General features: G+C 36.0%; 52 protein-coding genes, 1 rRNA gene and 1 riboswitch (1 of these 54 running past the window's edge). Of the genes, 33 read left to right on the top strand and 20 right to left on the bottom strand.

All coding sequences use genetic code 11. The annotated features are described in order from the left end of the window. From A9178_RS10370 to A9178_RS10340, 7 genes are all read left to right on the top strand, one after another. Positions 1 to 1047: the 3' portion of a methyl-accepting chemotaxis protein gene (locus A9178_RS10370; protein WP_068675002.1), read on the top strand. It extends 672 nt beyond the left edge of the window; only the last 1047 of its 1719 coding nucleotides appear in the window; the start codon falls outside the window, past its left edge; the stop codon is at positions 1045 to 1047. 355 nt (positions 1048 to 1402) lie between these two features. Beyond that, positions 1403 to 2137, top strand: a complete 735-nt coding sequence (locus A9178_RS10365) for a class II aldolase/adducin family protein (protein ID WP_068675000.1) — start codon at positions 1403 to 1405, stop codon at positions 2135 to 2137. Positions 2138 to 2143: 6 nt separating this feature from the next. Further along, positions 2144 to 2614, top strand: coding sequence for a PTS sugar transporter subunit IIA (locus A9178_RS10360; RefSeq protein ID WP_068674998.1), 471 nt, complete (start codon positions 2144 to 2146; stop codon positions 2612 to 2614). After that, a complete protein-coding gene (locus A9178_RS10355) occupies positions 2607 to 2906 on the top strand; it encodes a PTS sugar transporter subunit IIB (protein WP_197482178.1) in 300 nt (99 codons plus the stop codon). Before A9178_RS10360 ends, A9178_RS10355 begins: the two co-directional genes overlap by 8 nt. A gap of 48 nt (positions 2907 to 2954) precedes the next feature. Next, positions 2955 to 4376, top strand: coding sequence for a PTS galactitol transporter subunit IIC (locus A9178_RS10350; protein ID WP_068674994.1), 1422 nt, complete (start codon positions 2955 to 2957; stop codon positions 4374 to 4376). A 177-nt stretch (positions 4377 to 4553) separates the two neighbouring features. Then, a complete protein-coding gene (locus A9178_RS10345; protein WP_068674993.1) occupies positions 4554 to 5834 on the top strand; it encodes a RuBisCO large subunit C-terminal-like domain-containing protein in 1281 nt (426 codons plus the stop codon). Positions 5835 to 5948: 114 nt separating this feature from the next. Further along, the gene (locus tag A9178_RS10340; RefSeq protein WP_068674992.1) at positions 5949 to 6707 is read left to right on the top strand and encodes a DeoR/GlpR family DNA-binding transcription regulator; all 759 of its coding nucleotides are present in this window, start codon (positions 5949 to 5951) and stop codon (positions 6705 to 6707) included. 1431 nt (positions 6708 to 8138) lie between these two features. Here the strand turns inward: A9178_RS10340 and A9178_RS10335 are convergent. The 3 genes from A9178_RS10335 to pdxA form a co-directional block, all read right to left on the bottom strand. Beyond that, on the bottom strand, positions 8139 to 9065 hold the full coding sequence (locus tag A9178_RS10335) for an aldo/keto reductase (RefSeq protein WP_068674991.1): 927 nt from the start codon (positions 9063 to 9065) through the stop codon (positions 8139 to 8141). A gap of 161 nt (positions 9066 to 9226) precedes the next feature. Beyond that, positions 9227 to 10585, bottom strand: a complete 1359-nt coding sequence (locus tag A9178_RS10330) for a four-carbon acid sugar kinase family protein (RefSeq protein WP_068674990.1) — start codon at positions 10583 to 10585, stop codon at positions 9227 to 9229. Positions 10586 to 10674: 89 nt separating this feature from the next. Then, on the bottom strand, positions 10675 to 11694 hold the full coding sequence (pdxA, locus tag A9178_RS10325; RefSeq protein WP_068674988.1) for a 4-hydroxythreonine-4-phosphate dehydrogenase PdxA: 1020 nt from the start codon (positions 11692 to 11694) through the stop codon (positions 10675 to 10677). A 438-nt stretch (positions 11695 to 12132) separates the two neighbouring features. Here pdxA and A9178_RS10320 point away from each other — a divergent pair, with 438 nt between their 5' ends. From A9178_RS10320 to A9178_RS10305, 4 genes are all read left to right on the top strand, one after another. Continuing rightward, positions 12133 to 13143, top strand: coding sequence for a DctP family TRAP transporter solute-binding subunit (locus tag A9178_RS10320; RefSeq protein WP_068674986.1), 1011 nt, complete (start codon positions 12133 to 12135; stop codon positions 13141 to 13143). 30 nt (positions 13144 to 13173) lie between these two features. Beyond that, on the top strand, positions 13174 to 13686 hold the full coding sequence (locus A9178_RS10315) for a TRAP transporter small permease (protein ID WP_068674984.1): 513 nt from the start codon (positions 13174 to 13176) through the stop codon (positions 13684 to 13686). Next, positions 13683 to 14966: a TRAP transporter large permease gene (locus A9178_RS10310; protein ID WP_068674983.1), complete on the top strand. Its 1284-nt coding sequence runs from the start codon at positions 13683 to 13685 to the stop codon at positions 14964 to 14966. Before A9178_RS10315 ends, A9178_RS10310 begins: the two co-directional genes overlap by 4 nt. Positions 14967 to 15065: 99 nt before the next feature. Beyond that, the gene (locus A9178_RS10305) at positions 15066 to 15842 is read left to right on the top strand and encodes a triose-phosphate isomerase (RefSeq protein ID WP_197482177.1); all 777 of its coding nucleotides are present in this window, start codon (positions 15066 to 15068) and stop codon (positions 15840 to 15842) included. A gap of 41 nt (positions 15843 to 15883) precedes the next feature. Here A9178_RS10305 and A9178_RS10300 read toward each other — a convergent pair whose 3' ends face one another. Beyond that, a complete protein-coding gene (locus A9178_RS10300) occupies positions 15884 to 16657 on the bottom strand; it encodes a DeoR/GlpR family DNA-binding transcription regulator (protein WP_068674980.1) in 774 nt (257 codons plus the stop codon). A gap of 263 nt (positions 16658 to 16920) precedes the next feature. Further along, complete coding sequence (locus A9178_RS10295; RefSeq protein ID WP_231889822.1) at positions 16921 to 17691, bottom strand: DeoR/GlpR family DNA-binding transcription regulator; 771 nt, start codon at positions 17689 to 17691, stop codon at positions 16921 to 16923. Positions 17692 to 17969: 278 nt separating this feature from the next. On the opposite strand from A9178_RS10295, the gene rpiB reads away from it, so the two are divergent. From rpiB to A9178_RS10265, 6 genes are all read left to right on the top strand, one after another. After that, positions 17970 to 18461, top strand: a complete 492-nt coding sequence (gene rpiB / locus A9178_RS10290) for a ribose 5-phosphate isomerase B (RefSeq protein ID WP_068674978.1) — start codon at positions 17970 to 17972, stop codon at positions 18459 to 18461. A gap of 26 nt (positions 18462 to 18487) precedes the next feature. Continuing rightward, positions 18488 to 19435, top strand: a complete 948-nt coding sequence (gene glpX, locus A9178_RS10285; RefSeq protein WP_068674972.1) for a class II fructose-bisphosphatase — start codon at positions 18488 to 18490, stop codon at positions 19433 to 19435. Positions 19436 to 19485: 50 nt separating this feature from the next. Then, complete coding sequence (gene fsa, locus A9178_RS10280) at positions 19486 to 20148, top strand: fructose-6-phosphate aldolase (RefSeq protein ID WP_068674967.1); 663 nt, start codon at positions 19486 to 19488, stop codon at positions 20146 to 20148. A 15-nt stretch (positions 20149 to 20163) separates the two neighbouring features. Beyond that, positions 20164 to 22179 (top strand): transketolase, encoded by a 2016-nt coding sequence (gene tkt / locus A9178_RS10275; RefSeq protein WP_068674965.1) that lies wholly within the window; start codon positions 20164 to 20166, stop codon positions 22177 to 22179. Between the two features lie 779 nt (positions 22180 to 22958). Beyond that, a complete protein-coding gene (locus A9178_RS10270) occupies positions 22959 to 24899 on the top strand; it encodes a TcaA NTF2-like domain-containing protein (RefSeq protein ID WP_068674963.1) in 1941 nt (646 codons plus the stop codon). Between the two features lie 183 nt (positions 24900 to 25082). Then, positions 25083 to 25355, top strand: coding sequence for a YqhV family protein (locus A9178_RS10265; protein WP_068674961.1), 273 nt, complete (start codon positions 25083 to 25085; stop codon positions 25353 to 25355). Here the strand turns inward: A9178_RS10265 and A9178_RS10260 are convergent. From A9178_RS10260 to A9178_RS10250, 3 genes are read right to left on the bottom strand one after another with little or no spacing between them, the layout of a single operon-like run. Further along, a complete protein-coding gene (locus tag A9178_RS10260) occupies positions 25329 to 26129 on the bottom strand; it encodes an ATP-binding cassette domain-containing protein (RefSeq protein WP_068674959.1) in 801 nt (266 codons plus the stop codon). The two genes, A9178_RS10265 and A9178_RS10260, sit on opposite strands and share 27 nt — an antisense overlap. Positions 26130 to 26169: 40 nt before the next feature. Continuing rightward, positions 26170 to 26934, bottom strand: coding sequence for an ABC transporter permease subunit (locus tag A9178_RS10255; RefSeq protein ID WP_068674957.1), 765 nt, complete (start codon positions 26932 to 26934; stop codon positions 26170 to 26172). Between the two features lie 13 nt (positions 26935 to 26947). Then, positions 26948 to 27898, bottom strand: a complete 951-nt coding sequence (locus A9178_RS10250; protein ID WP_082918160.1) for a sulfonate ABC transporter substrate-binding protein — start codon at positions 27896 to 27898, stop codon at positions 26948 to 26950. A gap of 227 nt (positions 27899 to 28125) precedes the next feature. Here A9178_RS10250 and A9178_RS10245 point away from each other — a divergent pair, with 227 nt between their 5' ends. Further along, on the top strand, positions 28126 to 28623 hold the full coding sequence (locus tag A9178_RS10245; protein ID WP_068674953.1) for a DUF3231 family protein: 498 nt from the start codon (positions 28126 to 28128) through the stop codon (positions 28621 to 28623). A 34-nt stretch (positions 28624 to 28657) separates the two neighbouring features. Beyond that, on the top strand, positions 28658 to 29875 hold the full coding sequence (locus A9178_RS10240) for an MFS transporter (protein ID WP_068675374.1): 1218 nt from the start codon (positions 28658 to 28660) through the stop codon (positions 29873 to 29875). 2 nt (positions 29876 to 29877) lie between these two features. On the opposite strand, the gene A9178_RS10235 is transcribed toward A9178_RS10240, so the two are convergent. The 3 genes from A9178_RS10235 to A9178_RS10225 form a co-directional block, all read right to left on the bottom strand. Next, the gene (locus tag A9178_RS10235; RefSeq protein WP_231889821.1) at positions 29878 to 30492 is read right to left on the bottom strand and encodes a YitT family protein; all 615 of its coding nucleotides are present in this window, start codon (positions 30490 to 30492) and stop codon (positions 29878 to 29880) included. A gap of 634 nt (positions 30493 to 31126) precedes the next feature. After that, entirely contained in the window at positions 31127 to 32368 is a 1242-nt protein-coding gene (locus A9178_RS10230) for a glycoside hydrolase family 3 protein (protein WP_156520748.1), read from the bottom strand. Beyond that, positions 32365 to 33822, bottom strand: a complete 1458-nt coding sequence (locus A9178_RS10225; RefSeq protein WP_068674949.1) for a TcaA 3rd/4th domain-containing protein — start codon at positions 33820 to 33822, stop codon at positions 32365 to 32367. Before A9178_RS10225 ends, A9178_RS10230 begins: the two co-directional genes overlap by 4 nt. 226 nt (positions 33823 to 34048) lie before the next feature. On the opposite strand from A9178_RS10225, the gene A9178_RS10220 reads away from it, so the two are divergent. From A9178_RS10220 to A9178_RS10180, 9 genes are all read left to right on the top strand, one after another. Beyond that, positions 34049 to 34495 (top strand): hypothetical protein, encoded by a 447-nt coding sequence (locus A9178_RS10220; RefSeq protein WP_068674947.1) that lies wholly within the window; start codon positions 34049 to 34051, stop codon positions 34493 to 34495. A gap of 38 nt (positions 34496 to 34533) precedes the next feature. Then, positions 34534 to 35331 (top strand): zinc ribbon domain-containing protein, encoded by a 798-nt coding sequence (locus A9178_RS10215; RefSeq protein ID WP_068674945.1) that lies wholly within the window; start codon positions 34534 to 34536, stop codon positions 35329 to 35331. 172 nt (positions 35332 to 35503) lie between these two features. Beyond that, on the top strand, positions 35504 to 36154 hold the full coding sequence (locus A9178_RS10210; RefSeq protein WP_068674943.1) for a GntR family transcriptional regulator: 651 nt from the start codon (positions 35504 to 35506) through the stop codon (positions 36152 to 36154). 22 nt (positions 36155 to 36176) lie between these two features. Next, complete coding sequence (locus A9178_RS10205; RefSeq protein WP_068674942.1) at positions 36177 to 37490, top strand: MFS transporter; 1314 nt, start codon at positions 36177 to 36179, stop codon at positions 37488 to 37490. Positions 37491 to 37696: 206 nt separating this feature from the next. Next, positions 37697 to 38707, top strand: coding sequence for an asparaginase (locus A9178_RS10200; protein WP_156520747.1), 1011 nt, complete (start codon positions 37697 to 37699; stop codon positions 38705 to 38707). A 382-nt stretch (positions 38708 to 39089) separates the two neighbouring features. Next, positions 39090 to 39821 (top strand): transposase, encoded by a 732-nt coding sequence (locus A9178_RS10195; protein ID WP_068674938.1) that lies wholly within the window; start codon positions 39090 to 39092, stop codon positions 39819 to 39821. 129 nt (positions 39822 to 39950) lie between these two features. Further along, complete coding sequence (locus tag A9178_RS10190) at positions 39951 to 40505, top strand: YusW family protein (RefSeq protein WP_068674936.1); 555 nt, start codon at positions 39951 to 39953, stop codon at positions 40503 to 40505. A gap of 243 nt (positions 40506 to 40748) precedes the next feature. Next, a complete protein-coding gene (locus A9178_RS10185) occupies positions 40749 to 41081 on the top strand; it encodes a DUF485 domain-containing protein (protein WP_068674935.1) in 333 nt (110 codons plus the stop codon). Continuing rightward, on the top strand, positions 41081 to 42610 hold the full coding sequence (locus tag A9178_RS10180) for a solute symporter family protein (protein ID WP_068674934.1): 1530 nt from the start codon (positions 41081 to 41083) through the stop codon (positions 42608 to 42610). Before A9178_RS10185 ends, A9178_RS10180 begins: the two co-directional genes overlap by 1 nt. A gap of 26 nt (positions 42611 to 42636) precedes the next feature. Here A9178_RS10180 and thiT read toward each other — a convergent pair whose 3' ends face one another. The 7 genes from thiT to A9178_RS19560 form a co-directional block, all read right to left on the bottom strand. Then, positions 42637 to 43233 carry an energy-coupled thiamine transporter ThiT gene (gene thiT / locus A9178_RS10175; RefSeq protein WP_060667642.1) on the bottom strand — a complete coding sequence of 199 codons (597 nt, stop codon included), beginning with the start codon at positions 43231 to 43233 and terminating at the stop codon, positions 42637 to 42639. 87 nt (positions 43234 to 43320) lie between these two features. Then, a riboswitch (TPP riboswitch) is annotated at positions 43321 to 43419 on the bottom strand. Between the two features lie 73 nt (positions 43420 to 43492). Further along, positions 43493 to 44488 carry an adenosine deaminase gene (gene add / locus A9178_RS10170; protein WP_068674932.1) on the bottom strand — a complete coding sequence of 332 codons (996 nt, stop codon included), beginning with the start codon at positions 44486 to 44488 and terminating at the stop codon, positions 43493 to 43495. Positions 44489 to 44576: 88 nt separating this feature from the next. After that, complete coding sequence (locus A9178_RS10165) at positions 44577 to 45143, bottom strand: DUF6434 domain-containing protein (protein ID WP_068674930.1); 567 nt, start codon at positions 45141 to 45143, stop codon at positions 44577 to 44579. Positions 45144 to 45184: 41 nt separating this feature from the next. Beyond that, the gene (locus tag A9178_RS10160; RefSeq protein ID WP_060667639.1) at positions 45185 to 46381 is read right to left on the bottom strand and encodes a hypothetical protein; all 1197 of its coding nucleotides are present in this window, start codon (positions 46379 to 46381) and stop codon (positions 45185 to 45187) included. A 120-nt stretch (positions 46382 to 46501) separates the two neighbouring features. After that, entirely contained in the window at positions 46502 to 47695 is a 1194-nt protein-coding gene (locus tag A9178_RS10155) for an HD-GYP domain-containing protein (protein WP_068674927.1), read from the bottom strand. 82 nt (positions 47696 to 47777) lie between these two features. After that, positions 47778 to 48431, bottom strand: coding sequence for a GGDEF domain-containing protein (locus tag A9178_RS10150; RefSeq protein WP_068674925.1), 654 nt, complete (start codon positions 48429 to 48431; stop codon positions 47778 to 47780). A 232-nt stretch (positions 48432 to 48663) separates the two neighbouring features. Continuing rightward, positions 48664 to 49521 carry a thermonuclease family protein gene (locus A9178_RS19560; RefSeq protein WP_068674923.1) on the bottom strand — a complete coding sequence of 286 codons (858 nt, stop codon included), beginning with the start codon at positions 49519 to 49521 and terminating at the stop codon, positions 48664 to 48666. A gap of 337 nt (positions 49522 to 49858) precedes the next feature. Here A9178_RS19560 and A9178_RS10140 point away from each other — a divergent pair, with 337 nt between their 5' ends. Beyond that, positions 49859 to 50245, top strand: a complete 387-nt coding sequence (locus A9178_RS10140; RefSeq protein WP_060669109.1) for a hypothetical protein — start codon at positions 49859 to 49861, stop codon at positions 50243 to 50245. A 53-nt stretch (positions 50246 to 50298) separates the two neighbouring features. On the opposite strand, the gene A9178_RS10135 is transcribed toward A9178_RS10140, so the two are convergent. Continuing rightward, positions 50299 to 50955, bottom strand: a complete 657-nt coding sequence (locus tag A9178_RS10135; RefSeq protein ID WP_060669110.1) for an HAD family hydrolase — start codon at positions 50953 to 50955, stop codon at positions 50299 to 50301. Positions 50956 to 51386: 431 nt separating this feature from the next. Here A9178_RS10135 and iolG point away from each other — a divergent pair, with 431 nt between their 5' ends. Then, a complete protein-coding gene (gene iolG, locus A9178_RS10130; protein WP_068674921.1) occupies positions 51387 to 52397 on the top strand; it encodes an inositol 2-dehydrogenase in 1011 nt (336 codons plus the stop codon). A gap of 298 nt (positions 52398 to 52695) precedes the next feature. Continuing rightward, a complete protein-coding gene (locus tag A9178_RS10125) occupies positions 52696 to 53397 on the top strand; it encodes a transaldolase family protein (protein WP_068674918.1) in 702 nt (233 codons plus the stop codon). Between the two features lie 148 nt (positions 53398 to 53545). Here A9178_RS10125 and A9178_RS10120 read toward each other — a convergent pair whose 3' ends face one another. After that, positions 53546 to 54418 (bottom strand): spermine/spermidine synthase domain-containing protein, encoded by an 873-nt coding sequence (locus tag A9178_RS10120; RefSeq protein ID WP_231889820.1) that lies wholly within the window; start codon positions 54416 to 54418, stop codon positions 53546 to 53548. 458 nt (positions 54419 to 54876) lie between these two features. Here A9178_RS10120 and A9178_RS10115 point away from each other — a divergent pair, with 458 nt between their 5' ends. Further along, a complete protein-coding gene (locus tag A9178_RS10115) occupies positions 54877 to 56484 on the top strand; it encodes an LPXTG cell wall anchor domain-containing protein (protein ID WP_483310464.1) in 1608 nt (535 codons plus the stop codon). 689 nt (positions 56485 to 57173) lie between these two features. Then, a 16S ribosomal RNA gene (locus A9178_RS10110) occupies positions 57174 to 57671 on the top strand; the annotation flags it as partial.

The following is a 57671-nucleotide window of genomic DNA, read 5'->3' as shown; positions in this document are numbered from 1 at the left end:
AATTCGGCACGTGAAATTGCAAATGGAAATCTTACAGTTGAAAAAATTGAAGTTAAAAATAAGGATGAAATTGGAGATCTTTCCAGTTCCTTTAATTTAATGAGGGATAATTTACATCAAGTTTTATCTAAAGTAGAACAAAATGCAGAGCAGCTTGCGGCAACGAGTGAACAGCTAACTGCAAGTACAGAGCAAACAAGCCAAGCATCCGAACAAATTAGTGATGCTATTCAAGAAATAGCGGTTGGTGCGGAGAATCAAGCGGACAGCACACAAAATGCAACGACCGTCGTGAGAGATATGTCTGATGGTATGGACCGAGCTTCAACGTCTATGGGGATGGTGGCGAACCTTACTTCTAAGACAAGTGAAAAAGCAGTAGATGGGCAACAAGTAGTTACGTATACGACTCGCCAAATGGATCAAATTCAACAGAAAGTTTCGCAAACCTATGATATTGTTCAAGTATTAAGTCAAAAATCAAATGAAGTAGGGGAAATAACGACTATCATTGCTAAAATATCCGAACAAACGAATTTACTTGCTTTAAATGCCGCGATTGAATCTGCTCGAGCTGGGGAACATGGTAAAGGATTTGCGGTCGTTGCAGAAGAGGTACGAAAACTAGCTACTCAATCTGGACAGGCAACAGCCCATATACGTGAAATCATAGAGGAAATTCAAAATGAGACTAGAAAAGTAGTAGACTCCATGCAGGAAGGGAAAGAATCAACAGATGAAGGAATTAAATTAGTAAATCAAACCGGTGATACCTTTAAAGAGATTACGAGTATGGTAGAGGATGTAGCAGAACAGTCTGTACAAGTTTCTACCATTATTGAGGAAGTGAATAAAGGTTCACAGTCCATTGTGGAATTGGTAGAGACCATTTCAACCGTTTCCGACCAATCCTCAGCGAATAGCCAAAATGTTGCAGCAGCATCTGAAGAACAAACAGCATCTATGGAAGAAATTTCAGCGTCCTCCCAGATGTTAAGACAAATGGCGACGGATTTGCAAGATTTGGTGCAGACATTTCGGTTTTGAGCCGGGGGGACAGTGTATAATGGAAAATAAGTCAAGGATTAATATTCTGAAAAAAGGGCAGTGCTTTACGAAATGTGAAGCCTGTCCTTTTATTGTTGACAAGGAGCCAAAAAGATGCGGGACCTGTCCCTGTGCATAGCTATCATGGCTTATATAAGAAATCAAGATAGGGATTTTCTTTTGTCCGACTCAACATAAGACAAATACACAGATCACTCAAAACCCACATAATCCCAACAAAAATGTTGGTTTTAAAATGATTATAACGTAAATATGTTTAATTATGTTGACAAATCAACATTATGATTATATGATAAAATTGTATTCAGAAAATTAGGAGGAGGTGGAATATTCGTTGGTATTTCCTGCTGATAAAGAAGCTAAAGAAATGATTGTAGAAATCGGTAGAAGAATGTATGAAAAGGGATTTGTTGCCAGTAATGATGGAAATATTTCTTTAAAAGTGTCGGATAATTATATTTGGGCAACACCAACTGGGATTTCCAAAGGTTTTATGAAGCCAGAGATGATGGTTAAATTAGACCTTGATGGCAACATCATTGAAGGTGAATGCAAACCGTCGTCCGAAATTAAAATGCATCTAAAAGTGTACAAGGAAAATAAAAAGGTTAATAGTGTTACACATGCTCATCCTATGTATGCGACCATTTGTGCAATAGCTGGTATTCCTTTGGATAAACCAGTATTAATTGAAGCAGCATTACAACTTGGAGTAATTCCAGTTGCCCGATATGCAAAACCTGGTACAGATGAAGTTGGTAATAGTGTTGCTCCATTCTGTAAAAATTTTAACGGTGTCCTTCTGTCAAATCATGGTGCCCTGACTTGGGGTGAAGATGTTTATCAATCATATTACCGACTAGAGGTTATGGAGTATTATGCAAAAGTAATTTTGGAATTAGAAAAACTTCAAATGGGGAGATCGCTTAGCGAAAAACAATTACGAGATTTAGAAAACATTAAACTTTCTATGGGAATTACGTCTGGTCCCCTTCATAAAGGGAGCATTGAAACTCTCAACGACAAGGATATTATTCCAAAAATGATGGAAACAGGAAAAGTGTGGTGACAAGCTATGATTAGTGAAAATCATATTATTAAAGATTTAGAATGTAAAGACTCCCAAGATGCTATAGAGAAATTAGGGACCCTTCTTTATAATTCAGGAGTTGTGAAGGAAACATATGTAAGCGCTGTTAAAGAAAGGGAAAAGATTTATCCTACTGGATTACCGGCTGATGCATTTGATATTGCAATTCCTCACACTGATAGTATTCATGTGAATTCTTCAGCTATTGCTGTAGGTGTATTAAAGAAACCCGTTGAATTTACCCAGATGGGTTCAAATGATATTGTTTTACATCCGCAAGTGATTTTCATGCTTGCAATCAATGATCCACATGAACAAATTAATATTTTGAAAAGACTTATGTCGCTATTTCAAAATAAAGAATTACTAGAGTCAGTTAAGAATGCAGAAGGTACTAAAGAGATTTATGAAATTTTAAATAAAAATATATTAGGGAATGGTGATGGAAATGATTAAAATCTTATCTGTTTGTGGTTCTGGTGTAGTTACATCATCAATGGTAGCGAATAAATTAGTAGAGTTATTTGAGGAAAAAGGAATTGAAGCGGAGGCAGTCGAGTCTAATCCAAGTGAAATGGAAAACTATATTAGCAGGGATAAATATGATTTAATTGCATATGCTAGTCCAATTCCAGATAATTTTGGTCTACCTGCATTCAGTGCGATGGGATTAATTACAGGTATGGGTGAAGAAGAATTTATGGAAGAAGCTCTAAATGCTCTTAGAAAATCTGGAAAAATTGAGTAATAATATCTAATTAAATTGAGAACATTTACATGTTTGCGTAAATAAAAAATGGGGGTGTTTAACATTTTTGATGTTATAAAACAATTTTTTGATACATTTGGTGCACCAGTTTTCGTGCCAATTATTATCTTTATTATTGCATTATTTCTTAAAGTTCCTGTTAAAAAGGCTTTTATGTCGGCGCTAACAGCTGGTGTAGGATTAATGGGATTTACACTAGTAATCAATGCATATGCACCAATTGTTACCCCAATTGTTAATAATATGGTAGAAAATACTGGAGTTGATTTACCGGTATTTGATATTGGATGGCAAACGACATCCATTGTTGCCTATTCAACTGAGATTGGAATAATATTTGTTGGGGTATGTATTTTATTACAAACTATTTTATTCCTTACTAGGTACACTAACGTTTTCCAACCAGGAGACTTATGGAATAACTATTCATACATGGTTTGGGGTTCTATGATTTTCTTAGTTACAGGTAACATCTGGCTTGGAATTGCGTGTATGATTGTACAAATGCTATTTACCCAACTTTTTGCAGAAATGATTCAAAAAAGATGGTCAACTTATTATAAATATCCAAATTGTACCCTAGCTTCCTTGCATACAGTAAGTGTTGCTCCATATGCAATTGCGATGGACTGGATATTAAATAAATTTGGACTTTATAAAATTAAAGCAAACCCCCAGGTATTCAAAAAGAAATTAGGTTTTATCGGTGAACCTATGACTCTAGGATTATTTCTTGGATTATTTATCGGTATTATTGGTAATTTAACACAATTAAATGAATTAGCGTCTTGGGGTCAAATCGCTACATGTGGTATTGCAACTGCTGCTGTTATGGCAGTATTCCCTAAGATATCTGCAATCTTTGCTGGTTCTTTTACAGCTATTACGGAGTCGTCTAAAAAGTCTGTTAAAGGTACAAAAGGTGAATGGTATCTATCTGTAAATGATGCTGCGGGTTATGGAGAGTCTGCTACACTTATCTCTGGTATTATTATGATGCCAATCGTTTTATTAGTTGCTTTCGTTTTACCTGGAAACCAAACTTTGCCAATGATTGACTTAGTTGCTTTACCATACTTAATACAACCAATTATTGCCGTTTCAAATGGTAACATATTCAAGACTATCATTTCCGGATCTATTTGGTTCTCAATAGCTTTATTATTTACGACTTGGACAGCTCCGGTATTTACGTCAGTTGCTTCAGAAATAGGTGTTGAGTTTGGTGTTGGTATTATGTTAGTAACAAGCCTTGTTATTCTTGGGCAACCTATTGCTGCGTTAATTTTCTTTGCTTTCGTTTCTCAAAGTTTACTATGGATTGGTCTTACAGTCTCGATTTATGTAGTAGGTTATGTATTACTAAGAAAGAAAAAACATGTACTACACGAATACTTGGAAAGAAAAGCTGTTATTAGTGATGCACATGGTGATGGAAGAGTAGCGTAGAATCCTTTAAGCTAGTACCAAATTATAAAGAATTAAATTAGATTTTAAATTCGTCCCCCTCATTCGGTGAGGACATTGTAGATTGTTTTGTCTACAATTTACTGAATGAAGGGGTATCAATTTTTAGCATAAATGAATTACAACCACCTGAAAATTACTTTTAATAGGAGGAACGTAATGCAAAAGTTACTATTCTCTAATATAGAGGATGCTCTTGATGATACTCACGTCATTGCAACCTACTATATAGAACTAGATAAAAATATGAGTATTATGGAAGTTGCTAATAAAATGGCCATTGGTCAAACTTTAGGTACTTGGGTTGCAGTACCTGGAATTACAGAGGAAATGACAAAAAGACATGTGGGAAAAGTGGTTAATATCTACAATGTTCCTGCTTATGAGTTATCGAACCAAGTTGATTCAGCGGAAAATTATCAAAAATATCTATTTCAGATTGCTTTTCCAACAGTTAATTTTTCAAAGAGTTTAGCAATGTTACTCACAACAGTTATGGGTAATGACGCTTCTACATCAGCACAGATTAAGCTTGTTGACTTAAATTTCTCGGGTAGCTATTTTAACAATATCGCAGGTCCTAATTATGGTATTGCTGGTGTTAGAAAGCTTTTAAATATCCATGAACGGGCGCTGATTTTGAGTATGATCAAACCATGTCTTGGTTTTTCAGCGAGTTATGGTGCAAAATTATTTTATAAGGCTGCGGTTAGCGGAGGCATTGATATTATAAAGGATGATGAACTCCTAGGAAATCCTTCATTTTGTCCAGTTCAAGACAGGGTGAAAGAATATTTAAAGGCAGCAGATGCAGCCTACGAAGTTACAGGAAAAAGAGTTCTATATATTCCTAATATAACAGATACGTATCATAATATGCTACATAATGCGGAAAGAGCGATTGAATCTGGTGCAAAAGCGTTGATGATTAATTTTGCTACTGCTGGATATGAAATGGTAAAAGAAATTTCAATTAGATTTAATGTGCCAATCCTTGGTCATTATGCTGGATCTGGTATGTTTTATGAAGGTTTAAAAAATGGTATGAGATCACCGTTAGCAGTTGGGAAGTTGCCAAGAATATCTGGGGCTGATATGGTCATGATTAATACTCCGTATGGAGGATATCCATTATTAGACTACCAATATTTTCTAACAGTAAAAGAGTTGACTGCAAAACTTTATACGATAAAACCTACTTTCCCAATTGTGGGTGGAGGCGTTCATCCAGGAATGGTGGGAAAACTAATCTCAGAATTAGGAAATAACATTGTAATTGCTGCAGGGGGAGCAATTTTTGGGCATCCAGATGGTGTTGAATTAGGAGGAAAAGCAATGATGCAAGCTGTTGAAGCCGTAACAAATCATATATCTATTGAAGAATATGCGAAAGAGCATGAAGCTTTAAATGTAGCTATTAATAAGTGGGGGATTCTGTAGTTAAGATGTACTAAAGGAATAGGACGGTTTAATTAGAAGAAAATGTATATATAAAAACTTTTGATAGAATGGTACGCTCATTGAAGTAACTATTTTGATGAGAGGCGGAATTTAATGTTAGCTAAGGAAAGAAGACAGAACATAAAAGAATTAGTTTTAGAAAAAAAAGGGGTCAAAGTTGCTGAACTGGCTGAAATGTTTGATGTCACTGATGAAACAATCCGGCGTGATTTAAATGTTTTAGAAAAGGAAGGGGTATTACTAAGGGGTTACGGTGGTGCTTTTATACAAACTGGTGTTGAGAATGTAATAGATTCGGATATAAGACAATCGGTTTATATAGAGAACAAGAAAAAGATTGCCGTCATTTGTGATACCTTAATCCAAAATGGAGACGTAATTTTTTTCGATACATCCACTACAGCATATTATGTTGCGGAGCAAATTGTTAATAAAAGATTAACAGTACTTACTAATTCTTTAAGAATTACAAACCTACTCTCCAAACAACCGAATATTCGTCTAGTTTGTATTGGAGGACATTATAACAAAAGTGAAATGGGGTTCTTTGGGCTAAATGCTTTCAGGTCATTAGGTGATTATTATGTTGATAAATCTTTCGTTTCATGTAGATCTTTATCCATTGAAAATGGTATAACCGAATCTATTGAAGAAACTGCAGCGCTAAAAATTAAGGCAATCGAAAGATCAAAAGAATGCTATATAATTGCGGATTATACAAAATTTGAAAATACTTCCTTCCTTAAGATTTCCGGGTATGGGTCCATTACAGGAATTATTACGGATAAGCAATTAAGTGAAAGATGGCATAATGAAATGAAGAAAAAAAATGTGAAGGTATTTGATAGATAATAAGCTTTGTTTACTTAATCCCTATACGTAGTGAAAGGAATTAGATTTATCCAGTCATTAGGGCATAGAGGCATTGATAAATGTACAATAGTAATGATTATGTTAGATTATTCAGGAATTGCTCGAATAGGTGGGAAAATGGTGAGTTTCATATACAAATTCCACATTCCGACTTTTTTCGATATAAATGGTACTTTATTCACTAGCAAGCTAAATCTTTCTATTACTTCAATTAAGGCAATAGATATTTTAAAAGATACTAGTGTACTTCCTGTGATTGCTTCGGAAGTACCTTATTTGAATTTGAATATGTAATGATGGCCACAGGGATTTGCACTTGTATAACAATGAAAGGCCAATATGTTGTTTGTGACGGTGAAATCATTTATTTATACAAATCCAATAGATATAAATGAAGTGATGCATTATATTCAACTTTCAGCGATTAAAGAAGATTTTCCAGAAATCAAGAATATTTTAATTGTTGATGGGTTAGGTGGTGTTATTCATATTAATCCGTCATGGTGTCGGGGACTGGTCCCATGTTCCAGAATGATATTGAAGATTAGCAGGGTGTGCAATACAATGTTGTACCTAAGGATATACTCGCGGATAGGTATATGGTGGTACCATATAAATATATATTAAAATATTCCCCTGTTTTAATTATTTTACAATAGAAGGGTATGTGAAAAGAGCTAGGATAACTGATGGTTCTAATAAATCCCCTAAGTGTTACATCGCTTTATTAGATCAGTTTCTCTGTCTCTTTCTCTTCCTTTGCCCCAATCTGCCATTAAAGGAAGTAAGAATATTATAATAATAAGGGTTTTTAAATATAAATATATAATGTGAAAAAGTGAACAAATGAAATGAGTACGAAATCGACATGATAACGAATGTGGTATTACTTAATAAGGATTGGTCATATAAAAAAGCAAACATTTTATCAAAATGAACCTAATGAATGGATAGATCCCGCTTTGAAAAATAAAACTTTACTTTGTGAAAAAGCTCAACTAAGGGAAATCTTAAATAAAGTACTCGAACAAAGCATTTCTCGAAATATCTATTTCTTAGGTAGCAGAAATTCTCATTATTTGTCTTGTGTATTACAAACTAAAATTAAATTATAGGAAAGTTAAAGCACTGTCGCTTTTTTTGTCAAAAAAACCAAAAAAGGGCATCAAACTGATGTGATCTACTGAACCATCTGGCACGCAGGATAATAATATATTGCTATGGAAATAGATTACTAGATGGGTATACTGCCTTATTAGTTAGTTTTGAAGGACTATTAACGAATAGAAAACATAAAAAAGTGAAGAACTTTTGCATAAATGCATATAGTTTATCACTTTTTATGTATATAAATGACTAATTTTGGTAGGGAGATATGGGACGGGATGTACGTGCTTATCCTATCTGATACTATATAGGGAAAATTTTTTCGATTATTTGAATGTCTTCGGTGGTTAGTTTGACATCTATTGTTTTAAGGTTATCTAAAACCTGGTTTGTATTTCTAGCCCCGGGGATAACACAATCAATATTATCCTTTGATAAATAGTAAGCCAATACAATGTGTGGTATATTTAAGCCATGTTTATTCGCAATGCCCCGAACTTTTTCAACCTTTTCTAAATACCTTAAATAATTGTCCCCTTGAAACTGTGGTCGTTTTTTATTCCTTTCAGATATAATGGAATTCTTATCGTACTTCCCTGAGAGTAAACCAGAAGCTAATGGATAGTATGGTATAAAGGAAATTCCATTATTCTTAAAGTAAGGGAAGAGTTCTGTTTCTGCAGAACGGTTAATAAAATTATATTCACCTTGTACAACATCAACATAACCATCATAATTTGCTTCTTTTATTTGCTCCAAAGAAAAGTTTGAAACACCGATGCTTCGGATTTTCCCATTATCTTTCAATCGTTTAAGTGCACCTACTGCTTCATACTTTGGCGTTGTTTCATCCGGGAAGTGAATGTAGAATAAATCAATAACATCGGTTTGCAGGCGTTTCAAACTGTCATTTACTGTTTGGATTAAAAACTCCGGAGAATTGTCTAATTCCATAGTATCACCAGAAATTCGATGTGCTCCTTTTGTTGCAATAACAACTTTTTCACGCCAATTATTTTCTTTAATTGTTTTCCCAATAATTTCTTCAGATAGTCCATTACCGTAGATAAAAGCAGTATCGATAAAATTTAAACCATTTTCAATAGCGGCAGAAAGAACTTCTCCACCATATTGTGTATTGGATTCATTATCTTCTTCAGCAATTTTATTAGCTCCTAAACCAATTGGGTGAATATTTAGACCTGTTTTTCCTAATTCAACCGTTTCCATCCTACTTCCGCCTTTCTATATGTAAAGTTTTTTATAAATCTTCACATTCGCTATTAGGTTAGATGAATACCTTAGTAATACTTACACAGTTAGGAAGGATTTTATGCTTTCCTGTATGCTAGGACAAGGGATCCGCTCCTCCATAGAACAGTCCCTTTCTATTATAAATTTAAAGCTTTACTTGATCCTAGATTAGTAGATTCCTGAAAAATGCGTTCCACAATAGAAACAGCTGTATCCGTTGTACCTGTCAAACCACCTTTACCTACAATGGTTAGTCCATCATATTTGCCACCTATAATTCTTCCAAGGTCTGCCTGTGGGATGACATAATCTACTAATTCTATTCCCTTTGCACCTAATGCACGTAATATATGAGCCATCGTATCTCCGCCGGTCATATAAATCCCTTTTATATCAAATGTTTCATTGTTTAATATTTCATTTACAATTTCACCTAGACCACGATTTATATTGTTTGCTGCATCACCCTGGAGTAATCCCAACTCTTTTTCCTTTTCTGATAAATCTAGACGTTTTCCAGATAAGCACGTTTCTAGAAGAATCGCTTTAGCTTGTTTTCGTTTTAAGGAATTAATTTTCTTGGATGTACGTTTTACCTCTAAAGACGCCGTATTTATTCTATCGATAAGTTGTTCTGCTGAAACGGGTATTAGTGTAACCCACTCTTTGTTAGATAACGTTTTCATTTGTGTTTTAGTAACAGATGATGCACTTCCAGCAACTGTAAGTACCGTTCCGTTATATATGTTCGTGCGGTTATCCTTATTTACTGGTTTATTTTCTTCAAAGGCAAATCCATTACAGACTGCCAATTTTTCCGTGAAAGGACCAGGATCAATTGCCATTACATTCCACTTTAATTCATGGACAGCCTTAGCGATACTTTCCACATCTTCTATTGTTACAGCATCAGCAATAATAATTTTTGCGCCATTATTTTTTTCTTTCTGAAGATGTTGTGATAATGCATCTTTCCCTGAAAGTATTACTTGTAAAGGAATAAGTCCTATTTTACGCTCAGTCTGCTCAGCCATCAGTGTTGGGATATGAGACTCCGTTACTGGAGTTCGAACATCATTTGCTACTGGTGTTGTTGATAATGGGACACCATCAATTAGTGAGTAACCACCAACTAGGATACGATTAGATTGAGGCATAGAAGGTACCATAACTGCTATCGTGTTAGGAGCTAACTCATCTAACATCGCATCAACTTCTGCACCAATTCCCCCTCTTAATGTCGTATCAATACGTTTTGAAAAATAGGTAGCACCTTTTTCTTTTAAAGAACGTACTGCTGATTTTACCTTTTCTTGTGCTTCCATTTTTGGTAATGCTCTACTATCTGTACTTAAAACAACTGCATGATGCCCCCTATCCTCAGTTATATCTTTCTCCTCAAAGAAAGCAGCAGTTGAGACACCGGCCTTTGCTAGTAATACACCGACAGTAGTTGCTCCTGTTAAATCATCTGCAACAATGCCGATTTTACACATATTTATTCCCCCTGTAGTAAAGCTTAATAGAAATACCAGGAAAGAAAAATACTTTCCCGGTACATGTTAATATATTTCACACTATCTTATTAGTTCTTTACTAATGCATTTTGTTTCATTTTCCAGTATTCTACTGGAACTAATGTTGCTTCAATCATACTTACAGATCCAGCAATATTTTTTCCTGCAATATCAAATGCAGTACCATGGTCAACGGAACTTCTCATAAATGGCAATCCCCAAGTAATAGTAATGGATTTTTCAAAATCCAATGTTTTACACGCGATATGCCCTTGGTCGTGGTATAAAGAAAGAATTGCGTCATATCTTCCTTGTAATCCTAAATGGAAAACAGAATCAGCAGGTACTGGTCCTACAGCATTCATTCCTTCTGCTTGAGCAGCTTCAACTGCTGGTATTAAATGTTCAGCCTCTTCTGTTCCGAATAAACCATTATCGGAAGCATGTGGATTTAGTGCAGCAACAGCAATTTTAGGACTTTCCATACCAATTCCATTAAGCTCTTTATTGATTTGTCTTACACTTTCTAAAACCCTGTCTTTTGTTGCGTAATCACAAGCTTCTTTTAATGCTTTATGTCGACTAACAAAGAAAACCTTTAAATTTCTGCAGTTAAACATGGTAAGTGCATAATCAGATTTAGTTAAATCTCCATAAATTTCTGTATGTCCTTCTTGTTTAACCCCTGCAAGTTTAATAGCTTCTTTATGAATAGGAGCTGTGGCAACGATATCAATCTCTTTATTCATTCCTAATTCAATTGATTTAACAACATAGTCATAAGCCATTTGCCCGGCTAGTTTTTGAACTTTACCATACTCAATGCTGTCACAATCATATTCTCCAGTTTCTAGTACATCAATTGTTCCATATTCAAATTTTCCCTCTGAAGGAGTATTGATTTTATTAATGTTGAAATCGCAATTTTTCACTTTCATTGCTCTTTTAACAATATTTATAGAACCAATTAAAAATGGTTTACATTCTTGGTATACCTTTTCTTCACATACTGTATCAAGTGTTATTTCAGGGCCTATTCCAGCAGGATCTCCGATTGTTATAGCGACAATAGGTCTTTTAGTTTCCATGATTATTATCTCTCCTATTCCATTAAAGAAATTATAGTTTATGTTCATTATCAACAAACTGATATAACAACGCTTTCAAGTACAGTAATAGAGTATACTGTTTTTTAATAATTGTCAATTACTTTCTTTTGTTTTTAAATATTATCGTTTCAGGGGACTTGTTGATATAAAAGCCATATAGTAGTTAATCGATTAAATTTAAAGGTGATATGTGCTTAATAGTTAATAGATTATTTTAGTCTCTGACTATTGCGTTTTATCGATTTCTATTCTTTTTATAATAAATGATAAAATTCAATAATTAATATTGACAAAATGAAAGATAATGATTAATATAAAAACATGAAAGCGCTTCATACGCATTTAAACAATAAAGTTGGATTATAGAGGATTCGCTAGTATTGATAGGTTGGGGATACACGGAGGGAGTTTGTACAAATGAAAAAACTGCGAAATATATTGATTGCGTTTACTATTTTATTAACAGGAAGCTTAGCTGGAGTCTTTTTATTCACGAGTGATGTTGTACAATCTGATGATACGATAATCATTCGATTTGGGCATGGGGCAGCAGAGACAAATGAAAGACACATGGCTGTTATGGAGTTTAAGAAATTAGTAGAAGAACGCTCCAGTGGAAATATGGAAGTTATTGTTTATCCAAATGAACAACTCGGTTCCGAAGCAGAAATGGTTGAAAGTGTTACTTTTAATGATTTGCAAATGGTCGCAGCGGCAACATTTAACCAATATGATCAACGAATTAGTGCATTTGAATTACCATATCTATTTCCATCTGCTGAAGTAGCATACAGAGTGTTGGATGGAGAAGTGGGTCAAAAAATTGGGGATCCTTTATTAGAGGATAATTTACGTATTCTAGCCTATTTCGAAAATGGGTTTAGAAACATTACTTCGAATGTCCCGATTAATACACCAGAGGATTTAGATGGAATTAAAATTAGAACTCCGGAGGTTCCGGTTGCCATTGACACCTTTAGAGCATTAGGTGCTAACCCAACACCAATGGCATTCGGGGAGCTATATATGGCACTACAACAAGGAACGGTTGATGCTCAAGAAAATCCGGTAGCTAATATTTATGCTACAAAATTCAATGAGGTGCAAGCTTATCTAAATTTAACGAGTCATCAATATACACCACTTCCAGTAGCAATTAGTGATGATTTTTGGAATTCATTATCCAAAGAAAATCAAGATATTATTCAAAAAAGTTCTTTGGATGCAGCTCAATTCCATAGAGATCTTCTAAAAGAAAATGAAGCAAAAATGATTGAGGAATTACAAGCGGCTGGAATGGAAGTGGTTAAACCAGATCCAGAACCATTTAGAGAGGCTGTTTCAGGTGTCTATGATAAATACAGAGCGGTCTTTGGTGATGAATTAATTGATATGTTACAGGATGCGACGAAAGAAGATATAGATTAATTAAACTTTAAAACATGAGGGGGAGCAAACATGAAAGCTTTAAAGTGGCTTGATGAACACTTTGAAGAATACATATTAATTTTTTTAAGTGTTGTTACAGTAGCAGTTGTATTTCTCCAAGTATTTATGCGTTATGCACTAAGTTCTTCGCTTGTTTGGTCAGAAGAAGTCGCTAGATACGCATTCATTTGGATGATTTATATAGGGGTTAGTTATGCGGTTAAGAAAAATAAACATTTAGCAGTAGATGCTTTTAAAACGCTTTTTGAAGAAAAAGGGAAACTCATCATTGGCATGATAGCAAACATTTGTTTCTTAGTATTTGTTGTTGTTCTTTCATATTATGGCTTAGACATTGTATTACGTGTAACAAGGGAATCCGCGGCGCTTCTATTACCGATGGAATGGGTGTATGCGGCTCCAGTGGTAGGGTTAACATTAACAACAATTCGTTTGCTACAGCAATTATTCAAGCAAGGAATGAGAATTAAAAAAATTGATTCCAATAAGACAGGCATTCAGAAAGAGAGGGAAGTAGTATGACGGCGTTTGTATTGTTTAGTAGTTTCTTTTTATTTATGTTGTTATCCGTACCCATAGCAATTGCATTAGGGTTATCTGGGTTAGTAACTGCTTTATACTCTTCCAATATTTCCATTACGTTCCTTGCACAAAGTTTAATAACATCGACAGATAACTTTACGTTAATGGCTGTACCGTTTTTTATTCTAGCTGGGGAAATTATGGGAAAAGGTGGAATATCTACACGTTTATTCGAATTCGCAAATGTATTTATTGGTAGATTTACTGGTGGATTTGCTATGGCTGCGATCGCAACAAGTATGTTCTTCGCTGCAATCTCAGGTTCTGGCCCTGCTACTGTTGCAGCAATTGGGGGAATTATGATACCTGCAATGGTTGCTGAAGGTTATGATCGTAAATTCGCAACCTCTGTTATTGTTTCAGCTGGTTCATTAGGTATTATTATTCCTCCAAGTATCCCTTTAGTACTTTATGGCGTTTCAGGTAATCAATCGATAGGTGATTTATTTATTGGTGGTATATTACCGGGTATATTAATTGGTCTTGCGTTAATGGTATGGGCTTATATCTATTCTAAGAAAAAAGGGTACAAGGGTAGCGGAGAAAAGTTTACTTTCAAAAGATTGTTTAAAACATTAAATAAAGCAAAATGGTCGCTTCTTGTTCCTGTTATCGTTCTCGGTGGAATTTACGGTGGTGTTTTTACACCGACAGAGGCTGCAGTTGTTGCGGTAGTTTACGCAGCAATTGTCGCACTATTCTTAAATAAGGAAGTGAAGTTGATAGAATTCCCCAAAATTATCAAGGATGCTGCACTAAGTTCTGTAGCAATTTTAATTATTATTGGAACTGCTACATCATTTGGTACGATATTAACGATGGAGCAAATACCTCAAGCAATTGCAAATGGATTCTTAGCTCTTTCTGATAATAAATATATGATTATTCTATTAATCAGTATATTGCTATTAATTGTTGGTTGTTTTATGGATACAGCAGCAGCGGTAATTATCTTTACTCCAATACTTTTACCTATTGCGTTACAAATAGGTATGGATCCGATTCACTTTGGTGTACTGATGATAGTTAACCTATCTATTGGATTTATTACACCACCATTTGGGGTAAACCTATTTGTAGGTTCAGGGATATCGGGGCTAGAGATGCATGTTTTATCAAGGGCTGTTGTTCCGTTCATCGTTGTTTTACTAATATGCTTAGCAGTCGTAACAACGATGCCACCTTTAACACTTGCTCTTATTTCATTGTTTAGCGGTTAATGGTGATAGAATCAATCCTCCACTATAATATTAATTGATTCATAGTGGAGGTTATTCATTCTTAAAAGAAATAAAAACGTAATAATAAGGAGTATGACGATGAAAAATAAAATTTGGGTAGGAACGAACTGGAAAATGACAAAAACGATTAGAGAGGGGCTATCTTATACGGAAGAACTTATTAGTATTGCTGAAAATATTTCTTCAAATATAGAACTATTTATTATTCCCTCTTATACTGCGTTAGTTCCTATTAAAAAATTAACATCGAATTCAAGAGTGCATATTGGTTCACAAAATATGCATTGGGAAGATCAAGGGGCTTTTACCGGTGAAATTTCACCAAAAATGTTAGATGAAATTGGTGTTAATATTATAGAACTCGGTCATTCCGAACGTAGACAATATTACAATGAAAATGATGAAGATATTAATAAAAAAGTACATTCTGGATTAAAATATGGTATGAAACCTCTTGTATGTATTGGGGAAAATATTGAGCAAAAAGCGAATGGCATTTCCAAAGAAATGTTGGCAGCTCAATTAAAAGTTTGCTTAAAAGACTTAACGGAAGAACAAGCACAGCAAGTAATGATAGCTTATGAGCCTGTCTGGGCAATCGGAGAAAGCGGTATTCCGGCGGATGCTACTTATGTTTCCGAAATACATCAATTTCTTCGCGAACAGTTAATGAATTTATTTGGAGATGCCGGTTCAGCTGTTCCATTATTATATGGTGGTAGTGTAAATTTCGATAACTTTATTGAATATATTGATATAGAAGATGTTAATGGTTTGTTTATCGGAAGATCTGCGTGGAATACGGAAAGTTTTGAAAAAATTCTTCATCGCTTAGATGAACATTTGTTTGCGTAATGAAAAGAGACTACCAAATCAATCGATTTGATAGTCTCTTCTTAGTTTGCAATGACAACATTCACTCCACTTTGTTGTAGTTTTTCTACTAATTCTTTATCTACTGCTTTATCCGTTATTAATGTATCAATCTTATCTGTTTCAGCAAATACTGCACTAGAGTTGGTTCCGATTTTAGAAGAATCTATTAAGGTAATTACATTATTTGCCCTCTTTATCATTTCTTTCTTTAATGAAACCTCGTACAAATTAAAATCGGTGAGTCCTGATTCAAATGTAAATCCATTTGGTGAAGTAAACATCGTATCAATATATACATAATCTAAGATATTTAGCCCTAATGTTCCTTCCGTAGCCGCTGAACCTTTTGTAACAACTCCACCGATAAGAATAACGGTTATATCAGGATTTTCCTTTAGTTCCATTGCTGTTTGAATACCACTTGTAATAACTGTTAGTTGTTTAGGTTGTTTTTTAATAAAACTAGCTAGCTCTAATGCTGTAGAACTAGCGTCTAGTAAAATGCATTGTTTATCTTGTACCATTTCTAATGCTTTTAATGAAATCTTTTTCTTTTCCTCTTTGTTTTTCAGTTTTCTAACAGAAAAATTAGTCTCTTTTCCGAGTTCATCATTCAATACCGCTCCACCATGTGTTCTTGCAAGTAAACCATTTTGTTCTAGTTTATTTAAATCGGTTCGTAATGTCGCTTCAGATACATTAATTTCTTTAGCGAGTTCCTTTACAGTTATTCTTTTATTTTCTTTTAAAACCTTCATAATAATATTTCTTCTCTCACTAACAAACATTTTCATTTTATACCTTCCTTGTATTAGTTTTTCTAATTATAGTTCTGTAATAATTGTTAAATTGCAATCTCCATTGTTTATATCACTTTTATTCCTTATATAATTTATTTTCCATTTGACTTCAATAGAAAAAGTAACATAAATGCAAACTAATAAAAACAATTGATAATTAAATTGTAAAACAAAATGGAAGCGATTACAAATGAAAACACTAATTAAAACACAAATAGGCTGCACCTTTCTAGCAGCCTAAGTAGTAGTTTTCTTCTTTAATCAACAACCTCAATATCCAAGTTACTTAACAATTTTGTTATATCTTCAGGAAGCTTTTCATCCGTCACAAATGCATCAATTTTTTCAGTAGGTGCAAATGATGCAATAGAGCTGCGACCAATCTTTGTATGGTCAATAAGAGCAACTACTTGATCAGACTTTTCTATCATTAATTTTTTTAATTCTACTTCATATACATTAAAGTCGGTTAAGCCATCTTGAACAGTGAACCCGCTTGCAGATGTAAACATAATATCAACGTTTATTTGGTCTAGGATTGATTTTCCAAGTAGTCCTTCTACTGCCATGGATCCCATTCGCGCTATTCCACCAAGTAAGATGACATTAATATTTGGATTTTCTTTTAATTCCAAGGCGGTAGATAAGCCGTTTGTTATAACTGTTAATCTAATATCTGTTTCTTTTAACTTACGAGCTAGTTCTAGAGCTGTTGTGCTGGCGTCCAGTATAATACTATTTTCGTTCTCGATGTATCTTATTGCTTTATTTGTTATCGATCTTTTAAAGTTTATATTTTTTGTAGATCTTTCAGAAAATGTATTTTTAGGTAAAATACTATCATTCAATACTGCACCACCATGGGTTCTCGTTAATAATCCTTCTTCTTCCATTATATTTAAGTCGGTTCGAAGTGTAGCTTCTGAAACATCTAGGGATTGTGATAATTCTTTAACTGTTAGTCGATTTTCTTTTTGAAGGAGTGACAGTATTAATTTTCTTCTTTCCTCTGCAAACATCTTTGCCATACATTTACCTCCGATAGCTAATATATATAAATATCATACCACGAAAGTAAACGAAAGGAAATGATGGGAGATTTAGTTACCTTTTTTATTAATAATAATCTCTGTAGGTTTCAATATGCAAAAGGTGGGTTTTAAATTATCAATAAAACAATTTGATTTCGCTTTTATTTTCGAAATGAAAGTAAACAATAAAAATATGCTTGCTAAAAACGATAACTTATAATAATATTAAATTGTAAATGAAAACAAAACAACAACGTTTGAAAGGGGTTTTTAATATGAAACTCGCAATTGGTAGTGATAATAATGCATTTAAATTAAAAGAAACGATTAAAGAATTTTTAGCAGATACAGAACACGAAGTAATTGATTTTGGATGTCATTCTAAAGACGCAGTAGATTATCCAGATGTAGCTTTTGAAATTGCTCAAGCTATTAGCGAAGGAAAAGCAGAACGTGGAATCATTCTTTGCGGTACTGGAATTGGTGTTTGTATTGCGGCTAACAAATATCCGGGAATCCGTGCTGCTTTAGCACATGATGTCTATTCTGCGGAAAGAGCGCAATTAAGTAATAATGCACAAATTATTACAATGGGGGCTCAAATTATTGGACCTGAAGTGGCGAAAAAAGTGGTTAAAGCATACTTGAATGTAGAGTGGGCAGAAGGTTCCAAACGTAAAGTAGATAAAATTATTGAGAAAGAACAAGAATTTTTAGCTGAAAACTATAAAGAAGCAGTAGCCGGAAGTAATTGTAGCGTTAACTAAACCTGTTAATTAAGGAGAGACGAAGCATGCAATCCTTATTATTAGATTTTCTAAAGGTAACCGAATCAGCTGCAGTTGCAGCAATGCCGTGGGTTGGTAGTGGAGATAAGATTGCAGCTGATGGAGCTGCTACAAATGCGATGCGAGAGAATTTAAATAAAATGAAAATGTTTAGTACGATTGTTATTGGTGAAGGTGAAATTGATGAAGCACCAATGCTTTACATCGGAGAAAAGCTTGGTCAGGGTGGAAGTCATGAAGTGGATATTGCGGTAGATCCAATTGAAGGAACAACCCCTACAGTAAATGGACAAGGTAATGCGATTACTGTCATTGCTGCTGCACCAAAGGGAACCTTACTACATGCACCAGATATGTATATGAAAAAAATGGCAGTAGGACCAAGAGCGAAAGGGAAAATTGATTTAGATGCGCCAATTGAAGACAACATTAAAGCGGTAGCAAAAGCGAATGGTAAAGAAATTACGGAATTAAATGTGTTGATACAGGATCGAACAAGACATCAAGAATATATCGATAGAATTCGGGAAACTGGTGCAAAGGTTCGTTTATTTCATGATGGTGATGTCATTTATGCAACAGCTACTTGTCTTGAGAGTTCAGGCGTCGACATGTTCCTAGGTATTGGTGGTGCACCAGAAGGCGTTTTAGGGGCAACTGCTATTCGTTGTCTGGGAGGGGAAATGCAAGCCAAACTTCTACCAAGAAACAATGACGAAATTAGAAGATGTAAAGAAATGGGAATTGCGAATGTAGAAGGCATATTAACCCTTGATGACTTAGTTAGTACAGATGATTGTGTGTTTGTTGCAACAGGGATTACAGATAACTTAATTATTGATGGAATTGAAACGGAATACAGTAACTTTATTACCCATTCAATTCTGGTTAATGGTAGGGAGAAACAAGTCAGATACGTGAAAAGTACCTATCCAATAACACAGCCTGTGTAATATATGAAATATATCTAGCGAATTTGACAAGAAACGGGAAGGTGTTTTACATGAAGTTTTACCTAGATACGGCAAATATGGAAGAAATTAAACGAATCACTCGTTTAGGTTTGGTAGATGGAGTAACAACGAATCCGACGATCATTGCAAAAGAGAACAGAGATTTTGAGGAAACGATTAAAGAGATTTGTAGTATAGTGGACGGTCCGGTTAGTGCGGAAGTGATTGGTTTAGCCGTAGATGAAATGGTGGAAGAGGCAAGAAATATTGCGACATGGGCACCGAATGTTGTCGTAAAAATCCCGATGACAGAAGATGGTTTAGAAGCTGTTAACATTCTATCTAAAGAAGGAATCAAAACAAATGTAACCCTTATCTTCTCTGTTGCCCAAGGATTAATGGCGGCAAAAGCAGGTGCTACCTATGTTAGTCCGTTTGTAGGTAGAGTCGACGATATTGGGGAAGATGGAATTGAATTAATTCAAAACTTAAAAACAACTCTAGCAAACTATGGCTTTGAAACAGAAATCATTACAGCTAGTGTTCGTACCATTAGCCATTTAGAAAAAGCGGCAAAAGCAGGGGCGGATATCGCAACGATACCTGGTTCATTACTACCTAAACTATGGAAACACCCATTAACCGATAACGGAATTAAACAATTCTTAGAGGACTGGGAAAAGGTACCTAAAAAAGCTGAATCACTATCATAAGAGAGGATGATAAAGATGACAACGACAGTTAAACAATCAGTTGAACAATTATCCATTAATGCGATTCGTACCCTTTCAATTGATGCGATAGAAAAAGCTAATTCCGGGCATCCAGGATTACCAATGGGAGCGGCTCCGATGGCTTATACATTATGGACAGAATTTATGAGCCATAATCCAAAAAACTCAAAATGGTTTAACCGTGATCGTTTTGTTTTATCCGCAGGTCATGGTTCCATGCTTTTATATAGTTTGTTGCATTTATCTGGATACGATGTTTCCATGGATGACTTAAAGAATTTCCGTCAATGGGGTTCTAAAACTCCTGGACATCCGGAAGTCCATCATACCGATGGGGTCGAAACTACTACTGGTCCATTAGGTCAAGGAATTTCTACCGCTGTTGGTATGGCGATGGCAGAGGTACATCTCTCAGCCAAATATAATAAAGAAGATTTTCCTGTTGTTGACCATTATACCTATGCCCTTGTAGGGGACGGGGACTTAATGGAGGGAGTTTCCCATGAAACAGCCTCTTTGGCAGGTCATTTGGGATTAGGAAAATTAATTACATTATATGACTCTAATGATATCTCTTTAGATGGTGATTTAAATAAATCTTTCTCTGAAAATGTGGAGGATCGTTTTAAGGCGTATGGCTGGCAAGTGATTCGTGTAGAAGATGGCAATGATGTAAACGCATTAAAGGCTGCAATCGAGGAAGCGAAACAGAACACGGAACAACCAACTTTAATTGAAGTGAAGACAGTTATTGGGTATGGATCACCAAATAAATCAGGGTCTTCGGATGCGCACGGTGCCCCTCTTGGAGAAGAAGAGGTTCAATTAACGAAAGAAAATTATCATTGGTCACATGAACCTTTCTTCGTACCAGAAGAAGTGTATGCTGATTTTCAAGAAAAAGTGGTCGAAAAAGGTGTTAAAGCGGAGGAAAAATGGAATCAAGTTCTTTCTGATTATAAACAAGCATATCCAGAACTTGGTCTGGAATTAGAAACAGCAATCCATGGTAAACTACCAGAGGGTTGGGAAAAAGAATTGCCTGTCTATGAATCTGGTAAGGACGCTTTAGCAACCCGTGCTTCATCTGGTGAGGTATTAAATGCAATTGCTAAAGCAGTTCCAAACCTCTTTGGGGGAAGTGCCGACTTAGCAGGATCAAATAAAACAACGATTAAAGATGGCGGAGACTTTTCACGAGAAAGTTATGCCGGAAGAAACATTTGGTTTGGTGTTAGAGAATTTGCAATGGCCGCAGCGTTAAACGGAATGGCCCTACATGGTGGGTTAAAAGTGTTTGGTGGTACATTCTTTGTATTTAGCGATTATTTACGTCCGGCAGTTCGATTATCCGCAATTATGAAGGCACCTGTAACCTACGTTTGGACGCATGATTCAATCGCAGTCGGAGAAGATGGACCGACACATGAACCAATCGAACATATATCATCCTACCGTTCTATGCCAGGTGTTTCACTCATCCGCCCGGCAGATGGAAATGAAACACAGGCAGCATGGCGTTTAGCTGTAGAGTCTACGGATAAACCAACGGCATTGATTTTAACACGTCAAAACCTTCCAACATTAAAAGGTACAGCTGAGCATGCTTATGAAGGTGTGAAAAAGGGAGCTTATATTGTAAGTGATTCTGAAAAAGAAACTCCGGATGCCCTTATTCTAGCTACTGGTTCGGAAGTTCAGCTTGCTGTTAAAGCACAAGAGGAATTGAAGACTAAACATATCGATGTACGTGTGGTTAGTATGCCTTCCTGGGATCGTTTTGAGGAGCAAGATCAAGCTTATAAAGATTCGGTTATCTCTCCTCTAGTGAAGAAACGTTTAGCAGTGGAAATGGCATCTCCATTTGGTTGGGAACGCTATACTGGCGATGAAGGAAAAGTAATTGGAATTAATACGTTTGGTGCTTCAGGTGAAGGAAATAAGGTTATGGAGGAATATGGGTTTACTGTAGAGAATGTAGTGAAACAAGTAGAAGATTTGATAAAATAGGGATAGTATAGGTACCTCTGTTCAACTGAGTGGTGAAGTGCTTTGCTAAATGCATAAGTACTTCACTATTTTTTATACAGACTTACTTATTTGGGAATAAAAATGGGATGCGGAAATGTCCCTCCGTCTCTAGAATGTTATAGTGTAAATAGTAGTTTGTTAATATATGCAAGTAAATAATGTGAAGTAGTGAATAAATAAACTCTAGTAGGAGGAGAATCATAATGGAAAGTAGTATGGCTGCATTATTTAATTTTGATGGGTAATATAGGAAACAGACTTATATTCGTGCTTGTATATCAGCACTCACTCTTAATATATCAGTAATCGCCTCCGTATATCAGCACTTACTCTTAATATATCAGCATTCGTACCCGTATATCAGCACTCGCCTCCGTATATCAGCACTTACTCTTAATATATCAGTACTCGTCTCCATATATCAGCACTCACTCTTAATATATCAGTAATCGCCTCCGTATATCAGCACTCACTCTTAAAATATCAGCATTCGTCTCAGTATATCAGCACTCACTCTTAATTTATCAGGACCCCGCTTGTATCGGTCCAATCAAAATGACAGGGCAGCGTTTTACAAAATGTAAAGCGCTGTCCTTTTATTATTGACCAGCAGCCAAATGAGACGAGGGACTGATGTGACTCCGGCATAAATCCCAATCTTGCTCATACAATGACATACAGGGGGGATTTTCACGTTTTAGATAAATAGATTAGAGATCTTAACGATTGATTTAACTATGACATCAGGAGGATTGCATATGCGTAAATCGTTAAGTATTTTTTTATTTATTTTAATAGTGGTGCTTGTGGCGGGGTGTACGCAGTCGGAGTCATTAGATGAAGAAAGAAGTAAGAGGCCGGATACGATCCATCATAAATTTTTATTCTATACGGAAAGTAATGTGAATGAGAATGGGGAAAGTATTGGGGAATTATCTATCAAAACAAAAGATGGTGAATTGGAGAAAATCGCTAGTGGTGTGAAAAATTATGGTTTTGTTTATTTGAATGATAAAGACAAGGTTCTCTTTGTAGATGAGGAAAATAAGTTATATGAGTTCCAAATGGGTAAGGATAAAGTTAAGCTTGCGGAAGATGTACAGTTTTTTGATGGATATAATAAAGAAGATTTTATCGTTTACCAGGATATGGATATGAATTTGTATGTGATTAAAAACGATGGAAAAGAAGAAAAGATAGGCTCTGAGGTTGCCCAATATGATTTGGTGGATGGAAATTTATATTACACAGATTTTGATGGGGACTATTCGGTCTATAACATAGAGAGCAGGAAACAAAGTGACATTGCTAATAATGTTGTTCATTTTAAAATATTGAATCGTGATGGGGATCTTGTCTATGTCAATGATGATTATATGCTTTTTTATAAAAAGGCAGATGAGGGTAGTGTGAAAATATCAAGTAACGAGATTGATCCTTATTACATTAAAAACGTAGACGACCGTTTAATTTACTTAAGTTATGAAAAAGATGATGCAATGGATTTATACTCCAGCACGTTATCCAGTGATGTGACAACAGAAAAGGTTGCGTCTAATGTATATTTAGCAGACTATGATAAAAATAGCTTTTATTATTTGAATGAGGATAATAATCTTTATCAGAAAGGCGAATATGATGAAAAAGCTACCAAATTAGCGAGTGATGTTCAGTATTTCTATTTAGTGGAAGGGACCGTTTATTATACGGATGAAGAGTACAATATATATAAGGTAAATAGCGCGGATGATAAGGAACAGATTGCTGAGAAGGTATATCAATTTAATGTCCACACAGATGGTCGGGTTGTTTATTTAACGGAAGAGGATGAATTATTTATAGACGAGACGAAGGTAGCAAGTGACATTGAAATGTATGCGTTTTTTCATGGTAATCTTGTTTATGCGACAAAAGATAATGAATTAGTCTTTATGCAGGATTTAGAAGAGGAGCAAGTAATAGAAGATATTCGCGATTTTTCGTCAGTCATGTATCAAAATCTACAAGTATTTTCCAATCAACTAACGTTTGACGATATTAGTGGGTTGTGGAAGTTTGAAGATGATTATGGAGCCATCTTCTTTGAAATAAGTGCAGATGGAACCGTTGCAGATTACTTAGCCGGGACGAAGGAAATATGGATGGTGGATTATGCCGAATCAAATACGATAGCAGCTTCATCGGAAAATGGATTTGTCACCATCACGAAACTAGATGATGAGACGTTAACTTTTAGTGATAGTTATAGCGAATATACGTTAACGAAAGCTACGAAAGAAGAAGCGGATAGCTATGTGAATGACGTTCAACGGGAAGAAAATAACATTGCCATCGAAACACTTATACAAGATTTTTTATTTATTATGACTTATGCAACGGATACAGGGGACCTTTATGACCTTGATTTTTACATCGACCCTAACAGTGATCTTTATCATGAATTAGCTGATTCTATAATGAAAATGTATGAGAATCAAATGGGAAAAGTCCTATTAACGCATGAGATAACGGATATTAAAAGTTTAGATGGGAACCGTTACGAGGTTATCGTAGAAGAAGAGCACTCTGTAATAGATTACACGGATTACTATGAAGAAATTGTGGAACAGACTGTAATCTATGAATTAGAGGAAGTAGATGATTGGTTTTATATTAGAGATATAGAAGTAGTAGAGCACGGGAATGCGGTAGCAGTTTGAGCCATGGGGACAGGTCCCTCGTCCCAATAAAAGAGCATTGTTTACGTAATGTAAAACAATGCTCTATTGGTGTATAGAATCCTTGGGACAAGGTACCCGTCCCTCTGGCTCCCCTCCGTCTCCGTTCTAAGATGGACAGGTTATGCATATAATGTCTGGAGTACAGATTTCGGGAGGAAGAATATGTTTACCTTATTGGAAAAGGCTGTTATTGCCATGGCATTATTTCGTATCTTATCAGGATCCATTGAGGTCTTTGCTGCATATTTGATGATTCGATTGAATGATGTGGAAAAGGCTCTAGTGATTAATAGTTCCCTTGCTTTTATTGGACCCTTAATTCTTATCATTACAACAACAATTGGAATTGTTGGTATCTCTGATAAAATTTCCTTTGGTAAATTTTTCTGGATCTTCCTCGGAGTTGCCTTAATTATTTATGGGGTTAAAAAGTGATTCCGTTTCCGTGTTCACAAGCATACTATAGTTTTTCTTACTTTTTCGATTCATAATTCGTGCTAAAATTTCCTCCACGTACATAGAAAAGGCAGGATTTGTACGTTGTCTTGGTCTGGGCAGATGAATGGGTTGATTTAAAGCTATCTTTCCATTTTCTATTAAAATAACACGATCCGAAATGGCCACTGCTTCTTCTACATCGTGAGTTACAAGAATAGAGGTGAATTTTCTTTCTAACCACAATGATTCAATCAATCGTTGCATTTCTAAGCGAGTTAAAGCATCAAGCGCTCCTAAAGGCTCATCCAGTAGTAATAAGGAAGGATCATGTACCAATGCCCTCGCAAGTGCCACGCGCTGTTTCTGTCCCCCGGAAAGTTTAGAAGGATAATCATGTATTCTTTCCTTCAGTCCCACCTGTGTGATCGCTTGCATTGCTCTATCTTTTTCATCTGAAGGTAAGCCTAAACAAACATTATCCATGACTCGTTTCCAAGGTAGTAACCGTCCATCTTGAAACATCATTCTTGCTTGTTTGTTCAATCCTTCCAAAGGAGTTCCATCTAAATTTATCGAGCCGCCATTTATATCTTCTAATCCCGCTACAAGACGTAATAATGTACTTTTTCCACAGCCGCTTTTTCCTACGATTGCTACAAATTCTCCTTCTCTAATCTGTAAATCAAGTCCCTCCAATACTTCCCTGTCATCGTATTTCTTTTTAACTTGATGAATGGTGACATCTACCCCTTGTAAATCATGTGAATTCAATTTGCATTCCCCCTATTTACTTGCCAATTCTGCCCAGAATTTAGTTATTCCATTTTAATAATTTCCCTTCAAAATACTTGGCAATCATATCCGATATTTTGCCAAATAACGCATAAATAATAATACTTAAAACAATAACATCCATTTGCATAAATTCCCTAGCGTTCATCGCCATATAACCAATTCCAGACTGAGCAGAAATAGTCTCCGCAACGATCAAGGTTAGCCACATGACTCCAAGTGAAAATCGGATACCAACAAGAATAGAAGACATAGCCCCTGGTAAAATAATTTGGAAAAAGAGCTCCTTTCCATTTAATCCATACGCTTTACCCATTTCAATTAGTTTTTTGTCAATCGACTTTATTCCATGATACGTATTAATGTAGACTGGAAACAAAACGCCCAATGCTACAAGAAATACTTTGGAGGTCTCGCCGATTCCAAACCACATAATCACAAGCGGAATAAGCGCAAGATGGGGAATATTACGTAACATTTGAATCGAGGTATCAAAGAATAAATCAGCAAAACGAAATACGCCATTCAATAAGCCAAAGACAAATCCAGCAATTCCCCCGATTAAAAATCCTACTAAAGCTCTCCATAAACTAATCCCCATATGTTCCGATAATTCCCCGGTAATCGTTAAGTCGATACCTGCCTGAATGATTTGGGATGGGGCGGGTAGTATCCTTTCTGGTATGGCACCGGACCATGATAATAATTGCCATGCTGCAATAATGAAAAATGGAATAAACCAGGGAACGAATTTTTCCAAAGGACCTTTTCTATTTCCTTTCATCTGCATTTCCCCCTTATTTCATTACCTCTTCTACGTTTATTTCTTTAGGAATAATCTTTAAACGATAAAAGGTATCCGCGATTTCTTGTTGCTCCTTTATGATGTCTTCTGTTATTTCTTCCACTCCATAAACACGTCTATCCACTGATTTTTCGATGGACTCTTCATCAATATTGAAAATAGGGGCTAACATTTCCACCAATTCTTCATGGTGGTTGTTTGCCCACTCGGAAGAATTTTCGATTTCCTCCAGAATCACGTTAATAATTTCTTCATTTTCAGCAAAACTTTTAGAGGCAACAAAGAAGTCTCGATCCGTCGTTAATCCTTCTCCGTTAACGAGTAACTCCCCGTCCGAATGAAGCTCCGTGGATGCTGTGTATGGATCCCAAACGACCATCGCATCAATGGTGCCCTGTTCAAATGCTACCCTTGCATCCCCTGGATTTAAAAATGCTGGGGTAATATCGCTATACTGAAGCCCAACCTTCTCTAAAGCCTTAACAATTAAGTAATGGGAGCTTGATCCTTTTGCAAATCCTACAGTTTTTCCATGTAAATCAACTAGTTCCTTTATATCCGACCCCTTTGGTACTAAGATTCCGCTGCCTTCATATTTTGAAAATCCGACCGCAACGTATACAAAAGGGGCATTGGCTGCTTGTGCGAAGATTGGTGGTGTATTACCTGTTCTGCCAAAATCAATGCTCTCCGCATTAAGAGCCTCAACTAATAATGGCCCTGCCTGAAATTCATTCCATTCCACAGAGTACCCCATGGCTTCTAATCGTTCCTCTAACGTTCCTAACGATTTTAAAATAAGCAATGGGCCATTTTTCTGATACCCGATACGTACAACTTTCTCGTCTTCAGAACTGTTATTTTCTTCCCCTTTTTCGGCACATGCCACGAATATAATGGAGGAAAAAACAATAACCAAAAATAGGCCTATTTTCTTTTTCATTGGTAATATCCCCTCTTAACATTCTTTAGTTTCTATTCTGAGCAGGTAGGAAAGTATAAAATCTTTCCCGTCTGCATAAGTGCAACTAAGGCATCCACCCAAAGGCTTGGCGGATGCCAAGTTTTCTAATGTTAGCCTATGTATAAATTGAAAGTAGGTTCCTGTCCTAAAGGATAATATCTTACTTTTAAGGGAAACTATATACGCATATGTAAAGGAGGAATAAGATGGCACTTATAAACAAAAAACCAGACGAACCATTTCATTCTGGGGAGATTTACCATTTATGGTCTTATCTATATAATACAAAAAACATATTAGTCACGATGCAGGTACTTATTAATCATACTGGTGAGCCTGATTTAAAAACGTATTTGGAGGATTTAGTAGAAAGTTGCCTTACACAAGAAGAACAGCAAGTGGAAGCCATTCTAAAAGAATCGGGAATCCGGTTGCCTCCAGCACCACCTGATAGACCGAATGTGGAAGTAGAAGATATCCCTGCAGGTGCAAGGTTTCATGATCCAGAAATCGCCGTTCTCGTTCAAAAAGAGTTAATGACAGATCGAGTATTATGTAGCTTTGTCACGGGAGTAGCAATAAGGGAGGATATTCGTTCTTTATTTGGGGAATTTCATACGCAAAAGGAAGAATACGAACAAAAACTTCTTGATCTAGCGAAACAAAAAGGTTGGATCGTTTCTCCACCCATTAACGTAAAGTAGGAGTGTACAAGCTTTGAAAAAGAAAAATAAAGGGATGGTCATCGCTGCCATCGGATCCGTTCCACTTATGATGACATTAGGAAACTCGATGCTCATTCCGATACTTCCGGAAATGAAATCTTCATTAGACCTTACGCAATTACAAGTTAGCTTGACGATAACGGTTTTCTCCATCGCAGCTGCTATTTTTATCCCAATTGTAGGGTATTTATCTGACCGTTTTTCACGGAAAATGATAATCATTCCTTCTTTGCTTCTATTTGGTGGAGGGGCTTTACTAGCTGGATTAGGTGCTGCCGTTTTTTCCAATTCCTATATTTGGATCATTTTAGGAAGAATATTGCAAGGAATTGGTGCGGCCGGAACTGCACCTATTGCTATGGCATTGATTGGCGATTTGTTCAGAGGGGGAGAGCGTAGCAGAATACTTGGTATATTTGAGGCATCGAATGGTTTAGGAAAAGTATTATCCCCAATACTCGGTTCTTTACTGGCCCTTATTGTTTGGCATTCGGTATTTTTCGCTTTCCCAGTGATTAGTCTTATTTCAATCCTTTTCGTTTGGATTTTTATTAAGGAAAAACGAAATTTCCAAGCACCTCCCCCTTTTAAAAAATATGTAAAAGGGCTTTTAAGTGTCTTTAAACATGAAGGCAGATGGCTATTTACGATTTATTTAGCTGGGGGGACTTGTCTATTCACCCTTTTCGGAATCCTATTTTATTTATCGGATGTTCTTGAAACGAAATACAACATTGATGGGGTTCCAAAAGGACTTATTCTAGCAATACCGCTGCTAGTAATGGTTTGTACGTCCTATATTACTGGAAGTAAAATTGGAAAAAATTTAGAAAAAATGAAGCGGCTTTCGGTTTTAGGCTTATTACTAATGACGTTATCTTATAGTTCGCTCGTATTATTTGAAAAACTTATTCCTTTTCTTATCGTTCTAGCCATAAGCAGTATTGGTGCAGGACTGGTCCTACCATGTGTTAACAGTTTAATTACAGGTGCAGTTGGAAAAGAGCGGAGAGGTTTTGTTTCCTCTTTATATGGTTCCGTTCGTTTTATAGGGGTTGCACTAGGTCCCCCTATTTTTACCCGGTTAATGGATTGGTCACGAACGGGAATGTTTCTTTCCATTGCTGCCTTTACCTTAATTGTAGGCTTGTTAGTGTTATTTTTAGTTCATGTTAAAGGAAAAGACGGGAAAGAAAAGAAAAAAAGTAATTTTAGGTATAAATACACCTAAGTTTACGGTTTCTTTCGCCAACCTAAAGTATAGACTTGTTGAAAGGAGATTTCACAAATCATATCTACCATTTTGGTTGAAATCCATTGACTAATAAGAGCAAGGAAGATTAATTTCCAATCGATTATCATAGCAACAAATAGAAAAATAAAGAGATTAAGGATAAAAAGTGGTCGACCAGGTAATACTTTTTTTCTGACGGAGATAATTATTGCGATGACCCCTACACCACCATTTGAAACACCTTGACGCATTAATATTCCGATACCTGTACCGAGAAAAACAGAACCAAATAGAAGATCCAGAAGCAAATTTCTATTTTTCACGATAATCCATTGTTCAAAAAAATCGACGGATAATGATGTCACTGTAATGGAAAGAAGCGTCCATAAAGCAAACCTTTTTCCCAAATATTTGACACCTAGAAATAATAAAGAAGCATTAACAATCCAAAGTGCTAGTCCCATTCCGATATGAAACAAATAATCCAAAAGAACCGTTATCCCACCAGCACCACCTGAAGGAATAGAATGGGGGAACAAAAATACCCCCATTCCCAGCCCTTGAATAGCTCCACCTGCTACAACTAAGCCAAATTTTAACATGAATGAATTCAATAAAAATCCTCCTCAGGGCTGTTTTTATCCAATGGATGAAGGACAACCTATTTTATTGTATTCGAAAGGAAGCGGAATCATGCTTACCATGGGGACAGGTCCCGCGTCCCAATTTTTTCTAGCCCCGAACTCATCAGGTGTATGAGTGCCCGAACATGGAGGAAAAGTCTTGATTCGGTAACTCATCAGGTGTATGAGTGCCCGAACGCAGAGGAAAAGTCTTCATATGGTAACTCATCAGGTGTATGAGTTCCCGAACGTAGAGGAAAAGTCTTGATTCGGTAACTCATCAGGTGTATGAGTGCCCGAACATGGAGAAAAAGTCTTGATTCGGTAACTCATCAGTTGTATGAGTGCCCGAACGTAGAGGAAAAGTCTTCATATGGTAACTCATCAGGTGTATGAGTTCCCGAACGTAGAGGAAAAGTCTTCATATGGTAACTCATCAGGTGTATGAGTTCCTGAACGTAGAGGAAAAGTCTTCATTCGGTAACTCATCGAAGGGATATAACCACGAATATCTGCCCCTGCCTCTATGGATAAAGCGTTTAAAAAGAAAATGCAGTACTTCTAGGCTTTTCACTAAAAGTACTGCACCATATGAAAGATCAAGACTGGGACGATGGACCTGTCCCTATGACCCAAATTTATGCTTTAATATGCGTTTGACGGATTGGTCGATTTGCTCCTCGGTTAGTTTTCCATTTTGAACGGCTTGGAGAATGCCGTTATATACCTTTTCTTGACTTTCGAGTGTATGGCATACTAACAATAAATCTGCTCCGGCGTTTACTGCTTTATATCCAAGTTCCTCATAAGAGTAGAGCTTGGCTACTGCGCCCATTTCGAGGTCATCGGTAACGACAATTCCATCGAATCCGAGTTCTTCCCTTAGTAAATCACGTATAATCGTCGGTGAAACACTTGCAGGAAGTTTTTTATCATAGGCTGGATAGATGAAATGCGTGACCATGACAAAATAGTTCGATTGATCAACTTCTTCTATCATTTTCTTAAATGGATAAATATCTGTATTTTCTAAGTCACCTTTTTCCGCATCAACAGATGAGGAGTCAAAGTGAGGGTCCACGTCACTACGACCATGTCCAGGAAAATGTTTTAGTGCCCCAACTACAGATGAATCAGCGAATCCCGTGATGACTTGTTTTCCAAATTGGTATGCCTGTTCCGGGTCTTCGCCAAAGGATCTCGAGTCGGTAGATGATAAATCTAAAACAGGAGCATAATTAACGTTAAAACCCATGCTAGAAAGTTCTTTGGCGTTTTGTTTAGCAACGGAATAAACCTCGTCCTCATTCCCTTTTTTACCTAATTCTTTTTGACTTGGGATGTTGGACACATGGTCAGGCATGCGCACGATGTCTCCGCCTTCTTGGTCTACACTGATGATGAGTGGGATACCATTTGAAGAATCACGTGCTAATGTTTGTAAATCTTGATTCAACGTTTTGACTTGTTTAGGGTTAGTCATATTTCTGTCATATAAAATAATCCCACCAACATGATACGTTTCAATCATTTTTTTAATGTGACTGTCCACATCCGTACTTTGAAAGCCAACGACCATCATTTGTCCGATTTTTTCTTCTAATGACATCTTTTTGATTAGATTATCGATTTGTTTATCGTTCATTTTTTCGGGTAGCGGGGAAGAGGGGGAAGCCGATTCTTTTGTGTCTGCTTGCCCATCAGCCGTCTCATCCGTCTTGTTTTCTTTCGCCACTTTTTCTGTTTTTGTCTTATCCACAGTTTGTTCTGATTCCGTTTGATCTTCTCGAGCCAAGTCTTTACCGATGATGAAGATCATCAATACGATGAGAATGGCTCCAATTAAGATTCCTATTTTTTTCATCATTCTTTCCAAGAATCCACCTTTTCCAATTCTGCCTTATCTAAGCGCCACTGACCATTTTCTTTAATCAAGTTCCAATACCCTTCCCATTCTTGAACGAGAATAGAGCCATCTTCCTGGTCATCATAGGACGTCATTTCCAAGTATGCCTTCGCATTATTTTCGTTCACACTTTGTACTTGAACCGTTGAAACGTAATCACGAATGTTTGCTTCTAAGCCTTTTGCCCAACCATCTACTCCAAACTTTTTCTTCATGTTCGAGGAGAATAGGTTATAAGCATTTTGAAAATCATCATTGGAAATTCGGCTGTAATGGTTGTAGACGGTCTCTGCTACTTCTGCTTCCTCTTCTTCCATTTTAGCCATTGCTTCTGCTTCTTTTTGCGCTAATTCGTATTCCTCATCATCATCGTCATAATCTAGGTACAAATTAAGATCGTATATATCTTCCGTGATTTTCACTTTTTTACTTTTCTTCAAACCAGAAGAAAAATCCTTTTGCGCAAATACTTCAACAGATCCATCTAATGGAACTGGGCCAAATTGATTTAAATCACCAATATGTTTTTTCGTATCTTTTCCATTTACAAAAAGCGCTGCATCTTCGTTATCGGTATATATGTCAAGATAATGATCGGAAAAGTTAAAAGATGCAGATGCTTCTGTTTCATCCAATTGGGAAAAATCAATTTCTTGGACGTTTTCCACTTTTCCATAAGCCCCATCAACGACTGCTTTCACCTCATAAATACCTGGTAGAAAAGGACCGAATGTCTTTGGTTTTTCACTTCCAATAGTACCAACTTCATTTTTCCCAACAAAGATCTTCGTTTTCTCTTCGGTTGATTCAACTTCCAAGTAGTTCGGTAAAAGCTGAACGACATACCGGTCAAATAGTAGCCACTTTTTCCCATCTTTTGTCAAAGATGCGAGTGTATCACTTTCTTCATCTGAAAATGCAGGAAGATGATTTCCATTGGATTTATACATATGGGCATCTTTCTTTAATTGTTTCGAAATAGCGGTAATCATTTTCGGGCGTTCTTCTAAAAATGCTAGAAATGCTTCTGTATCTTCTTTCGTGGCATCCATTTCTAGTTGTCCTTCATTTATGTATTTCCTTACCGTGTTCACATCTTTCTCTGTTAAAGCCTTGATAAAATTATTCGAAACCGCCTCTGGACTCATCATCACTTTATTAATTGTATAATAGCTTGCAAATAAAATAATACCAATAATGATTGCGATAATTGCTGTTACTTTCGACTTTTTACTTTTAAAGAGCGGTTTTTTCGGCCTTGTTTCACGAGAGACTGGCTTTTCATCGGTAGGTTTGGAAATTGGTTCGTTACCTTCATTGCGACTCACTGTTTTTTCATTAATGTTAGAACCACATTCGGCACAAAACGAAACCCCATCTTTCAATGGATGTCCACAATTTTTACAATATTTCATGCTATCACCTCTATAGTCTTAGGAATTTTTGTGTATTTTGATAGGATGTTTTATTATTACCCCTCCTTTTTACCTAATCACCTGTACTACCATATTATACAAGCTTTTCTTTGTTTGACTATAGGTATTTTTACATTTTATTACCTATTTTAATAAAGAATACCATGACAAATCTTGTTTATTCGGGTAATATTTTATTTGGTTACATCATAAGGAGGTGAACATCATGAAAAAAATTTCAATTATTTTTGGGACTTTTGTATTGCTACTTTGTGGGTGTTCGGGCGTTGGGAATGGTCCGGTTAAGACAATACAAACATTACATGAGGCAGCAATGGAAGGGGACGAACAAACCTTTACAAAGCTATTGTCACTAGCTGAAGGGGATATAGGAGATCCCGAGGAAGCAATGGAAGTAATAAGAGAGCTCACGATGGAACTAGGTGGGGTAAAAAATATTAAATTGGTTGAAGTAAAGAAGGACCAGTTAATAGATGAAGCTGTAGAGGATTTGACAGAGGAATTTGGTAACGATTGGACACTTGTTGCCGAACAAATGGAGGAAGACTCTGATGAAGTGCTCGTTTGGCTTTTAAAAAAGGTAGATAAAGACTATTACATATTTTATGGGGAAGATCTAAGTCCCGATGAGTTTTTAAAAATACCAAATTAATAGATTGAGAGAATAATTTAAGAAGGAAGGAGAAAAAAATGTTAGTTTGTTCTAATTGTCATCACGAACAAGATTCAGGGAAATTTTGTGAAAAATGCGGAAAACATTTAGTTGCTAAGCAAGTTGAAGTAGAGGTTGCGAGTACGCAGGAGGTTTCGTATACGAATGGGGGAGCAGGGCCAAATGATGCTGGAAACCCAAATGTTGAAACCGCAAAAAATGCTCTTCGTGAGTACGGGGCATATTTTATGAAGTTACTGAAAAACCCAACACATGCATTTTCGGCAAATGAAAGATATTTTTATAATGGACTTATAACGATTGCACTTTATACTATTTTATTATCATTGGCTTTATATTTTTATGCAAATTCCATCGTGAAGACTATGGGTTTCCTTTTCGGATCTTCATTACCATTTTCAATTAATTTTCGCCTTATTATCTTTATATTGATTGTAATCGCGATTGCATTCTTTAGTGCCTTTGCCATCATTAAAATTGCCAAACATCCTGGTTCTTTCCAAAGCCTTGTTGCGCAATTTGGTGGATTATTAGTACCATTTACACTTTTGCACGCGATAGGTTTAATAGGTGGATTGGTAGGATCAGACTTTTTAACACTGGTTCCTATTGCGTTGTCTGTATCTTTATCGATTTCATTTATTCCGGTTCTATTTGTTTATGAAAAAGTGTCTCATATAGATAACAATGGTCAAAAAGTATATTTAAGTCTAGGGACCGTTGTACTAATGGGGATTATCTTCTACATTCTAGGAGAAGCAGTCCTATCTAGTATGCTAGAAGAACTAAGCATGATATTTGATTATATTTTGTGAGCCGGGGGTGAGCCATGGGGACAGGTCCCTCGTCCCAGTGATAAGCAGTGTTTTACGAAATGTAAAGCACTGCTTTTGTTTGCCGAATGGTATCTGAGTATTCTGTATTATATATTATATATTTACAGACTATTTATATTATTATAATATTACTTAATAGATAGGAGGTCATATGAAAAAATATTCTGTAACAGCAAAATCACTAAAAGAACAATCGTATAACGTAATTAAAGAGGCAATTATTAGAGGGGTGTTATCTGATAATGAAGCACTAACTGAGAAAAAAGCGAAGGAGCTATTTGGTATTAGTAGAACACCATTTCGGGAAGCAATTCAAAGATTAGAAGCAGAAGAATGGTTAATATCCATTCCATATAAAGGAACCTATGTTAACCCGTTAACGATGCAAGACGTAGAAGATATTTTGCAAATTCGATTGATCATTGAAATTGCAATGGCGAAAAAAGCTGCTGAAAATATTACGAATGAACAAATTGATATACTTCAAAACTTAATGGGTAAAATGAAATCGGTATCATCCGAGCAGTCAGATTATGAATTTACTTTAATAGATCAAGAATTTCATAAAACCATCAATCAATTTGGTAACAATAAAAGACTAGTATCAATGAGTGAACATCTATATGATCTCATACGTCGAATTGCAATGACAGTCTTAAAAAGTCCTATTAGAAGAAAAGAAGTAATTGAGGAACATTTAAAAATAATAGAAGGATTAAGAACGAATAATGTGGAAAAAACCTTGCTCCATCATTATGATCGTGTGAGATTCGAGGCAGATAAGTATTTTTCATCTTTATAAATTCAAAGGGGGAGGAGTTAGCATGAAGCAAAATTACCGTTATCAAATTATGTTAATGATGGTAATTATGGTCATTATTAACTATATTGATCGTGGCGCTATATCATACGCGCAAAAGGACATTATTGGGGAGTATGGATTCGACCCAATTGCTTGGGGAGCTGTTCTTGGATATTTTGGATTTGGTTATTTATTTGGTTCACTTTTTGGGGGAGTGCTTGCGGATAAAAAGGGACCAAAATTTGTTTGGATAATAGTCGGAATTGGTTGGTCCGTTTTTGTGATTGCAACAGCATATGCTGGAGAAATTGGGATGGCACTATTTGGCGGTTCCGCGCTAGCAGGTTTCGCAGTCATCCGTATCTTATTTGGATTTGCTGAAGGTCCAACATTTTCGACTATTAATAAAACAAATGCTAACTGGGCAACACCGAAAGAACGTGGATTTGCAGTTTCTTTAGGTCTTTTAGGAACCCCATTAGGAGCGCTATTAACTGCCCCTGTAGCGGTTGCTCTTTTAACAGTAACAAGTTGGAAAGTAATGTTTATTATTCTTGGTAGTTTAGGAATCATTTGGGTAATCATTTGGTCAAAAATGTTTACAGATTTACCTGAACAAAATCCAAAAGTTTCAAAGGAAGAGCTTCAAAAAATACGTTCGGTTAAAGATTTATTACCTAACGAAAAAGTTGTTAGTGAAAACGACAACTCTATCAAATGGTATCATTTCTTTGGGAACCCTACTTTAGTATTTAATGCTTTAGGATATTTTGCATTCCAATATATCAATTTCTTATTACTTACATGGACACCAAAATATTTACAAGATGAATTTGGATTCCAGCTATCTTCACTTTGGTATTTGGGGATGATTCCGTGGATTGGGGCCTGCTTTACTGTATTACTTGGAGGTAAAATTTCTGACTATTTACGAATGAAAACAGGAAATTTACGAATCGCTAGATCAGGACTAGCTGTCGTTTCCTTATTGTGTACAGCAATTTGCTTTGTATTAATACCTACCCAAAATACAGTTTTAGGGGTAATGATACTTATGTGTATTGGAAATGCCTTTAATTCACTGCCCAACTCAGTTTATTGGTCAGTTATTATTGATACAGAACCAAGCCGTGCGGGAACATTTGGCGGAATTACTCACTTTATAACAAATACTGCAACAATCATAGCACCAATACTAACTGGATTCTTAGTAGTAAGCTTTGGTTATTCATCTATGTTTGTAGCAGCTTCAATTGCAGCAGCTGTTGGTATGTTAGCGATGGTATTTGTTAAGCCCGGTCAAAGAAAAACAAAAGAAGCCGCTGCAGCGAGTTAACTTTCTACTTAACAAATAAAATTTATCTATTGATTTAATTAGAAACCAAGAAATTAAAGCAGAATTTTGAATGATTGGATAATATATACTTACAAATTAAAAAGATAATGTATCTAAGTTTTATCTATAAATGACTAAGTATTGCTAATTACCTTAGGAAAAAGTTCTTGATTCCACAACAATTTACTATTTTTTGAAAAGAGGTTATTGATTTGAAACATATTGTTCTATTAACAACTGGAGGAACTATTGCTAGTAAACCGAATCCGGAGACAGGATTACTTTCTTCAGGGGCTTTAACAGGTGAAGAACTCGCAGAGATGTGTAATCTTCCTGATGAAATTAATTTAACCGTTGAATCGATTTTTCAAGTTCCAAGCAATCAGATGAATCCGGAAAAATTATTTCGGTTGAAAGGGAGAATTGAAACACTTTTAACGGATTCTCAGATAGATGGAGTCGTTGTCACCCATGGTACAGATACTTTAGAAGAAACAGCCTATTATTTAGATTTGACAATTTCAAATGATAAACCGATTGTGGTAACTGGATCACAGAGAGGACCGTTTGAACTTGGTACAGATGCGATGGTCAATATTCGCCAATCCATATTAGCGGCAGCAAGTAAAAAGCTTAGAGATTTTGGAACGGTAGTCTTGTTTAATGAACGGCTTTTCTCAGCCCGGTATGTAAAGAAAGTCCATGCTTCCAATGTGGACGGTTTTACTTCTGAAGGGTATGGATATTTAGGCACGGTCGATCAAGAGATTGTAACAATCTATCAAAAACCGCTTTACCGGGAAAGTTATCGATTAAAACGGGATTATCCAGTTATTGATATTATACCTTTCTACTTGGGGGTAGATGATCGTTTCGTTAAAGCATCCATTTCAAGTGGAGCAAGGGGTATGATTCTAGAAGGGTCTGGAAGAGGTCATGTTTCACCTGAAATGGTACCGGCTATTGAAGAGGCTGTTAATAAAGGTTTAATCGTCGTATTAACAACTAAATCAGGGGAAGGAGAAGTACGCCACGTGTATGACTTCTCTGGTAGTGTGTTCGACTTAACTAATAAGGGTGTTATAATCGGAAGAGATTATGACAGCAAAAAAGCTAGAATAAAATTAGCTGTCATGTTAGCAGCTGGTGCTACACAACAAGAAATCGAACTTGCATTTTTAAATAATAGAGCTAGAAAAATAGAACAAGGGATCTGAGAGCCATGGGGACAGGTCTCTCGTCCCAGTGATAAGCAGTGCTTTACGAGATGTAGAGCACTGCTTTTTTGTATATAGAAAAAAATCTAATAGAACCATTGGGACAATGAACCTGTCCCTGTGGCTCTTTTTTTAAAATATTTCAAATATGTAATAACAAAACGATTTCTTAGTTCCATTTTTTCTTTTCCTGCTATAGAAAACGATAAATCAGTACAACATACTTCTCCATTCTAGCTTTTCGGTATTTGGACAAACTTATAATCTTTCAGTATTTTTTATCTAATGAAATGCTAGAGGAGATGAGAGTTTATAATGTTTTTGACTAGTGAAGTGTTTAGTATCATCGGATTTCAAGCAACGAGACAAGAGGTGATTCAACTTGCCAAGAGTAGCAAGAAAGAAGAGCCGTAGTGGAATTTATCATATTATGATGAGAGGAATTAATCGACAAACTATTTTTGAGGATGATGAAGACAAATTAAGATTTTTATCGACATTGGAGAAATATAAATCAATCGGCAACCACAAAATTTACAGCTATTGTAAAAGAATAAGTTCGAGCTATGTTTATTGGTATAACATGAAATATGAACGGTCGGGGCATTTGTTTCAGGGGAGATTTAAGAGTGAAATTGTGGAAGATGAGGCTTATTTCCTTACCGTATTAAGGTACATTCACCAAAATCCGGTAAAGGCGGGAATAGCAGTTAATGTTTTTGAATACGAGTGGTCAAGTTTTCATGAGTATTTTGGTAAAGGGAAGCTGGTAGATATTGATTTTGCTCTTTGTTTGTTTTCAAAGGACAAAGAAATAAGCATTCCCCTATATCTCGAATATATGCAGCAAGCAAACGATGATGAATGTTTAGATATTGAAGTGACGAAAAGAATATCCGATCAGGAAGTGAGAGAATATTTAACCCAATTGGGAATATCAAATACGAGTGTCCTACAGCAAATGGATAAACCGGATAGAGATGTGATATTAGCAAAATTGAAGGAACTAGAAGGAGTGTCAATTAGGCAATTATCAAGAATTACGGGGATATCCAGAAGTGTTATAGGAAGAGCCGGGGGGACAGTTCCCTCGTCCCGGACAATCATGAGATGATATGCAGTGTAGCCCCCAACCTGTTCCTCGGCATTATGCCTTTTAACTTTAATCTAGAACTTCTTTGGGTTAATTTTTGATAAAAATGGGAAGATTACTCTATATAGATTAAAACAGGAGGCAAAAAATATGAGAAGAATTTTATTTCTTGCAGCAATACTCATCGTAACTTTAACTTTAGTAGCATGTGGCGGTGGCGATAACAATAATAATGATACGAACGCTAATCAGGATACCGATACCGATGTTACGAATGACGCAGAACAAGATACCAATGAGGTCGATGAACAAGCCGGTAATGATACCAATGAAACAACAACAGACAATAACAATGAAGCTGGAGATATGCAAGCTAAAATGGATGAATTAGATTATATTGATTTTGAGTTATCTGTTGAATATGATGGGAATAAAGATTATGAAGCAAGTTTAGAAAAAAATCAAAACGGTAACGTAGAAGCGGATTTAGAGGATGAAATTAATGGAGTTCATATTAACGGACAAGAAGCATTTGACGAAATTTATCCAAATGTTAAAAAGCTCACTATCAAACAGGATACGAGTAAAGAAGACGCTATTCAACAAGCATTAGATGCATTTTCCCTGGAGACAAATTACAAGGAAATGGAGCTAGAAATTAAATTTAAAGATTCCACAAAAATAGAATTTAAGGATAAAAAGTAATGACTTAAAAACAGGCAAACTTTTGTAGTTTGTCTGTTTTTTTGGTTAGAGCACTATGGTAACTATGAAGTATGAACAAATAAGGATTAATGAACCTAGTGGGACGAGGAACCTGTCCCCATGGCTCGTTTTCTTTATCATATTTTAAATGAAATATTCATAAATCATAAGTGTGGTGTTAATTTCAAGAGGAGGGAGTGTGTTTCATTTAAGCTTTATTCTAAAAATAAAGGGAGGTATTGGATGGCTGAATCACATGGAAATAATAAAGTAGATTATGAAAGAATTGTAGAAAGTGAGCAATTTAAAAGTTTTATGAAGGTAAAAAGGAAATTTATTTTACCAATGACCGTTTTTTTTCTCGTCTTTTATTTTTTGCTTCCTATATGTACGTCTTACACCACCTTTCTGAACACACCCGCATTCGGTGATATTTCATGGGTTTGGATATTTGCAGTTGCTCAATTTGTGATGACATGGGTGCTATGTACGATTTATGTGAAAAAGGCAAACTCCTTTGATGAAAAAGTTAAAGCTATTATCAATGATCAAATTGAAAAAGGGGGAAATGCCTAATGGACCCAATAGTTATCACCCTTTTCCTTGCTATCGTTATTCTAACTTTAGTGATTACGTATTATGCTGCAAAGAATACTAAATCCACTGGCGACTTCTATACAGCTGGTGGAGGATTGACTGGTTGGCAAAATGGATTAGCCATCGCCGGTGACTACTTATCAGCTGCCTCCTTTCTCGGAATAGCTGGGGCGATTGCGTTAAACGGCTTTGATGGATTCTTTTATAGTATTGGATTTTTAATCGCTTATTTAGTTGTTTTGTTTTTAGTAGCGGAGCCTTTACGTAATTTAGGGAAATATACACTTGCTGATATGATAAATTCGCGCTTTGATTCAAAAAAGATTAGGGGTGCGGCTGCGCTTAGTACGATTACAATCGTTTTGTTTTATATGATTGCGCAACTTGTTGGTGCAGGGGCACTTATTCAATTATTATTTGAAATTGATTATTGGATTGCCGTCTTAATTGTAGGTGTCATGATGACTATTTACGTGCTTTTTGGAGGAATGATTGCGACGAGCTGGGTACAGATTACAAAAGCTGTCCTGTTAATGGCGGGAATGGTCATTATGGCATTTCTTGTCCTTTGGAAATTTGATTTTAATATAGCCGCCATGTTTACCGAAGTAAAAACTGCTACAAGTCATGGTGCAGCTTATTTAGAACCGGGATTAAAATACGATGATCCATTGGGAACAATCTCTTTAATGATTGCTCTTGTTCTTGGTACAGCCGGTTTACCACATATTTTGATGCGTTTCTTTACGGTAAAAGATGCGAAAACAGCTAGAAGCTCAGTTATTACGGCGACCTGGACGATTGGCATCTTTTATATTCTTACGTTATTTTTAGGCTTTGGAGCTGCTATTTATGTTGGGCAAAGTGAAATTCTTGCGGCTAACCCTGGTGGAAATATGGCGGCACCGCTACTTGCAGAAGCAATCGGAGGGAACATTTTATTCGCCTTCATATCTGCCGTAGCATTTGCTACCATTCTAGCCGTTGTGGCGGGTCTAGTATTATCTGGAGCTTCCGCTTTTGCCCATGATATTTACGGTCAAATAATAAAAAAGGGGAAAGTAACGGACCGGGAGCAAATGCTGGCTGCACGTTATGCGTCGTTAGCGGTGTCGGTGTTATCGATTATTTTAGCCTTAGGCGCGCAAACCCTTAATGTTGCATTCCTTGTTTCTCTTGCCTTTTGTATTGCAGCTAGTGCCAATTTACCTGTCATTCTTTATACGATTTATTGGAAGCGGTTTAATACGACAGGTGCAATCTCCGCAGTATTATTCGGACTAATCTCCGCATTGGTCTTAGTATCAATGAGTCCCAGTGTTTTCGCACCAGAAGCGGGAGCTGCGTTATTTGTTGGAAACCCAATTTTCCCATTAGAAAACCCAGCACTAGTTAGTGTGCCATTAGGATTTCTTGGAGGGTACCTTGGTACGATTTTCTCCAAAGAACAGGATCTCAAACGTTATGCAGAAGTAAAAGTAAAAGCCCATATTGGGAATAGGGAATAGAGAGCCATGGGGACTGTCCCCACGGCTCATGCTGCTCGTTTATTGTTATTCTCTCTACCCACAGATGTAATCAATCTAGAACCTTTAGAGAGCACTAAAACTAATACAATAGAACATGCGATAGCAGAAGAGATGTAAGTGATTCCGTTCATAATTAAAGAATAAATAACCGGTGCCTGTCCTGCTTCAATTGCATATTCGCTGAAGAAAACGATACCTGCAAGGAAATGCCAGAAGTAACGGGCAAATCCCCCTACAAATGTTGCGACAACAATCCATGTCATTGCCCTACTCCTATTTTTGCTCCTTAAGTTATTTTTTATAGGTTTGATAAATAGTCCTGCAAAACCAACACATGCAAATGCTATGAAATACTCGATAAATGCTTGTAATGGTGTTAAAATCCATGCTTCTCCAATAGCAATTTGTAGTAGTCCCCATAGGAACCCACTAATAATTGCTGCTAGGAATCCTCTGCGGAATGCGATGATGAATATCGGCACCATGGCAAAGGAAATCGAGATGGATGGACCAATACGGAGTGATGGCAATAAATCGAGCACGAGAGCAAGTGCTGCAAAAATGGCCACCTCAATTAGCGTCTGTAAACCTAATTTTTTCATAAAAAAAGCCTCCTCATTGTGTTTTAACGCACCAAAAGGAAGACATAGTTACCTAGCCTACTAGATAGATTGCACATAAAATAACTAGTAAACTATTCACCACATCCCTACGCTAGAATTAACTAACAGGTTCAAAGGGTAAGAACAAATTGTTCCCTCTCAGCTTTCGCTCCCCTTGTGGTCACGTTATTTGATTTAATCAGATACTATCATATTTTCTGTCATTTGGGAAGGGGAGGTTTGTCATCCTCCGTTAAGACTAACTCAAAAAAGTCAGACACCAGTTCTTAGTTTCATGGTCGGCAAAGGATGCTTCTACACTATTTAAATAAATTTGCCGGTAATCTTCCTCACCTAGATTAAATTCATTGTTAACCAAATAGATTTCTTTTTCCATTGTAGTATTGGAGACGGTTCTGTTATCCGTATTAATCGTCACTTTTATTCCGTCTTGATGAAACTTATAAATTGGATGTTCCGAATAATGATGAACAGCTTTTGTTTGGATATTACTTGTCGGACACATTTCAAGTACTATTTGTTTTTCCTTCACGATTTCATAAGCCTCAATACAATCTTTAATAAATACTCCGTGTCCTATCCTTTCAGCACCCAACAGTTCAACGGCTTCTAGAACGTTCCTACCAATCCCTGCTTCACCAGCATGAATAGTGACTCTGTAGCCATATTCTTTAGCTAAGCGAATCGGATCTATGAAACTGTGACAAAAGCCTTCTTCCTCTGATGCACATAGGTCAATGGCCACCACACCTTTTCCAAGGAACTGTTTGCCCTTTTCAACTACCTCAAATGCGCGATCTACAGACATCGTCCTCATACAACAGAGGATTATATTTCCTTTTATTTCGTAACAACTTTCAGCTTCCCTCATCCCCTCGATAATAGCTTGAATGACTTCTTCCACATCAAGACCCTTTAAGGTGTGAAGTAATGGGGCAAATCTAACTTCTAAATATTTTACATTTTCCCTTGCTGCATCCTCAAATAGCTCAAAGGTTATTCTTCTTAAGCTTTCCTTGGACTGCATGACTAAATTTGGAAGAGAAAATCTTTCTAAATACTCATCTAGAGATTCGCATTCTAATGGAGCTATCAGCCTCTCTTCTAATCCCTCCTTATTAAAAGAGGGGAGCTGAATCCCTTCTTTCTTGGCAATATCGATAATAGTTTCAGCCCTAAGACTTCCATCCAAATGGCAGTGAAGTTCTATTTTTGGCAATTCTAAAAAGTTCATATTTGACCTCCTAAAAAACTTTAGATTTAATATAGAAAAACTTCTGGATACAAACTTTGAATGTGGAATACAGTGTTGATGAAAAATATTATTCGGGAATATATTTATTACTTCCAGGAAGCTTTTTGATATTGTTCCAGGCTTTAATCGCTTCGTTTTGGCTCTTACCTTGATTTTTTGGGTCTGCAAAAAAATCACGAATGAATTGGTTGTATTCAAATTGAGGAGCAATACTTTTCTTATATGAGGGATCTTTTTTTCGCTTTTCTTCCTCATACCAAGCATTTACAGCATCACGATATGTTTTTCCAACATTATTTTTAAAGTAATTTTGTATATAGGTGGAAAAATGAAACTTCGGGATAACTGTCTTAAAAAACGCTCTTACATCCTGGCTACAACGGTGGCTTTCTGTAATGACTGTATCAAGGCTTAGTTCGGATTTCGGTTCCATCTTTTTGTTTATTCTTGATGTTCTAATTGGTTTCTTAATTTCTCCTGTCCGAAGAAATGTTTCAATTCGGTTGGCAATCTCTATTTTTGAACCGGATGGACTAATTCGATTCTCCCTGCAAAATGTTTGTAATTCTTCCTTCAACCAATAATAATCCTTGAATTCTTTAATGCTAATTTCTTTTGTCAGATTAGGTCTCAAGAATAACGCCTCCAGTATTTTCCATCATTTTATCAATCTATTTATTCTTTACCAGAAAATGGGACGCGGGACTGTCCCCTCCGTCTCAATAGAAATAAAGTTAGTAAAAGCACTGTTTGTCCGAGAAAGGCTACGGCATCCCAAAATGCGGCTGGTGTTGTGTCCTTAAGTAAATTAGAAATTACTTGCGAATAAGCGTAATAAGCCTGTGGTATAAAGTAAAAGACAAATAGGCAAAGCGTTAACAAAATGCCGGCGATATAAAATACGCTATACATACGTACAATCTTGTATTCTCCTTCGAATGCCTCTGTATCACTTGAATCCTTCTTTAAAAATGGCAGCCACTTACTCAAAAATTGCTTCCCGCTTTCCATCAAGTTATAGCATCCTGTCATATTTTCAACGAAATAATAGATATCTGTTTTCATATAGAAACAACATTGGTACAAGGTTTTAATAAATATATCGAATATGATAATACCAAGGATTCCTATAAAAATAGCATTTGCTTCCGGAAAGAGGAGTTGTATCATTAGTGCGATAAAAACAAACGTTTGTTCAAAAGACATCCCGGCAAAATATAGAATATTTCTTTGCTTCGGTTCCAGTTTCCAAGCTGAAGTTAAATCTGTTTCAAAAACGACAAAAATAAGTCTATTCCCAATATCCAATTTAGTAGGTAAATCGTGTGAACGGATGGCAAGGATATGCCCGAATTCATGAATGATGATAAAAAATAGAGAGATAGACATATAGGTGACGATATTGAGCATCATCGAGTCGAACAGAAATATATCTTGATAATGGGGGAAGAGTTGGGGGTTCAACACGAAAAGCGAAACATTGATTAATAATAAAATGAGATAAATTTTATTCGTCACTCGATTAAAAAAGAAACGTCCAATTTGAGGGAGGATCCATGTAAATCCACCTGAAGATTGGGTTTCTTTTGTTTGTTTGACTTTTTCCCCATTTACCTTTTGAACTAGACCTAATTCGATTAGCTGTTCGCCAAACTCAATCATATTCACTTTTTCGTTCGGGTATTTTTCGCGCAACTCATTTTCGATTTCACCTAATCGTTGACCCTCATTTATCCTTTCAATCGCATCAATACAAATGACTGGCATTTCAAAAAAGTCGCCAGAAATAGGTTCTTCCACGATATAGTTCTTCTTATCTTTTTGAATGGATAAAGGATATAGAGTGATTTGCGATTGTAAAGTTAATTTCAAACTTTTCACCACCACTTTTTTAGAAATAATAATAGGATGCTACGATTCTAGCATCCTATATGTAGTACCACTTAAAACTTTGGTACTAGGAAACACCACCAACATGTTGCTTTCACTTTTTTAAGTTTGCGGATTTTCATTTTTGCTCCCCTCCTTTACCATTTGATTTTTACAATACTTTTTAGAGATTGTTATCCAATCCGGATACACATTTTTAAAGGATTCTACTAATTCCGGATCAAATTGTGTCCCACTTCCATCGAGAACCCGTTTATAAGCTTCTTCAAAAGGAAGTGCTGGTCGATAGGACCTTGTGGAAGTCATTGCATCAAAGGCATCTGCAATCGCTGTGATTCTAGCAACAAGAGGTGTTTCTTCACCCACAAGTCCGTCTGGATACCCCTTACCATCCCATCTTTCGTGGTGATGATAAACTACTGCAATATTATCAGCAATTCCTTCCACATCCTCAATTGCTTTTGCTCCCACAACCGGATGGGTTTTAATGACCTCATATTCTTCATCTGTTAGTTTACCAGATTTTGTCAAAATAGAGTCTGGTATATTCACTTTTCCAATATCATGTAATAGGCATGCATAATAAAAATGATTTAAATCAGATGTTTTAACTTTACCTGCAGCCTTTGCTAAACTTACTGCATATTCTGCTACACGCTCACTATGTCCACGAGTATACGGATCTTTTAACTCTAGTGTTGCAATTACGCCTTTTACAATCCCTGCTAATTGTTCGTCGAAGGAAACTTTTAGTGCCCTTACGTAGCTTAAGAACCGATGAAGCAGAACAAAAGCAATAATGTCCATTATGATGATAATAATAACAGGGAACAATACGACTAGATCTTGAACGATTAATCCAACCAATACGTATTTTAATATTAATCCCCATGCAACAAGATAATAAAATCGTTTATTAATAAATACAGGTGAAAACAAAATAATAACTAACTCTACTAAATTTCCACTAGAATAAGTATCTGCACTACCAAAATAATAATAAATATCAGTTACTAGGTTAGTAATTATATACGTGATAACGATAATATATTTTACCTTTTCAGGTTTTTCCTTTTTAATTAAATAGACGGAAATGGGAATAATGCAGAGTATAAAAATATATTTTATGTAATTTAGATAATACCATACAGTATCTGGTATAACTTCTGAAATCCAAGGAAATAAGGGGTAAAAATTAAAGTAAAATATATCATACAAAAAGAATACAATATAAAATAACCACATAAATAATAGAGTCGCTCTTTTTTCCTCTTGTATTAAAGATGTATTCTTCATATTTTTCCCTCACTAATCATAATTAGATTAGCCCGATGGATCTCGTTCCAATTGGCTATAGGACGGTGGGAATGTACTTGATTCATGATGAACTAACTTCTTTCGTTTTAGATTTTATTCTATACATTCTTTTATCGGCAATCGATAATAATTTTGAAATAGTTTGTCCATCTTCTGGATAAATGGAATGCCCGATGGATAGTGTCATATCCGGCTTATTGGATTCTTGACAATTATTCAATTCAGCCTTAATCGACTCGTTGATTTGATTCATGAGGATTTGCGCAGATGTACAATCCATATTATACAATAATACAATAAATTCATCGCCGCCCCAGCGAACGAGAATATCCTCTTTGCGAATATTCCTCATAATCAGATTGCATAATTCCTGTAAAATGAAATCACCATAATTATGGCCATAGGAATCATTGATCACTTTAAAATCATCAATATCAATATTTAAAATTCCTATTCTCTCATTCTTGCGTTTTGCTCGTTTAAACTGCTTTTCAAAAAAGATGTAGGCATACCTACGATTGTAAACACCGGTTAGCGGGTCGTGATAGGATAGGTATTTGAACTTATCATACCAACTTCCGATAAACCATGAAAAACCTGCATGTATGATTATGAAGATAGTGAAAGGGATAATCTCAACTATTCCTACTATCGAATATATCAACGTATAAGTCAACGATAAAATTAATAAAATGAACCTTCCGTAGTACTTCATATGTTCTCCTTTGGGCCGGGAAGATATTTTTTATCTTCCCGTAAAACTATCATACAATAAAATTATATAAAATTATGTTTGTGTTATCATGGTAATAATTTACTATTAATTGCTAAAAAATAGGGAAACTGTCACCTGTTTGTGAAAACTATAGAAGAAGAGATAAATACAAACAAGCCATGAGAGATGGTCTCACAGCTTAATAGATGAAGAAGTATTTAATAATGTTCCATTATCGCATTGATTTTCTAAACCCGGCATCCACAGCTTCTTGTTCGGAACAGAACATTTCTTCCGGTTTCGTTACTTTATAAAATTGTTGGTCGGGCATATGATAGATTTTCTCTCCGTCTTTTGCGATGTTTCCTTTAATATCACAACTACTGGATTTACTAGAAGGTTCCTTCTTTTCTTCGGAAGAGGTGAAAACAGATTCGTCAAAGCCCCGGTCTGTTGCGTAGTTTTCTACACTCCATATCCCAACAGCTTGTTTCTGTGCTTTCTTTTGTAATGCATCATATTGGTCTACATATTTCGTGTTAGGCTCATAAATATATGCGACTCTCGCCAATCCATTTTTTAATAATTCCTCTTGCACGGAAACGCCGTCGACATAGACATAAGCTAACAATCTTTGATATTTATCTCGATGTGAAATATCAAATTCTAATTGTACTTGTCCACTCTGAACCATTGTGCTAGTAAAACTTTTCGCATCCTGTCCAAAGGGCTGTTCCCCTAAACGCGGGTGATTTGTTTCGGGAGTATCAACTAATAAAAAACGTACATTTTCTTCTTTGCCATCGATGTTCACTTTTATGGTGTCGCCATCAATTGGTTTCACTAATTGAACGTTTACTAGTTTTTTATCGGTATCGCTCTCTTGATCTTTTTTCGAATCGGCATGAAAGGCTTCATCCCCTGGTGGTTTTACTTCCTCCGCTACCCGCTCATCTTGTGTTTCCGCATTTTCCACTGCCACGTCTACCGAATCTTCATTCGTTAAATCGGTATCTAACCCAGCCCCTTCCACACTACAGCCAGCTAACAGAATGATAAAAAGGGTAATGATGTTTAGTAATTTTTGCAAAATCCCCTACTCCTTTAAGTCAGTTTTTCACTTTTACATTTTAACACCAATGGTAGAAGAAGGAATAGAGGTACTTTTTACCCGGTTTGGCTTGATAGGATAACTGGAATGTAAAAGAAGAAAGAAGTTACCAATGCAGTACTTTTAAATGACTCGATGAATGTAAATAATGCGGGGAAAAATGAAATCCATTCTAGGAACATACGTGTGTCATATAATGTAATAACTTAATTCCAATTAGTATTGATTCGAATGAATAAGGGAAAACTGTTTATCAAAAATGAGAAGGGACATGAAGAAAAAACATTGTTCTTTAATTGATAAGGAGTGGATATTTTTGAATAGAAGAGTAATGTATCAGTTATTCGCAATAATTGTTTTTGCTATGTTGTATGTAGTTGGAAAAGGATACCTTATGGCATATGATTTTTCGGGTGTACCAAGCTTCTTTTACCCTTATTATAATGTAGGGATTATCATGTTACTTGCAGCGGGTGGGTTTTCTTATATCGCTTTTACCGTAATTGAAAAAGAATCAAACCGCGAACCAATTCATAAGATTTTATTTTCTTTGTTGCAAATTATTAGCTTTGCGATTGTGATTGAATTTTATACGATAAAAGTTTTTACTTTTCCAGTGATTGTACAGGTTGTAGGAATTCTGTTGGTACTTCTACTTATCATTATGTCAGTTAGAAATAACAGGGTAGGCTCATCTACTTGAAGCAGGATAATGTAAGGCCTAGCTTATAACGAGCTAGGCCTTACTACTTTGTACTATTTTTCTTCCATAACTTGAATGACATTATGTAAATTCATTTCCGACATGGATGTTAGACGTAAATGATGATTTTCAAAAGGTAATGCATCGGTTACGGGATTGGGAACGATGACACACTTTAATCCAGCAGTTAGAGCGGATGTAAGGCCATTTAGTGAATCTTCAAATGCAACAGCCTCTTTAGGACTAATGTTTAAAGCTTCTATGGCTTTAAGGTATAAGTCTGGTTCCGGTTTTACATTTTCAACATCGTCTTGAGTGATAAGAACATCAAAATACTGTAAGAGATTAAGCTCTTTTAAATAATGGGTTACCCATTCTTTTGTAGAGCTAGTAGCTAGTGCGATTTTATAGTTTAATTCTTTTGCCTCTTTTAAATAATCACGTACCCCGTCCCGTGCTTGTGGACTAGTCATTTTATCTTTATGAATACTGTCTGCTTTATTTTGTATTTCTTCTGGATTGTATCTTTCCCCTAGTTGCTCTTTGAAATATTGAAAGAGTGCAATATCATTGGAACCGATACTTGTAACAAACTTTTCAAGTGGTAGTTCTACATTGTATAACTCCATCGTTTCTCTAAATGCATCATACCAGGCAGTTTCCGTGTCTATAATGAGACCGTCAAAGTCGAAAATAACAGCTTTAATCATCAAATTCTCCTTTTAACTTTAGTAGATAGATAGTTTTATAGTCATTTCCCGCTCTTATACAAACGGTGATATTCTCAATAATTAAGGCCAATTATACATGAGTTAAATTAGCTTTTCCACTAATCCTATGGAAACGATTTAACAAAAAAAGAATCTCTCATCATTAATCTGATGATTTAATAAACTTACGAATTGATAAACTCTTAATCAAAATCAATGAAAAGTTTACCGAAATATAACAATTAATATTGACCGAAAGCGCTAACAGTATTAAAATGTAATCATAACTTAAGTTGAAAAACGTATCCTTTTGGAGCAACTACCTAAGTTAAAACAAAAAAATATAAAACTTTTAAAATTATAGAGAGAAGCAGCTTTTTTCTAAACTGGAAGAGACGAAAGCTGTAACTCTGTCAAAAGGAGAAATGAAAATGGCAGATATCGTTGTTGGCGTAGTTGGCGCTGGTAGAATTGGTAAACTACATATTGATAACATTAAGAACATGTCCAATGTTCGTGTGAAAATGGTTTCCGATGTATTCGCTGATCATTTAAGTGAATGGTTTGAAACTTCTGGTGTGGAAGAAATCACGAAGAACTACGAAGATATTATTAATGACCCTGAAATCAATGTAGTCATGATTTGTTCTCCAACCAATACGCATATTGAAATTATTAAAGCAGCTGCTGCAGCTGGTAAAAACATTTTCTGTGAAAAACCAATTAGTTTCTCTGATGAGGAGACTCTTGAAGCGTATGAGGCGGTAAAACAAGCTGGAGTTAAATTCCAAATCGGATTTAATAGAAGATTTGACCGCAACTTCTCGAAAGTTCGCAGGTTAGTAGAATCAAAGGAAATAGGAGATCTACACATTCTTAAAGTTACTTCAAGAGACCCTGAGCCTCCATCATTAGACTACATACCAACTTCTGGTGGTCTATTCATGGACATGGCGATTCATGATTTTGATATGGTACGCTATATCGCAGGCTCAGAAGTAGAAGAAGTTTATGTTCAAGGCGCTTCTTTAGTTAACCCTGAAATTGGTAAAATAGGGGATATCGACACTGCTATCATTTCCTTGAAATTTGCTAATGGTGCAATGGGTGTTATTGATAATAGCCGTCAAGCAGTTTATGGTTATGACCAACGTGTTGAAGCATTCGGCTCAAATGGTGCTGCAACAGCTCAAAACGAACTAGAATCAACGGTTGAAATATCTTCCAAAGATGGAGTAAAAGGTGACAACCCATTACACTTCTTCCTTGAAAGATATAACGATGCTTACATTAAAGAAACATCTGAATTCTTCGATGCCATCCGCAATGATGGAGAAGTTCCATGTTCTTTCCGAGACGGAATCATGGCACAACGAATTGCCGCTGCGGCGAATGAATCTTTAGAAACTGGAATGCCGGTTAAAGTTAAAATGGTAGATTAATTGAAATGTAGGAGCTTCCTGTGGTAGGGGGCTCTTTTTTGCAGTTGTGAAACTTTTTCTTCATAGATACGGTAAAGCATATAGATGGATTCGGATTACCACCCTAGTAAGCTTAATAGTTTTCCAAATCTACCATTCGGGTATACAACAAGTAGAAAGACGTACTTTTAATAGAAGGAAGTTTATATCTATTTAAATTTCACAGATAAGAAATAAACTTTCTTAACTGCATAAGTGCAACTAAAGGCATTCGCTTAAGCCCAAGGGAACGCCAAGTTTACTAAGGAGGTACATATCTATGAAAGTGTATATCGAAACAGTAAATGTAAAGAAAATTGAACAATTAAATGGTTATTATCCAATTGCCGGGGTAACAACAAATCCGAGAATTCTCGTAAATGAAGGGAAACCGTACTTAGAAGTGTTGCGAGAAATTTGTACGATAATTGGTGATAAAAAGGAAATATTTGTCCAAGCGATAGGTGATAAGGCGGAAGAAATGGTGGATGAAGGGAAATACCTGTTGGAAGCTGTTTCGGGCAATGGTATTCTGGTAGTTCCTGCAACTAGTGAAGGAATGAAGGCAATCAAACAATTAACAGATGAAGAAATCCCAACTCTAGCAACGACCATTTATACACCGTTCCAAGCAATCATGGCGGCGAATGCAGGAGCGAAATATGTTTCTTTGAATGTAAATCGATTAGATAACTTAACCGGTAATGGTGAACAAGCGATAGAAGAGATAGTTCAAATGTTTCGTCATGATGAATGTCCATGTCAAATTATAGGAGAGGGCTTTCGTGATGAACGTGAAATCTATGATAGTGTTTTAACAGGTGTGAGGGCTCTTTCGGTATCGCCAGATATCATAGAAACGTTATTCGCATATACGGACACGGGAGCAGAAGCGGATAAATGGAAACAACGTTGGAAAGCAACGTTTGGTGAAAATTGTACTAACTTAATTAATACAAATATTAAAGTGGAGACGTACTGAGTGTGAGAGTAATCGGTTGGAACTGATAGCCTCGAAATATGATTCTTAATACACATAAAAAATACTCAAACGAACAAAATGGTTCCGCTCACCAGGTCTGGGGAGCGGAACTGTTTTTTAATATTATTTTCTCGTTGTTATTACCCTATTATAAATAGCACAAAATAGACTTTTCAATCCAATAAGAAAATACCGTATTTGGACAAAGATGTTCGTATTCTTTCATTTTTAAATACATGTCCATTCCATCCGAAACATCGTGCCATAAATCTGTAAACACAAAATCATAGTTTTCATATGGCATGTGCTTTTGTGCATATTCAAAGGCATCTACTTGGATAATCTTTACTTTTTCGGTATTTTTAAATTGTGGTAAGATATAATTTTTAAATAAATTAATTACATCTTGATTACTTTCTACTATTGTAATGCTCTCTACATTATCTTTTTCAGAAATCATATACGGGTAATAGCCTAGGCCAAGTCCGTATGTTAGAACATTACCAAAGGCCCCTTCCACGGCTTCTTTCATCGTTTCTATTTCATTCGGCGTGATGGTCATCCAGATTCTATCTTTCTCCAAAATCGCCGGAAATTTAAATTCCGTATTGAAAAATCCAATTTGTGGAATTTGCCTTCCCTTTTCCGTTTGAATGATGTCATTACAAACAAACCCTTCAAATGGTTTATATTTTTCATACTTCAATTCACTATTGCCGATTTTCATAGTCGGGATCTTGATATTTTTATAATAAGGATTATTATAATACTCTGCTGGATCCAGTTTATGAAACATCTTATCAAAATAGTGGTAGAACAAGTCCTTATCCTCAGCATTCTCCACAATATCCAGTCCAAAGGCAGCAGCTAAAATGACCCCGAATGCATATTCCTCCGATATACTATTTGTAGCAATCTCATCAATTTCTTCTTTATCAATAAAGTTAGGTGCATTATTCAGGTAATTGCTTAGTAATGCAAATACTTTGTAGTTATCTTCTTTAATTTTATTATGTATCAATTTATTCACCTATTTATATATGTACTTTTGAAATATGTTTATCTACTATATTCTATATCAATTTAGTAGTTAATATAAGGGTAAAGGTACTAAGCGGAATATGTCAAAAAGGAGACTATTTATTTTAAAAAATAGAATTGTTGTAAACTTTTCGCGAAAATCATAGTAAAATTCTCCTGCTTTACTTGATATTTTAAACAGAAATATAGTTAAGGTAAATTAATTATTCTAGTTCGATATATTAATCGTGTTAATAAAGTCCTGATAATAGAGTCAATACATACGTATAAATGTTTAGTGATTTCATTTGGTTTAGTTAAATTCAATCAAAAGTAACGGGTACAATGCTTTATTGACGTGCTTTTGACTTATTTACTACTATTATATAGGAACTAAATTTGGAGAAAAATGGAAAAAAGGGTGGGAGTTTTAAAGTGAAGCGTTATGATTACAAATTAATGATGAAGAAGAAAGGTAGAAAGCGATTACGTAATCGTGCAGCTGGATTAACCATTGCAACAACTCTAGCATTAGGGACGCCTGTTGCAACAAATGTACTAAATGTGGTAGATAAAGAGAATGTACTAGGAACATCCGTAGCGTATGCACAGGCTCAAAATCTAGCGGAATTTACGGAATATTCGTCTCGTAGCCCGTTTCTCCATATGCCTTATTATGGATATACAGAGCACAGTTTAGGGGTACACGTAAATATTCATGCCGATGAGAGCCATGACGATTTAATTTTTACCTTTAAAGTTCCAGATGAATTTGCACATTATATGGACAACGAAGATTATTTATCTAATTCGTTATTATACTCTCATATGTCAGGGTCTTTCCTTGATGAAAATGGTGATAGAGTTTATAGTTCTGAGTTAGATCAAGATGGTTTTATTAATTTTAATGCAGAAGAAAATATGTTCGAATATCATTTGTCAGATTTCATGGAAGCTAATAATGTAAGACTTGATGATTCTATTCGTACTCCTTCATTACTTATTACACTAGCTTTTACATCGGAACCACTTCCTATGGGAGATCATACTTTCACCTTAGCACTTACGGATGGTGGGGCTGATCCTACTACAGTATCAGGTGCTATTGAATATGATTATACTGTGGGAACAGAGTATTTTGAACACGAGGATTATTATGGAGAACAGCCGACGGATCCAGAAGAGCCAGGTGACGGCGGAGAAGAACAACCAACAGATCCAGAAGAACCAGGTGACGGCGGAGAAGGGCAGCCAACGGACCCAGAAGAGCCAGGTGACGGCGGAGAAGAGCAGCCAACGGACCCAGAAGAGCCAGGTGAAGGTGGAGAAGAGCAACCAACAGANCCAGAAGANCCAGGTGACGGNGGAGAAGANCAACCAACAGANCCNGAAGAACCAGNTGANGGCGGAGAAGAACAGCCAACGGATCCAGAGGAATTTGAACGAGTTCAAGATATTAGTTTTGATGAGACTATTGCTGTTTCTTCAAATCAGTTAGTTCGAATTGAAGGAACATCCATATCCGTTCAGTTACCGGAAGATTTACCTGAAGGAACAAATTTAAAGATTACAAAATCTTACGACGATAATGCTGCCGGAGATGTTGTTGATGTTGATTTACAGCTTCCTGAAGGGCACGAAGAATTTGAAGGTCAATATGTACTAACATTAGATGTAAATGCTGACTTTATTGATGAGGATGTAGCAATATTCTATTTCAATGAAGATTCAGGTAAGTGGGAAAATGTCGGAGGAAAAATTGATTACGATAATCAAACAATCTCAACAACGGTTACTCACTTCTCAAAATATGGTGTTTTTGTAGATGATGTAGAGGCTTCTGGAGGAACAGAGAATGAAGATTTAATTGTTCAAGAAGTAAATAAAAATACTAATGAAGAATCTGTTGTAACAACAACTTCAGTAGATGATAATAGTAACGGCGATGGAGAGAAATTACCAGACACTGCTACGTCAACATTTAACTGGCTACTTGGTGGATTCGCAGCCTTGCTGGCAGGTTTTGCAGGACTATTCACTAATAGAAAAAGAAAGATGATCAAATAATTGAGACATCTAATTAAATAAGACTAATGAGCCTATGTTTTAATTGAAATATAGGCTCATTTATTTGAAGTACATAAATGAGTTAAGAATGTATCAATAATATGCTTTGGTAATCGTTTAGTTATAAATATATGTAAACTTTTTGAGGAAGATTCAAGACTGAAGAATTCTCTACATTATATATGAAATTGTTCTCTCAATTCATTTGAGCCTAACTATCCTAGTAAATATCCCTTTAGTTTAGAAGAATAATAAACTGAATATAGAACTATACCTTTAAGATATAAGTGGATAAAATTGGTAAATAAAAGTATATTTACTTTTTATTATTATGGTGGTATGATGTTCCTTGTCGCCAAAAAGGTATTAGTTAATAAAACGTATTGGTGAATAGGTTAATTACTTTTTAATATAAAAAAGTTGTTGACTTTAAAGAAACGTTCGTATATAATGTAATTCTATCGCGAAAAACATCGATTCAAACTTTAAAAAAGTTGTTGACGTGATGTTAGCGATATGATATATTAATAAAGTCGCTTTTAACAAGTGACAAGAAATTTGCTCTTTGAAAACTGAACAAAACAACCAGTATGTCAAGAAAGAAACTCGTTTTTCTTTCATTATTAATAGAAGGTAATACTTCTAAAAGCTAAGACATTAGAATGAATTGATGTTCATTCTGACAAACTTTTTTGGAGAGTTTGATCTTGGCTCAGGACGAACGCTGGCGGCGTGCCTAATACATGCAAGTCGAGCGCTGGAAACTACTTTCATCCCTTCGGGGGTGAAAGTAGTGGAAAGAGCGGCGGACGGGTGAGTAACACGTGGGCAACCTACCTGTAAGACTGGGATAACTCGCGGAAACGTGAGCTAATACCGGATAATACTTTTTATTGCATAATAAGAAGTTTAAAAGGCGGCGTAAGCTGTCACTTACAGATGGGCCCGCGGCGCATTAGCTAGTTGGTGGGGTAAAGGCCTACCAAGGCGACGATGCGTAGCCGACCTGAGAGGGTGATCGGCCACACTGGGACTGAGACACGGCCCAGACTCCTACGGGAGGCAGCAGTAGGGAATCTTCCGCAATGGACGAAAGTCTGACGGAGCAACGCCGCGTGAGTGAAGAAGGTTTTCGGATCGTAAAACTCTGTTGTTAGGGAAGAACAAGTATGATAGTAACTGATCAT

Origin of the sequence: Oceanobacillus sp. Castelsardo (assembly GCF_001659985.1) — a bacterium.
GTDB lineage: Bacteria > Bacillota > Bacilli > Bacillales > Amphibacillaceae > Oceanobacillus.
The sequence above is the reverse complement of the archived record's forward strand: the minus strand, read 5'-3'. Positions and strand labels throughout refer to the sequence as shown.

What these genes read in the sequence shown, in the direction of transcription:
- add (WP_068674932.1), bottom strand. Translation starts at nt 44,488, where the DNA reads ATGAACTTTTTAGAATTGCCAAAAATAGAACTTCACTGCCATTTGGAT.
- A9178_RS10190 (WP_068674936.1), top strand. Translation starts at nt 39,951, where the DNA reads ATGAGAAGAATTTTATTTCTTGCAGCAATACTCATCGTAACTTTAACT.
- tkt (WP_068674965.1), top strand. Translation starts at nt 20,164, where the DNA reads ATGACAACGACAGTTAAACAATCAGTTGAACAATTATCCATTAATGCG.
- A9178_RS10310 (WP_068674983.1), top strand. Translation starts at nt 13,683, where the DNA reads ATGACGGCGTTTGTATTGTTTAGTAGTTTCTTTTTATTTATGTTGTTA.
- A9178_RS10345 (WP_068674993.1), top strand. Translation starts at nt 4,554, where the DNA reads ATGCAAAAGTTACTATTCTCTAATATAGAGGATGCTCTTGATGATACT.
- A9178_RS10250 (WP_082918160.1), bottom strand. Translation starts at nt 27,898, where the DNA reads ATGAAAAAGAAAATAGGCCTATTTTTGGTTATTGTTTTTTCCTCCATT.
- iolG (WP_068674921.1), top strand. Translation starts at nt 51,387, where the DNA reads ATGGCAGATATCGTTGTTGGCGTAGTTGGCGCTGGTAGAATTGGTAAA.
- A9178_RS10305 (WP_197482177.1), top strand. Translation starts at nt 15,066, where the DNA reads ATGAAAAATAAAATTTGGGTAGGAACGAACTGGAAAATGACAAAAACG.
- A9178_RS10215 (WP_068674945.1), top strand. Translation starts at nt 34,534, where the DNA reads ATGTTAGTTTGTTCTAATTGTCATCACGAACAAGATTCAGGGAAATTT.
- A9178_RS10155 (WP_068674927.1), bottom strand. Translation starts at nt 47,695, where the DNA reads ATGAAGAATACATCTTTAATACAAGAGGAAAAAAGAGCGACTCTATTA.
- A9178_RS10360 (WP_068674998.1), top strand. Translation starts at nt 2,144, where the DNA reads ATGATTAGTGAAAATCATATTATTAAAGATTTAGAATGTAAAGACTCC.
- A9178_RS10265 (WP_068674961.1), top strand. Translation starts at nt 25,083, where the DNA reads ATGTTTACCTTATTGGAAAAGGCTGTTATTGCCATGGCATTATTTCGT.
- A9178_RS10350 (WP_068674994.1), top strand. Translation starts at nt 2,955, where the DNA reads ATGGGGGTGTTTAACATTTTTGATGTTATAAAACAATTTTTTGATACA.
- A9178_RS10210 (WP_068674943.1), top strand. Translation starts at nt 35,504, where the DNA reads ATGAAAAAATATTCTGTAACAGCAAAATCACTAAAAGAACAATCGTAT.
- A9178_RS10295 (WP_231889822.1), bottom strand. Translation starts at nt 17,691, where the DNA reads ATGGCAAAGATGTTTGCAGAGGAAAGAAGAAAATTAATACTGTCACTC.
- A9178_RS10225 (WP_068674949.1), bottom strand. Translation starts at nt 33,822, where the DNA reads ATGAAATATTGTAAAAATTGTGGACATCCATTGAAAGATGGGGTTTCG.
- A9178_RS10315 (WP_068674984.1), top strand. Translation starts at nt 13,174, where the DNA reads ATGAAAGCTTTAAAGTGGCTTGATGAACACTTTGAAGAATACATATTA.
- pdxA (WP_068674988.1), bottom strand. Translation starts at nt 11,694, where the DNA reads ATGGAAACTAAAAGACCTATTGTCGCTATAACAATCGGAGATCCTGCT.
- thiT (WP_060667642.1), bottom strand. Translation starts at nt 43,233, where the DNA reads ATGAAAAAATTAGGTTTACAGACGCTAATTGAGGTGGCCATTTTTGCA.
- rpiB (WP_068674978.1), top strand. Translation starts at nt 17,970, where the DNA reads ATGAAACTCGCAATTGGTAGTGATAATAATGCATTTAAATTAAAAGAA.
- A9178_RS10240 (WP_068675374.1), top strand. Translation starts at nt 28,658, where the DNA reads ATGGTCATCGCTGCCATCGGATCCGTTCCACTTATGATGACATTAGGA.
- A9178_RS10340 (WP_068674992.1), top strand. Translation starts at nt 5,949, where the DNA reads ATGTTAGCTAAGGAAAGAAGACAGAACATAAAAGAATTAGTTTTAGAA.
- A9178_RS10220 (WP_068674947.1), top strand. Translation starts at nt 34,049, where the DNA reads ATGAAAAAAATTTCAATTATTTTTGGGACTTTTGTATTGCTACTTTGT.
- A9178_RS10270 (WP_068674963.1), top strand. Translation starts at nt 22,959, where the DNA reads ATGCGTAAATCGTTAAGTATTTTTTTATTTATTTTAATAGTGGTGCTT.
- A9178_RS10205 (WP_068674942.1), top strand. Translation starts at nt 36,177, where the DNA reads ATGAAGCAAAATTACCGTTATCAAATTATGTTAATGATGGTAATTATG.
- fsa (WP_068674967.1), top strand. Translation starts at nt 19,486, where the DNA reads ATGAAGTTTTACCTAGATACGGCAAATATGGAAGAAATTAAACGAATC.
- A9178_RS10185 (WP_068674935.1), top strand. Translation starts at nt 40,749, where the DNA reads ATGGCTGAATCACATGGAAATAATAAAGTAGATTATGAAAGAATTGTA.
- A9178_RS10255 (WP_068674957.1), bottom strand. Translation starts at nt 26,934, where the DNA reads ATGAAAGGAAATAGAAAAGGTCCTTTGGAAAAATTCGTTCCCTGGTTT.
- A9178_RS10230 (WP_156520748.1), bottom strand. Translation starts at nt 32,368, where the DNA reads ATGATGAAAAAAATAGGAATCTTAATTGGAGCCATTCTCATCGTATTG.
- A9178_RS10180 (WP_068674934.1), top strand. Translation starts at nt 41,081, where the DNA reads ATGGACCCAATAGTTATCACCCTTTTCCTTGCTATCGTTATTCTAACT.
- A9178_RS10335 (WP_068674991.1), bottom strand. Translation starts at nt 9,065, where the DNA reads ATGGAAACGGTTGAATTAGGAAAAACAGGTCTAAATATTCACCCAATT.
- A9178_RS10355 (WP_197482178.1), top strand. Translation starts at nt 2,607, where the DNA reads ATGATTAAAATCTTATCTGTTTGTGGTTCTGGTGTAGTTACATCATCA.
- A9178_RS10300 (WP_068674980.1), bottom strand. Translation starts at nt 16,657, where the DNA reads ATGAAAATGTTTGTTAGTGAGAGAAGAAATATTATTATGAAGGTTTTA.
- A9178_RS10150 (WP_068674925.1), bottom strand. Translation starts at nt 48,431, where the DNA reads ATGAAGTACTACGGAAGGTTCATTTTATTAATTTTATCGTTGACTTAT.
- A9178_RS10245 (WP_068674953.1), top strand. Translation starts at nt 28,126, where the DNA reads ATGGCACTTATAAACAAAAAACCAGACGAACCATTTCATTCTGGGGAG.
- glpX (WP_068674972.1), top strand. Translation starts at nt 18,488, where the DNA reads ATGCAATCCTTATTATTAGATTTTCTAAAGGTAACCGAATCAGCTGCA.
- A9178_RS10135 (WP_060669110.1), bottom strand. Translation starts at nt 50,955, where the DNA reads ATGATTAAAGCTGTTATTTTCGACTTTGACGGTCTCATTATAGACACG.
- A9178_RS10125 (WP_068674918.1), top strand. Translation starts at nt 52,696, where the DNA reads ATGAAAGTGTATATCGAAACAGTAAATGTAAAGAAAATTGAACAATTA.
- A9178_RS10330 (WP_068674990.1), bottom strand. Translation starts at nt 10,585, where the DNA reads ATGTGTAAAATCGGCATTGTTGCAGATGATTTAACAGGAGCAACTACT.
- A9178_RS10320 (WP_068674986.1), top strand. Translation starts at nt 12,133, where the DNA reads ATGAAAAAACTGCGAAATATATTGATTGCGTTTACTATTTTATTAACA.